This is a genomic window from Mycobacterium sp. (assembly GCF_032159765.1).
Classification (GTDB): Bacteria; Actinomycetota; Actinomycetes; order Mycobacteriales; family Mycobacteriaceae; genus Mycobacterium.
Genome location: NZ_JAVHWM010000062.1, coordinates 1 through 47,355, shown reverse-complemented (window position 1 = coordinate 47,355; position 47,355 = coordinate 1). Strand labels below are relative to the sequence as shown.

Annotated in this window: 40 protein-coding genes, 23 tRNA genes and 1 pseudogene; 44 read left to right on the top strand and 20 right to left on the bottom strand. The window is 65.7% G+C overall.

The window, feature by feature from the left end; all coding sequences use genetic code 11:
* Positions 1–102, top strand: a 102-nt coding sequence (locus QOH60_RS07670; RefSeq protein ID WP_526418758.1) for a hypothetical protein, incomplete at its 5' end; no start/stop codon positions are given.
* A 419-nt stretch (positions 103–521) separates the two neighbouring features.
* Here QOH60_RS07670 and QOH60_RS07665 read toward each other — a convergent pair.
* Positions 522–1,823, bottom strand: a complete 1,302-nt coding sequence (locus tag QOH60_RS07665) for an acetyl-CoA C-acetyltransferase (protein WP_526418750.1) — start codon at positions 1,821–1,823, stop codon at positions 522–524.
* 131 nt (positions 1,824–1,954) lie between these two features.
* Here QOH60_RS07665 and QOH60_RS07660 point away from each other — a divergent pair, with 131 nt between their 5' ends.
* Positions 1,955–3,307 (top strand): 3-oxoacyl-ACP reductase, encoded by a 1,353-nt coding sequence (locus QOH60_RS07660; RefSeq protein ID WP_526418748.1) that lies wholly within the window; start codon positions 1,955–1,957, stop codon positions 3,305–3,307.
* A 1-nt stretch (position 3,308) separates the two neighbouring features.
* The gene (locus QOH60_RS07655) at positions 3,309–4,166 is read left to right on the top strand and encodes a MaoC family dehydratase (protein WP_526418746.1); all 858 of its coding nucleotides are present in this window, start codon (positions 3,309–3,311) and stop codon (positions 4,164–4,166) included.
* Here QOH60_RS07655 and QOH60_RS07650 read toward each other — a convergent pair.
* Together QOH60_RS07650 and QOH60_RS07645 are read right to left on the bottom strand one after the other, a co-directional pair.
* On the bottom strand, positions 4,141–4,776 hold the full coding sequence (locus QOH60_RS07650) for a TetR/AcrR family transcriptional regulator (RefSeq protein ID WP_526418744.1): 636 nt from the start codon (positions 4,774–4,776) through the stop codon (positions 4,141–4,143). The two genes, QOH60_RS07655 and QOH60_RS07650, sit on opposite strands and share 26 nt — an antisense overlap.
* A gap of 59 nt (positions 4,777–4,835) precedes the next feature.
* Positions 4,836–6,068, bottom strand: coding sequence for a glycoside hydrolase family 3 N-terminal domain-containing protein (locus tag QOH60_RS07645; protein ID WP_526418742.1), 1,233 nt, complete (start codon positions 6,066–6,068; stop codon positions 4,836–4,838).
* 175 nt (positions 6,069–6,243) lie between these two features.
* Here QOH60_RS07645 and QOH60_RS07640 point away from each other — a divergent pair, with 175 nt between their 5' ends.
* Both QOH60_RS07640 and QOH60_RS07635 read left to right on the top strand, forming a co-directional pair.
* A complete protein-coding gene (locus QOH60_RS07640) occupies positions 6,244–6,411 on the top strand; it encodes a DUF2613 family protein (protein ID WP_526406229.1) in 168 nt (55 codons plus the stop codon).
* A 124-nt stretch (positions 6,412–6,535) separates the two neighbouring features.
* Positions 6,536–9,667, top strand: a pseudogene (locus QOH60_RS07635) (alpha-(1->3)-arabinofuranosyltransferase domain-containing protein); the annotation flags it as partial.
* A 908-nt stretch (positions 9,668–10,575) separates the two neighbouring features.
* Here the strand turns inward: QOH60_RS07635 and QOH60_RS07630 are convergent.
* Positions 10,576–11,700 carry an acyltransferase family protein gene (locus QOH60_RS07630; RefSeq protein WP_526418756.1) on the bottom strand — a complete coding sequence of 375 codons (1,125 nt, stop codon included), beginning with the start codon at positions 11,698–11,700 and terminating at the stop codon, positions 10,576–10,578.
* Between the two features lie 352 nt (positions 11,701–12,052).
* Here QOH60_RS07630 and pgfA point away from each other — a divergent pair, with 352 nt between their 5' ends.
* A complete protein-coding gene (gene pgfA / locus QOH60_RS07625) occupies positions 12,053–13,414 on the top strand; it encodes a cell envelope lipid trafficking protein PgfA (RefSeq protein ID WP_526418740.1) in 1,362 nt (453 codons plus the stop codon).
* Positions 13,415–13,421: 7 nt separating this feature from the next.
* Positions 13,422–15,146, top strand: a complete 1,725-nt coding sequence (locus tag QOH60_RS07620; protein ID WP_526418738.1) for an MmpA family trehalose lipid delivery protein — start codon at positions 13,422–13,424, stop codon at positions 15,144–15,146.
* Here the strand turns inward: QOH60_RS07620 and QOH60_RS07615 are convergent.
* Positions 15,143–16,291, bottom strand: a complete 1,149-nt coding sequence (locus QOH60_RS07615; RefSeq protein ID WP_526418736.1) for a glycosyltransferase family 4 protein — start codon at positions 16,289–16,291, stop codon at positions 15,143–15,145. The genes QOH60_RS07620 and QOH60_RS07615 overlap by 4 nt on opposite strands.
* A 24-nt stretch (positions 16,292–16,315) precedes the next feature.
* Here QOH60_RS07615 and QOH60_RS07610 point away from each other — a divergent pair, with 24 nt between their 5' ends.
* The 3 genes from QOH60_RS07610 to QOH60_RS07600 are packed head-to-tail and all read left to right on the top strand — an operon-like array spanning position 16,316 to position 19,642.
* Positions 16,316–17,125: a class I SAM-dependent methyltransferase gene (locus QOH60_RS07610; RefSeq protein ID WP_526418734.1), complete on the top strand. Its 810-nt coding sequence runs from the start codon at positions 16,316–16,318 to the stop codon at positions 17,123–17,125.
* A 13-nt stretch (positions 17,126–17,138) separates the two neighbouring features.
* Positions 17,139–18,179 (top strand): phosphotransferase family protein, encoded by a 1,041-nt coding sequence (locus tag QOH60_RS07605; RefSeq protein WP_526418732.1) that lies wholly within the window; start codon positions 17,139–17,141, stop codon positions 18,177–18,179.
* A complete protein-coding gene (locus tag QOH60_RS07600) occupies positions 18,176–19,642 on the top strand; it encodes an aldehyde dehydrogenase (RefSeq protein WP_526418730.1) in 1,467 nt (488 codons plus the stop codon). The genes QOH60_RS07605 and QOH60_RS07600 overlap by 4 nt, the downstream gene beginning before the upstream one ends.
* 22 nt (positions 19,643–19,664) lie before the next feature.
* Here the strand turns inward: QOH60_RS07600 and QOH60_RS07595 are convergent, their stop codons facing one another.
* Positions 19,665–20,123 carry a MaoC family dehydratase gene (locus QOH60_RS07595; RefSeq protein WP_526418727.1) on the bottom strand — a complete coding sequence of 153 codons (459 nt, stop codon included), beginning with the start codon at positions 20,121–20,123 and terminating at the stop codon, positions 19,665–19,667.
* A gap of 24 nt (positions 20,124–20,147) precedes the next feature.
* The gene (locus QOH60_RS07590) at positions 20,148–20,885 is read right to left on the bottom strand and encodes an alpha/beta hydrolase (RefSeq protein WP_526418725.1); all 738 of its coding nucleotides are present in this window, start codon (positions 20,883–20,885) and stop codon (positions 20,148–20,150) included.
* A 274-nt stretch (positions 20,886–21,159) separates the two neighbouring features.
* Between QOH60_RS07590 and QOH60_RS07585 the strand changes: the two genes are divergently transcribed.
* Together QOH60_RS07585 and QOH60_RS07580 are read left to right on the top strand one after the other, a co-directional pair.
* A complete protein-coding gene (locus QOH60_RS07585) occupies positions 21,160–23,301 on the top strand; it encodes a RyR domain-containing protein (RefSeq protein ID WP_526418722.1) in 2,142 nt (713 codons plus the stop codon).
* Positions 23,291–23,716, top strand: a complete 426-nt coding sequence (locus QOH60_RS07580) for a hypothetical protein (RefSeq protein ID WP_526418720.1) — start codon at positions 23,291–23,293, stop codon at positions 23,714–23,716. Before QOH60_RS07585 ends, QOH60_RS07580 begins: the two co-directional genes overlap by 11 nt.
* 19 nt (positions 23,717–23,735) lie before the next feature.
* Here the strand turns inward: QOH60_RS07580 and QOH60_RS07575 are convergent, their stop codons facing one another.
* Together QOH60_RS07575 and QOH60_RS07570 are read right to left on the bottom strand one after the other, a co-directional pair.
* Positions 23,736–24,176: an STAS domain-containing protein gene (locus QOH60_RS07575; protein WP_526418718.1), complete on the bottom strand. Its 441-nt coding sequence runs from the start codon at positions 24,174–24,176 to the stop codon at positions 23,736–23,738.
* A gap of 228 nt (positions 24,177–24,404) precedes the next feature.
* Positions 24,405–24,809, bottom strand: coding sequence for a hypothetical protein (locus QOH60_RS07570; RefSeq protein WP_526418716.1), 405 nt, complete (start codon positions 24,807–24,809; stop codon positions 24,405–24,407).
* A 48-nt stretch (positions 24,810–24,857) separates the two neighbouring features.
* On the opposite strand from QOH60_RS07570, the gene QOH60_RS07565 reads away from it, so the two are divergent.
* Complete coding sequence (locus QOH60_RS07565; protein ID WP_526418714.1) at positions 24,858–25,181, top strand: FAD-dependent oxidoreductase; 324 nt, start codon at positions 24,858–24,860, stop codon at positions 25,179–25,181.
* Positions 25,182–25,221: 40 nt separating this feature from the next.
* Positions 25,222–25,752: an aromatic-ring hydroxylase C-terminal domain-containing protein gene (locus QOH60_RS07560; RefSeq protein ID WP_526418712.1), complete on the top strand. Its 531-nt coding sequence runs from the start codon at positions 25,222–25,224 to the stop codon at positions 25,750–25,752.
* A gap of 4 nt (positions 25,753–25,756) precedes the next feature.
* On the opposite strand, the gene QOH60_RS07555 is transcribed toward QOH60_RS07560, so the two are convergent.
* From QOH60_RS07555 to QOH60_RS07545, 3 genes are all read right to left on the bottom strand, one after another.
* A complete protein-coding gene (locus QOH60_RS07555; protein WP_526418710.1) occupies positions 25,757–26,143 on the bottom strand; it encodes a nuclear transport factor 2 family protein in 387 nt (128 codons plus the stop codon).
* A gap of 118 nt (positions 26,144–26,261) precedes the next feature.
* Positions 26,262–27,626, bottom strand: a complete 1,365-nt coding sequence (locus QOH60_RS07550; protein WP_526418708.1) for a flavin monoamine oxidase family protein — start codon at positions 27,624–27,626, stop codon at positions 26,262–26,264.
* An 81-nt stretch (positions 27,627–27,707) separates the two neighbouring features.
* Positions 27,708–28,487, bottom strand: coding sequence for an enoyl-CoA hydratase/isomerase family protein (locus QOH60_RS07545; RefSeq protein WP_526418706.1), 780 nt, complete (start codon positions 28,485–28,487; stop codon positions 27,708–27,710).
* A gap of 96 nt (positions 28,488–28,583) precedes the next feature.
* Between QOH60_RS07545 and QOH60_RS07540 the strand changes: the two genes are divergently transcribed.
* The 3 genes from QOH60_RS07540 to QOH60_RS07530 are packed head-to-tail and all read left to right on the top strand — an operon-like array spanning position 28,584 to position 32,292.
* On the top strand, positions 28,584–29,402 hold the full coding sequence (locus tag QOH60_RS07540) for a lysophospholipid acyltransferase family protein (protein WP_526418704.1): 819 nt from the start codon (positions 28,584–28,586) through the stop codon (positions 29,400–29,402).
* A gap of 21 nt (positions 29,403–29,423) precedes the next feature.
* A complete protein-coding gene (fadD12, locus tag QOH60_RS07535; RefSeq protein ID WP_526418754.1) occupies positions 29,424–31,037 on the top strand; it encodes an acyl-CoA ligase FadD12 in 1,614 nt (537 codons plus the stop codon).
* Positions 31,030–32,292 (top strand): alpha/beta hydrolase, encoded by a 1,263-nt coding sequence (locus QOH60_RS07530; RefSeq protein WP_526418702.1) that lies wholly within the window; start codon positions 31,030–31,032, stop codon positions 32,290–32,292. Before fadD12 ends, QOH60_RS07530 begins: the two co-directional genes overlap by 8 nt.
* Here the strand turns inward: QOH60_RS07530 and QOH60_RS07525 are convergent.
* Together QOH60_RS07525 and QOH60_RS07520 are read right to left on the bottom strand one after the other, a co-directional pair.
* Positions 32,289–33,725 carry a WS/DGAT/MGAT family O-acyltransferase gene (locus QOH60_RS07525; protein ID WP_526418701.1) on the bottom strand — a complete coding sequence of 479 codons (1,437 nt, stop codon included), beginning with the start codon at positions 33,723–33,725 and terminating at the stop codon, positions 32,289–32,291. The genes QOH60_RS07530 and QOH60_RS07525 overlap by 4 nt on opposite strands.
* 36 nt (positions 33,726–33,761) lie before the next feature.
* The gene (locus QOH60_RS07520; RefSeq protein ID WP_526418699.1) at positions 33,762–34,979 is read right to left on the bottom strand and encodes an alpha/beta hydrolase; all 1,218 of its coding nucleotides are present in this window, start codon (positions 34,977–34,979) and stop codon (positions 33,762–33,764) included.
* Positions 34,980–35,317: 338 nt separating this feature from the next.
* Between QOH60_RS07520 and QOH60_RS07515 the strand changes: the two genes are divergently transcribed.
* A complete protein-coding gene (locus QOH60_RS07515; RefSeq protein ID WP_526418696.1) occupies positions 35,318–36,205 on the top strand; it encodes an alpha/beta hydrolase in 888 nt (295 codons plus the stop codon).
* A 4-nt stretch (positions 36,206–36,209) separates the two neighbouring features.
* Here QOH60_RS07515 and QOH60_RS07510 read toward each other — a convergent pair whose 3' ends face one another.
* On the bottom strand, positions 36,210–37,121 hold the full coding sequence (locus QOH60_RS07510) for a hotdog family protein (RefSeq protein WP_526418752.1): 912 nt from the start codon (positions 37,119–37,121) through the stop codon (positions 36,210–36,212).
* A 62-nt stretch (positions 37,122–37,183) separates the two neighbouring features.
* Positions 37,184–38,707 carry a fatty-acid--CoA ligase FadD4 gene (fadD4, locus tag QOH60_RS07505; RefSeq protein ID WP_526418694.1) on the bottom strand — a complete coding sequence of 508 codons (1,524 nt, stop codon included), beginning with the start codon at positions 38,705–38,707 and terminating at the stop codon, positions 37,184–37,186.
* A gap of 105 nt (positions 38,708–38,812) precedes the next feature.
* On the opposite strand from fadD4, the gene QOH60_RS07500 reads away from it, so the two are divergent.
* The 21 genes from QOH60_RS07500 (at position 38,813) to QOH60_RS07400 (ending at position 41,049) form a co-directional block, all read left to right on the top strand.
* Positions 38,813–38,884: transfer RNA gene (locus tag QOH60_RS07500), tRNA-Trp, on the top strand.
* 1 nt (position 38,885) lies between these two features.
* A tRNA-Pro gene (locus tag QOH60_RS07495) sits at positions 38,886–38,960 on the top strand.
* A 157-nt stretch (positions 38,961–39,117) separates the two neighbouring features.
* Positions 39,118–39,194: transfer RNA gene (locus tag QOH60_RS07490), tRNA-Met, on the top strand.
* Position 39,195: 1 nt separating this feature from the next.
* Positions 39,196–39,271 (top strand) — tRNA-Leu (locus tag QOH60_RS07485).
* A gap of 17 nt (positions 39,272–39,288) precedes the next feature.
* A tRNA-Cys gene (locus QOH60_RS07480) sits at positions 39,289–39,361 on the top strand.
* Between the two features lie 7 nt (positions 39,362–39,368).
* Positions 39,369–39,442, top strand: a tRNA-His gene (locus QOH60_RS07475).
* Between the two features lie 131 nt (positions 39,443–39,573).
* Positions 39,574–39,649: transfer RNA gene (locus QOH60_RS07470), tRNA-Gly, on the top strand.
* A gap of 1 nt (position 39,650) precedes the next feature.
* Positions 39,651–39,725, top strand: a tRNA-Gly gene (locus QOH60_RS07465).
* Positions 39,726–39,842: 117 nt separating this feature from the next.
* A tRNA-Ala gene (locus tag QOH60_RS07460) sits at positions 39,843–39,917 on the top strand.
* A gap of 9 nt (positions 39,918–39,926) precedes the next feature.
* Positions 39,927–39,998: transfer RNA gene (locus tag QOH60_RS07455), tRNA-Phe, on the top strand.
* Positions 39,999–40,004: 6 nt separating this feature from the next.
* Positions 40,005–40,078 (top strand) — tRNA-Val (locus QOH60_RS07450).
* A 1-nt stretch (position 40,079) separates the two neighbouring features.
* A tRNA-Lys gene (locus QOH60_RS07445) sits at positions 40,080–40,153 on the top strand.
* Between the two features lie 5 nt (positions 40,154–40,158).
* Positions 40,159–40,257, top strand: a tRNA-OTHER gene (locus QOH60_RS07440).
* A 16-nt stretch (positions 40,258–40,273) separates the two neighbouring features.
* Positions 40,274–40,346: transfer RNA gene (locus tag QOH60_RS07435), tRNA-Asn, on the top strand.
* Positions 40,347–40,350: 4 nt separating this feature from the next.
* Positions 40,351–40,425, top strand: a tRNA-Leu gene (locus QOH60_RS07430).
* A gap of 1 nt (position 40,426) precedes the next feature.
* A tRNA-Thr gene (locus QOH60_RS07425) sits at positions 40,427–40,499 on the top strand.
* A gap of 65 nt (positions 40,500–40,564) precedes the next feature.
* Positions 40,565–40,637 (top strand) — tRNA-Thr (locus tag QOH60_RS07420).
* 17 nt (positions 40,638–40,654) lie between these two features.
* Positions 40,655–40,726, top strand: a tRNA-Asp gene (locus QOH60_RS07415).
* A 4-nt stretch (positions 40,727–40,730) separates the two neighbouring features.
* Positions 40,731–40,801 (top strand) — tRNA-Ile (locus QOH60_RS07410).
* An 82-nt stretch (positions 40,802–40,883) separates the two neighbouring features.
* A tRNA-Arg gene (locus QOH60_RS07405) sits at positions 40,884–40,958 on the top strand.
* Between the two features lie 20 nt (positions 40,959–40,978).
* Positions 40,979–41,049, top strand: a tRNA-Gln gene (locus tag QOH60_RS07400).
* 1 nt (position 41,050) lies between these two features.
* On the opposite strand, the gene QOH60_RS07395 is transcribed toward QOH60_RS07400, so the two are convergent.
* Positions 41,051–42,238, bottom strand: coding sequence for a TIR domain-containing protein (locus tag QOH60_RS07395; protein WP_526418692.1), 1,188 nt, complete (start codon positions 42,236–42,238; stop codon positions 41,051–41,053).
* 234 nt (positions 42,239–42,472) lie between these two features.
* Here QOH60_RS07395 and QOH60_RS07390 point away from each other — a divergent pair.
* The 3 genes from QOH60_RS07390 (at position 42,473) to QOH60_RS07380 (ending at position 44,404) form a co-directional block, all read left to right on the top strand.
* A tRNA-OTHER gene (locus QOH60_RS07390) sits at positions 42,473–42,544 on the top strand.
* 85 nt (positions 42,545–42,629) lie between these two features.
* A tRNA-Lys gene (locus tag QOH60_RS07385) sits at positions 42,630–42,701 on the top strand.
* A 125-nt stretch (positions 42,702–42,826) separates the two neighbouring features.
* Positions 42,827–44,404, top strand: coding sequence for a DUF4407 domain-containing protein (locus QOH60_RS07380; RefSeq protein ID WP_526418690.1), 1,578 nt, complete (start codon positions 42,827–42,829; stop codon positions 44,402–44,404).
* Between the two features lie 3 nt (positions 44,405–44,407).
* On the opposite strand, the gene QOH60_RS07375 is transcribed toward QOH60_RS07380, so the two are convergent.
* The 3 genes from QOH60_RS07375 to QOH60_RS07365 all read right to left on the bottom strand — a co-directional run bounded on the left by QOH60_RS07375 (position 44,408) and on the right by QOH60_RS07365 (position 46,124).
* Complete coding sequence (locus QOH60_RS07375; protein ID WP_526418688.1) at positions 44,408–44,866, bottom strand: nitroreductase family deazaflavin-dependent oxidoreductase; 459 nt, start codon at positions 44,864–44,866, stop codon at positions 44,408–44,410.
* Between the two features lie 16 nt (positions 44,867–44,882).
* Positions 44,883–45,725 (bottom strand): NAD(P)H-binding protein, encoded by an 843-nt coding sequence (locus QOH60_RS07370; RefSeq protein ID WP_526418686.1) that lies wholly within the window; start codon positions 45,723–45,725, stop codon positions 44,883–44,885.
* 114 nt (positions 45,726–45,839) lie between these two features.
* Positions 45,840–46,124, bottom strand: a complete 285-nt coding sequence (locus QOH60_RS07365) for a DUF3887 domain-containing protein (RefSeq protein WP_526418684.1) — start codon at positions 46,122–46,124, stop codon at positions 45,840–45,842.
* Between QOH60_RS07365 and QOH60_RS07360 the strand changes: the two genes are divergently transcribed.
* Together QOH60_RS07360 and sigI are read left to right on the top strand one after the other, a co-directional pair.
* Positions 46,081–46,245 (top strand): hypothetical protein, encoded by a 165-nt coding sequence (locus tag QOH60_RS07360; protein ID WP_526418760.1) that lies wholly within the window; start codon positions 46,081–46,083, stop codon positions 46,243–46,245. The two genes, QOH60_RS07365 and QOH60_RS07360, sit on opposite strands and share 44 nt — an antisense overlap.
* A gap of 241 nt (positions 46,246–46,486) precedes the next feature.
* A complete protein-coding gene (sigI, locus tag QOH60_RS07355; RefSeq protein WP_526418682.1) occupies positions 46,487–47,335 on the top strand; it encodes an RNA polymerase sigma factor SigI in 849 nt (282 codons plus the stop codon).
* Positions 47,336–47,355: the final 20 nt, after the last annotated feature.

Genomic DNA, 47,355 nt, shown 5'->3' with positions numbered 1-47,355 from the left:
TCGTTCTTCGCGAAGAACATGCTGCCGCTGCTGACCAGCACCCGCACCGTGATCGAGAACATCGACAACGACGTGATGGAGCTGTCCGAAGCGGCCTTCTGATCCCGTCGAAACGCTGAAGCCCCCGATTCGTCGGGGGCTTTTGCGTGGTCACGGTGCCGGCGACCCCTTCTGCTCGCCGAAATTCACGTTATGCAGGAGTCCACTCGAACTTCCTCTGCATACCGTGAATCTCGCGTCCGGTGAATAGAAGGTGGGCCTGGGCCCGGATGGACGAAGGAGAACCGCCGCTGGCCCCCCTCTTGCCAGCGGCGGTTCACGTCTATATGAGTAGAGGTACCCCGTGTTGTCGTCGGGTCGGGGGGTCAGACGGCAACACGGGGCTATCCGGTTATCGGCTTAATCGACGGGCGCGTTACACAACTTTCTCCGTCGCGACGAACGTCGACTTACTGCGAGAAAACGCCCGAGAACTCGACGGGTAATCGACGTTCGCGCGGCAATGTGGTGTGCGGCTGCTGTCAGGCTTCCAGGATCGCTGCGACGCCCTGACCACCGGCCGCGCAGATCGAGATCAGGCCGCGGACGGGCTTGCCGGTCTCGTTGCGCTTCTCGGCCAGTTGCTTGGCCAGCTGCGCGACGATCCGCCCACCGGTCGCGGCGAAGGGATGCCCCGCCGCGAGCGACGAGCCGTTGACGTTGAGTTTGGACCTGTCGATCGAGCCCAGAGCCGCGTCCAGCCCGAGTTGTTCCTTGCAGTACTCCTCGGACTCCCACGCCTGCAGATGGGCCAGCACCACCGACGCGAAGGCCTCGTGAATTTCGTAGAAGTCGAAGTCCCGCAGAGCCAGCCCGTTGCGGGAAAGTAGCCGGGGCACCGCGTACGTCGGCGCCATCAGCAGGCCGTCGGCGCCGCTGACGTAGTCGACCGCCGCGGTCTCCGCATCGACGAAATACGCCAGCGGGTCGATGGAGTGCTGCTTGGCCCACTCCTCGGTGGCCAGCAGCGCCACCGAGGCGCCGTCGGTGAGCGGCGTCGAGTTGCCCGCGGTCATCGTCGCGTCGCCGGCCTTGGCCCCGAACACGGGCTTTAGCTTGGCCAGCTTCTCCGCCGACGAGTCTGCACGCAGGTTGTTGTCGCGGTACAGGCCGAGAAACGGCGTGACCAGATCGTCGAAGAAGCCGCGGTCATAGGCCGCGCTCATGTTGCGGTGGCTGGCGGCGGCGAGCTCGTCCTGGTCGACCCGCTTGATGCCCATCTTCTTGGCGGTGATCGCCTGATGTTCGCCCATCGACAGGCCGGTGCGCGGCTCGCTGTTGACCGGGATCTCGACGCCGAGGGTCGCGGGCAGCTTGCCCACCAGCTTGAGCCTGCCGACGTTCGACTTGGCGCGACGGATCCCAAGCAGCGTCCGGCGCAGATTGTCGCCGAGCCCGATCGGCGCGTCGGATGCGGTGTCGACACCTCCGGCCGCTGCGACCTCGTAGCGGCCGGCGGCGATACCGTCAGCGGCGGCGATCGCCGCCTGCAGCCCGGTTCCACAGGCCTGCTGCAGGTCGAAGGCCGGCGTGTACGACGACAACGCGCTGCCGAGCACGCACTCGCGCATGAGGTTGAAGTCGCGGCTGTGCTTGAGCACCGCACCGCCGATCACAGCGCCCAGCCGCTCACCGTCGAGGTTGAACCGGTCGATGAGCCCGCCGAGCGCGGCGGTGAACATGTCCTGGTTCGACGCCTCGGCATAGGCGCCGTCGGAGCGCGCGAACGGAATGCGGTTGCCGCCCAGAACGGCCACTCTTCGGCCCGCAGTTGTGCTCGCCACGTTTGCCTCCCCTGTCGCTACGGCTATGAATACCGGTGTTAGTTAATACCTCGGTGCTAGTTAATACCCCATAGTAAACATCGACCTTACTGCCGAGTAAGTTCGAGCCGACCCATACGAAAGGGACTTCCGTGGCCACCGATCTTCTCACCCAGGTCGCCAACTCGATGCCCGGATCATTTCTGGCCAAGCAGCTGGGTATCCCGCAGCCCGAGTTGCTGCGCCGCTACCGGGCCGAAGAGCCGCCGTTGTCCGGCTCACTGCTCATCGGCGGCGAAGGCCGGGTGGTCGAACCTCTGCGCAGCGCGCTGGCCGAGGACTACGAGCTGGTCCGCAACAACATCGGTGGCCGGTGGGCCGACTCGTTCGGCGGGATCGTGTTCGACGCCACCGGCATCTCCGAGCCGGGCGGACTGACCGCGCTGTACGAATTCTTCGCACCGCTGCTTCGCAACGTCGGCCACTGCGCCAGGGTCGTGGTCGTCGGCACCACGCCCGATCAGACAGGCAGCGTCGACGAGCACATCGCCCAGCGGGCGCTGGAGGGGTTCACGCGGTCGCTCGCCAAGGAGATGCGCCACGGTGCCACGGTCCAATTGGTCTATCTCACACCCGATGCCAAGCCTGCCGCGACGGGCCTCGAGTCGACGATGCGGTTCATCTTGTCGGCCAAGTCCGCATACGTCGACGGTCAGGTGTTCTACGTCGGCGCCGCTGACTCCAGCCCGCCCGCCGACTGGGACAAACCACTGGACGGCAAGGTCGCGATCGTGACGGGCGCCGCGCGCGGAATCGGCGCGACGATCGCGCAGGTCTTCGCGCGCGACGGCGCCCGCGTGGTCGCCGTGGACGTCGAGGCCGCGGCCGACCCGCTGACCGAGACCGCGGCGAAGGTGGGGGGCACCGCGCTCACGCTGGACGTCACCGCCGACGACGCGCTCGACAAGCTCACCGAGCACCTGCGCGACCACCACGGCGGCCGTGCCGACATTCTGGTCAACAACGCCGGCATCACCCGTGACAAGCTGCTGGCCAACATGGACGACTCCCGTTGGAACTCGGTAATTGCGGTGAATCTGCTTGCGCCTCAACGGCTCACACAAGGACTGGTGGACGCCGGCGTGATCGGCGAGGGCGGGCGTGTGATTGGTCTTTCGTCGATGGCGGGAATCGCAGGCAATCGCGGCCAGACCAACTACGCGACGTCGAAGGCCGGGATGATCGGCATCACGCAGGCTCTGGCGCCTGTGCTGTACGAGAAGGGCATCACGATCAACGCGGTCGCCCCGGGTTTCATCGAGACCAAAATGACCGAGGCGATCCCGTTCGCCACCCGTGAGGTCGGCAGGCGACTGAACTCGCTCTACCAGGGCGGGCAGCCCGTCGACGTCGCCGAAACCATCGCCTACTTCGCCAACCCGGCGTCGAACGCGGTGACCGGCAACGTCATCCGGGTGTGCGGCCAAGCCATGCTGGGGGCATGAAATGGGCACCACCGAGACGACGGAGCTGCCCAGCGGTCTGCGCAACCTGCTGCGCGCCGCAGCAGGCGCGTTGCCGTTCATCCCTCGCGGATCCGACCTGCCCGACCGCACACTCAAGGTCGAGGGGCTGGCAGTCGACAAGTCGAACGTCGCGGAGTACGCAGCTGTCACCGGACTGCGCTACGGCGACCACGTGCCGCTGACTTACCCGTTCGCGTTGACGTTCCCGGTAGTGATGTCTCTTATCACCGGCTTCGACTTCCCTTTTGCGGCAATGGGTTCGGTGCACATCGAGAACCACATCACGCAGTACCGGCCGATTGCGGTTACCGACACCGTTGACGCCAGCGTGCACGCGGAGAACATGCGGGAGCACCGCAAGGGCCTGCTGGTCGATGTCATCACGGATATCAACGTCGGCACCGACCATGCGTGGCACCAGGTCACGACCTTTCTGCACCAGCAGCGCACCAGCCTCTCCGATGAACCTAAGCCGCCTGCGGTCAAGCAGCCGAAGCTGCCTCCACCGAACGGGGTGCTGAGGATCAGCCCCGGCCAGATCCGTCGTTACGCATCGGTCGGCGGAGACCACAACCCGATCCACACGAACCCGATCGCAGCCAAGCTGTTCGGCTTCCCCACTGTCATCGCGCACGGAATGTTCACCGCCGCAGCCGTTCTGCGCACTATTGAAGGCCAGTTCCCCGACGCTGCGGAGTATTCGGTGCGGTTCGGCAAACCCGTCGTGCTGCCGGCGAACGCGAATCTCTACGTCGAGCGTGACAGCGACGGATGGAAACTCGCGCTACGCAACTCGAAGGGCGAGCCGCACCTCACCGGGACGGTGAAGCCGCTGTAGTCGCCTCGGCTTCTTCGTCTGCGGGGCGTCCCCTCAGTCCGCGCCAGGTGAGGTTGTTCAACAGGTCGACCGCCTCATTCACGTCGGCCTCCCCGGTGCTCACCCGCGTCGCGATCGCCTCCCCGGCACCCACCAGAGCCACGGCCATCATGTGAAAGTCAGTGCCGGGCTCCGGGTTTCGCGTGCCGGCGCTCAGCAGCCTGGCCACCATGGCGATGATCTGCTCGCGCCCGTCGCGAACTGTCTGGGAGTACATCTGCGAACTCGTGGCCTGCTGGTACAGCACGATCCACGACGCCCGGTTGGTGTCGATGTATTCCATAAACGAGCGAATTGTGCTGCGCAGGAGGTCTTTCGGACTCTGCTTGAGATCGATGCCGTCGCGGACCGCCTCGATGAACCTGCCCAGCTCACGATTCAGACACGCGCCAAAGAGTTCTTCTTTGGAGCCGTGGTACAGGTAGAGCATCGGCTTGGAGATCTCGGCCTCTGCGGCAATCGCGTCCATCGATGTCTCGTGGTAACCGTTGCGGGAGAACATCTCGACCGCGGCGTCGAGCATCTGCTGCTCACGCACGGCGCGCGGCAGCCGCTTGGTGCCACCCGCCATCATGATTCCTCACGCCGTCCGCCGTTGACCTTACTCCAGAGTAAGCAACAGATGACCGATCAGCACTGCGGACCACGGCCCTTCATCGCAGCGACCCGGCGCAGCGAGGCGTCGACGCGTTCCATGGACAGCTCGTTGGGGACCGCGGCCTTGAGTCTTTCCAGAACCGCAGGCACTTCGTCGGTGGTGACCCACAGCGCGACGTCGGCACCGGCCTGAAGCGCCTTCAGCACGGCTTGGGGAACGGTGTAGATGTCGGTGATCGCCTTCATGCTCGACAGGTCGTCGGTGAAGACCACACCGTTGAACGGCTGGCCGCCATAGTCGCCCGACCGCAGCAGGTCGTAAGCCGCCTTGCTCAGGCTGGCCTGCTGTTGATCGTCCGTGAGGTTGGGCACGATCATGTGGCCCACCATGGCGGCGACCTTCGGCTCGGTGAGCAACGTCTGGTACGGGATGAGATCCCTCTGCTTCAACACTTCCAACGGGGGTGTGGTCACAGAGCCGGTGTGCGAATCACCACTTGCATGACCGTGGCCGGGGAAGTGCTTGAACACCGGGGTGATGTTGGCGTCGCGCAAACCCTGCGAATACGCAAGCGCGTATTCGCGCACTACCTGAGGGTCGTTGCTGAACGACCGGTCGCCGATCACGGTGTCGTCGGCCTGGTCGCTGGTGTCGGCGACGGGCGCGAAGTCGACGGTGATCCCGAGGTTCGCCATCGCCAGGCCGCGTTGCTTCGCCATTTCACGTACCTGGTCCAGCGGCATGTGGGTTTGCACCAACGACCGCGCCGACGGTGCTGGGCTGATCAGGCTCGCAAGGCGGTCCACCCGGCCGCCCTCTTCGTCGACGCTGACGCCGACTGGGAGCGGCGTGGCGGTCCTCAGCTGCTGGAGAAGCGACTGGTCTTTCAACATCGACTTGTCGGTGCCGCTGCCGATGAAGATCCCGCCGACGTGATACCTGGCCACGACGTTGCGGGTGTCCTCGGCGCCCGTCACGCCGACCATCAGCAGCTGAGCGAGTTTGGTCTCCAGCGGCATGTTCATCAACGCCGCGTCGTCTCCGCAGACCGGAGGCGGCGGCGGGGGCAGGGGCGCAACCGAGGACTGGCTGCTCTTCTGCGCCGACGCCTCAGAGCCGGATCGCCGGTGCTGGAACCACAACACACCAACTCCCACTACTACCGCGATGAGCAGGACCGACAGGAGGATCTGGAGAACCGGCGCGTTCCGCCGAAACCATCCCTTCGGCTGCTGATGCGCCGGGCCTTCGCTCGTGGACGGCATGGGGCGGATAGTACAGACGACACCTGGCTCACCCGAACGCACGCGGCTGCGTCCTTGTGCTCCTCGCGTCCGCGTCCCTGTTTGTGCTCCTTGCGTTCGCGCCTTGAGGGTTTCGCACCGTGTCGTCTGCTACGTTGGCGGCAACTCCCATGTCCATTCGCTAGGAGCCTTCGCAATGAAACGATTCGGACTGGCCGCGGCTGCCAGTATCGTGATCGGCCTGCTTCTGGGCGCTACCGCCGTCCTGGGTGCGACGATCCCGATCGGCAACCAGGAACCGCCGCCGCAAAGCGATAAAGGCGCGGCGCTACTCAACCGGGTCGAGTACGGCGACCGACACTAGCGTTCCGACACGCACGCGAGAAGCAATAGAGGAGCCGCCGTCCGCTGCCGCACACCTGTCGCGACGATGGTTGCTCGTGGTGGCCTCCGCGGCGCTGCTGCTCGCTTTCGCCCAGTCCCCCGGGATGATCTCGCCCGACACCAAACTCGATCTCACGGCAAATCCGCTGCGCTTTCTCGCCAGAGCCACGAATCTCTGGAGCAGCGAGCTGCCGTTCGGCCAGGCGCAGAACCAGGCCTACGGCTACCTCTTCCCGCACGGCGCATTTTTCGTCCTGGGTGACACTCTCGGCCTTCCCGGGTGGGTGACGCAGCGGCTCTGGTGGGCACTGCTGTTGACCATCGGCTTCTGGGGTGTGCTCCGGGTGGCCGAGGCACTGGGAATCGGCACCACCAGCTCGCGCGTGGTCGCGGCGGTCGCGTTCGTGCTGTCCCCGAGGGTGCTGACGACGCTCGGTTCCATCTCGTCGGAGACGCTGCCGATGATGCTGGCGCCGTGGGTGCTGTTGCCGGTGATCGTCGCGCTGCGCGACCCCACGCGCTCGATGCGTCAGCTCGCCGCGCGGTCGGCGGTGGCGGTGGCGTTGATGGGTGCCGTGAACGCCGTCGCCACGCTCACAGGGTGCCTACCCGCGATCATCTGGTGGCTCTGTCACCGGCCGAATCGGCGGTGGTGGCGGTTCACCGGGTGGTGGCTGCTCGGCATTGGCCTGGCGACCGCGTGGTGGATCGTCGCGCTGGTGCTGCTCGGGCGGATCAGTCCGCCGTTCCTCGACTTCATCGAGTCCTCCGGCGTCACCACCCAGTGGACATCGCTGACGGAGGTGCTGCGCGGCACCGACAGCTGGACCCCCTTCGTCGCCCCCACGGCAAGCGCCGGATCGTCCCTGGTGAGCAGCGCCGTGGCGATTCTGGCCACCACGCTGGTTGCTGCGGGCGGGCTGGCGGGGCTGGCGCTGAGGTCAATGCCGGCTCGCGGGCGCCTGGTGACCATGCTTCTCATCGGCGTCGTTCTGCTCGCGGTCGGCTACTCCGGTGGGCTCGGCTCGCCGCTGGCGCACGACGTACAGGCGTTCCTCGATGCGGCCGGCACCCCGCTGCGCAACGTGCACAAGCTCGAGCCGGTGATCAGGCTGCCGTTGATACTCGGGGTGGCGCACCTGCTGGGACGGATCCCGCTGCCCGGAGCGGTGCCACGCCGCGAGTGGGTGCACGCGTTCGCTCATCCCGAGCGCGACAAGCGTGTCGCAGTGGCGATCGTCATGCTGGTCGCGCTCGCGGTCAGCACATCACTGGCCTGGACCGGCAGGCTGACGCCGCCCGGCACCTTCAGCGCCATTCCCCGGTACTGGCACGACGCGGCGGACTGGCTCGACGAGCACAACGCGATTGGGCCGACGCCTGGCCGAGTGCTGGTGGTGCCGGGGTCGCCGTTCGCTACGCAGGTGTGGGGCACTAGTCACGACGAGCCGCTGCAGGTGCTCGGCAACAGCCCATGGGGCGTGCGCGATTCGGTGCCTTTGACGCCACCGGCGACGATCCGCGCGCTGGATGCGGTTCAGCGGCTGCTGGCTGCGGGCAGGCCATCCGATGGTCTCGCGGATATGCTTGCGCAGCAAGGGATTTCATATGTCGTGGTGCGCAACGACCTGGATCCTGACAGGTCTCGGTCGGCGCGGCCGATCCTCGTGCACCGCGCGATCGACAACTCACCCGGGCTGACGCCGGTCGCGCAGTTCGGCGATCCGGTGGGGGCTGGCGTCGTGCCGGGTTTCGTGGCCGACAGCGACCTTCGGCCGCAGTATCCCGCGGTGCAGATCTACCGGGTGGGCGCCGGAAACGTCGGCGCTCCGTACTTCGCAGACACCGCCGGGATGCCCCGCATCGCTGGCAGCCCCGAGGCGCTGCTGCGCGTTGACGAGCGCCGCCGGCTGCGGGGCGACCCGCCGATCGGCCCGGCACTGCTCACCACCGACGCGCAGCGTGCCGGGCTGCCCTCGCCGATAGTGACCGTCACCGACACGCCGCTCGCCCGCGAGACCGATTACGGCCGCGTCGACGATCATTCGTCGTCGATCCGCGCACCCGGCGACACGCGCCACACCTTCAACCGGGTGCCTGACTATCCGTCGGACGCGGAAACGGTCAACGGCGCCTGGTCGGGCGGCAGGCTGACGGCGTCGAGTTCTGCCGGCGACGCGACAGCGCTGCCCAACGTGTCACCAGCGACCAACCCCGCCGCCGCCATCGATGGCGATTCCGCGACCAGCTGGGTCACCAACGCGTTGCAGACCGCGATCGGACAGTGGCTGCAGGTGGACTTCGACAACCCGATCACCAACGCAGCGATCACGATCACGCCCAGCGCCACGGCCGTCGGCGCACAAGTACGCAAGCTCCGGATCTCCACCGCAACCGGAACGACCACGCTGCGCTTCGACGAGCCGGGCAAACCCCTCACGGCGCCCCTGCCGTACGGCGAGACATCCTGGGTCAGGGTGACCGCCACCGGCACCGACGACGGGTCAGCCGGCGTGCAGTTCGGGATCACGGACCTCGCGATCACGCAGTACGACGCCAACGGCTTCGCCCATCCAGTGACGCTTCGCCACACCGTCGACGTACCGGCTCCGCCTGCAGGTTCCAGTGTGGGCGGCTGGGATCTGGGCGCCGAGATGCTCGGGCGGGCGGGGTGTGCCGACGGCCCCGGCAGGGTGCGCTGCGCGGCGACGTTGGCGCTGGCGCCTGAGGAGGCGGTGACGTTCAGTCGCACACTGACCGTGCCTGCGCCCGTCGCGGTGACGCCCACGGTGTGGGTGCGCGCGCGGCAGGGCCCGAAGCTGGCCGACCTCGTCGCGCAGCCTGGTGCTGCGCGCGCGACAGGTGACGCCGACGTGATCGACGTCGCGGGCTCGGCGTTCGCCGCGGCCGACGGCGATCCGCGGACGGCGTGGATCGCGCCGCAGAAGGTCGTGCGTGAGCGCGTCGCGTCGTCGGTGACGCTGAAGCTGCCGAGGCCGACGGAAGTGGCCGCGCTGCAAGTGACGCCCAGCACGTCGTCACTTCCCGCACACCCCGAGCTCGTCGCAGTCGACCTCGGGAACGGGCCCCAAGTGCGCCCGATCGCACCCGGCGCCGACGGCGACATCCGCACCCTGCGCCTGGCACCGATGGTCACCGACACCGTGAAAGTCAGCGTGCTCGAATGGAACGACGTAATCGACCGCACCGCATTGGGTTTCGATCAACTGAAGCCTCCCGGGATCGCTGAGCTCACTGCGCTAGGGCCCGACGGGACGCCGATCGCTCCCGCTGATGCGACCCGCAACTGGAGCCGCTCCGTCGACCTCGACTGCGGGCGGGGCCCGGTGATCGCGATCGCCGGACGGTTCGTGCCGACCTCGATTCACACCACGGTCGGCGCTCTGCTTTCCGGCGAGCCGATCAACGCGGTGCCGTGCCAACGCGAACCGATCGCGTTGCCCGCGGGCAAGCAGGAGCTGTTGATCAGCCCAGGAGACGCCTTCGTCGTCGAAGGCGCCGAACTTGCCGCCCCGGCCGCTTCGCCGATTTCGTCACCCTCCGCACCGACGACAACAGCACGCGTCGGCACGTGGGGGCCGGACCGCCGCGAAATACACACCGATCCGGCACCGACGGAGCGGGTGCTCGTCGTCCCAGAAAGCGTCAACCCGGGATGGATTGCACAGTCCCCCAACGGCACCCGGCTGACGCCGATCGTCGTCAACGGATGGCAGCAAGGATGGGTGGTGCCCGCGGGAACCGCAGGCACCATCACCCTGACGTTCCCGTCCAATGCGCCGTACCGGGCCGGGCTGGGCTGGGGGCTGGCGCTGCTGCCTGTGCTGGCGCTACTGGCGCTGGCGCGACCGCGTCGCAGGGCCGACGACGCGCCGGCCCGTCCATGGCGGGTGCCGCCCATCGCGGGAGCCATCGCGGCACTGGCGTCGGGCTGGCTGATCTCCGGTTTCGTGGGCGTCGTGGTGCTCGCCGCCGCCCTCGGCGTGCGCTATCTGGTGTCTGCGCGCAGGGCCGACGCCATCACTGTTGGCACCACCGCGACGGCCTTCATCATGGCCGGGGCCGTGTTGTCGCGGCACCCGTGGCGTTCGGTCGATGGCTATGGGGGCCATTCGTGGGGTGTTCAGCTGCTGGCGCTGATCGCCATCGGCGCGCTCGCCGCGTCAGTGACCGCACTATCCAACGGCGGCGCATTGCGGCGATACTCCCAGCGCCGCAACGCAACTCGGCACGGAGACTCCACCAGCGCATAGCTCACCGCGGCGATCGCGAACCCGAAAATGACGGTGAGTACCAGCACCACGGGCATGTGCCCGCTGAAGGCGAACTCGCCGATGACGGGAAACACCATCGTCAGCGCGGCCAAGTGCCAGACGAACAGGCCGTAGGACCAACGGCCCAGCGTCACCATCGGCCTGCTGCCCAGGAACCGGTGCGGCGTGTCCGCACGGTCGAGTACCAGCGGCGCCACCAATGCCGCAGCGACGACTGCGCCCGAAGCGACTTTGACCATGAACTGGCCGGCAGTGCCGGGCACCAGTCCCTCCGGTCCGGCGAGCGGCGAGGCCGCGACGGCGAACGCGGCGGCTGCGACGACTGCCATCAGCACGCGGCGGCGCGCCAGCCGGTGCATCCAGCCGACCGGGCTGACGGTCCACTCCGCGAGCAGCATGCCTGCGGCAAACCAGGAGAAGAACGCAGGCGGCCAGTTCAGTTGATTCACGAACTGCGGCGTGTGAATGGGAACCAGCGCCCACAAGCAGCTGGCCGCACCCAGCGCAGCAATCGCCGGCACCCGTGCCCGCACCGGAAGTCTCCGCGCCAACAGGGCCAGCAGCGGTAGCGCTAGATAGAAGGTTACCTCGACCGACAGACTCCACATCTGGGTCAGGCCAGCGGTCAGCGTCAGCGGAACGTAGATCTGGGTAAGCGACAGATTGGCCAACCACACTGTGCTGCTTGATGTTTGGGCATCTGGGAGCAGTGTCAGAATCACCACCACCGCGACGAGGTAGCCGGGCATGATCCGCACGATTCGCGATCGCAGGTAGTGCCCGGTCGGCGGGGTGTGCCGTAAACCCCGCACCGCCGCGGCGTGCCCGCGCCACAGCAGGAAGCCGGACAGCGCGAAGAACACCGCGACGGCGAGGTCGAACCGGCCGAACACCCGGCCCCACAATCCGCTGGAATGTCCGGTCTGGAACGCAACGTGGGTGATCACCACGCCGACGGCGGCGCAAGCCCGCATGCCCTCCACCGCGGGCACGAAACTACGGGTGCCGCCGACCGCCTCGGTGGGGTAGAGGGTCGTGGGCGACACGCTGACCAGTGTGCCTGGCCGATGAGCGCTTGCGCGAAGAGGAGAGGTCACCGCGCCCACGCCGGCGAAACGCGGGGCCGCGGGTTGGTTCGGCGGTTAAGGCGTCGGGGTAATCACGGCTTTAGATTCTGCTGTTAGGGTCGAACGGGTTTGCCTCCACTGGCTGGTCGGAAGCAGCGGACGTGAGGAGCAGGACCAAGAGCGTTTCGGCGGCTGGTCATTGGATCGGTCGTCGTTACCCGCTCAGCGCGAACGGGCGACGGCCGGAAGGAGGCATGGTTTGGACCGCGCAGCGAAGCTTCGTCTCGCCGCGTGCGTGATCTTGGGCCTCGGAGCGGCTCTCCTGATGGCCGCGCTACTCCTCGGGGTGTACACCGTGAACAAGGTCGCCAAGATCCCGCTCAACATCGACACGACGTTGACCAGCGAAGGCAATGGCCAAGCGCTCAACGCCAAGTACCTGAATCCTCCGGAGCCTCCCAAGCCCCCCGAAGGCGAGCCAGAGCCCCCGAGGCAGCAACCCAAGGTCGTCATCGACGACGTCAAAGATCAGCATCTGGTCCAACAGCAGCAGATCACCTCGGAGTCCGGCCACGACCGGCCCAGCAACGACAACGAGGTCACCGTGCAGATGGGCACCACGCTGCGGCGCATCGATATCGGTGACGCCGGTCTGCTTCTCGCGATGATCGACACCGTCACGCTGAACCGGACGACGGCGACGGCCGTCCAGGGCGACGGGCCAAATGGCTGGCTGGCCAAGCCACGCGACCTCACCGTGCCGGCCAAGCCCGATGCGTCGGACCCTCAACCCGTCAAGCACCAGGGCCTCAGTTACCGGTTTCCCATCGACGTCAGCAAGGACGGTTCGTATGAGTACTTCGATCCGATCGCTCAGAAGCCGTTCAAGACCACCTTCAAGGACACCGAAGACGTCCTTGGCCTAGAGACGTATCACTTCACCCAGAGCGTGGGGCTGGACGCAGGCGGCAATCTGCCGAAAAAGCCGTCCAGCGACGTCGTGCAGCCGGTCGAGTATCAGTCTCGCTTCGCCGATCCAACGGTCGACTCCAAGATCACGGCTCGCGCGGCGGAGTGGGGTTTCGACAACGAGCCGGCCGACAAGCGCATCACGATGACCCGGTACTACGCCGCGTTCCGCGACTTCTGGGTGGACCCCGTGACCGGGATCATCGTCAAGGAAAAGGACCAGGCATTCCACTACTTCGTGCGCTGCGACGACGGTGACGTGTGCAAAGAAAAAAACCCGCTGGATCCGGAGAAAATCCGGACCCTGGTCAAGTACTCGATCGAATCGACTCAGGACACGGTCGAGTCGCAGCTGAACGCGGCGCGAGATCAGGGTGACCAGATCGCGCTGGTGGGCCGCATTTTGCCGATCACCTTCACCGCGCTGGGCATCGTCGCGCTCGTCGGCGGCGCGTTGCTGGGCTTGTTCACGCTGCGCGCGCAAACCGCGCTGATCGACCCTGGCCTCGACACCGCGGGCCACGAGTTCCTCGGCCCGCGCGGGTCTAGCGGCGAACGCCGCCCGCCCGGTGCGGAAGCCGAGACGGAGAAGCTGCCCACGCAGCGGCGCTCACCCCGCGAGCCGCCTTCTCAGGCACCACCGCCTCCATAACGCCGGCGTGTCTGTGACGCGGCGCTGGCTGGCGCCTGCCTATGCCCTCGTTTTGGTGCTCGTGATCACCGCACCCTTGCTCGCGCCTGGGTATCTGCTGCTGCGGGACGCCGTGTCGACACCGCGGTCGTACTTGTCCGACGAAGCACTGGGGCTTGGCGAGTCGGCGCCGCGCGCGCTGCCACAGGACTTCGCCGTGGCGTTGTCCTCCCACCTGATCGACGGCGGCGTCGTGGTGAAGGCCTTGCTCATCGTCGGGCTGTGGCTGGCCGGCTGGGGCGCTGCCCGGCTGGCCTCGCAGGTACTGCCCGACTGCGGGCTGGGCGCCGAACTCGTCGCGGCGACTGTCGGGATCTGGAATCCCTATGTGGCCGAACGGCTTCTGCAGGGCCACTGGAGTCTGCTCGTTGGCTACGGCTGTCTGCCGTGGGCCGCGGCGGCGATGCTGCGGCTACGGGAAAGCTCCCAAGCAGCGTGGTGGCCGCTGGTGTTGTGGATCGCGGTGGCCGGACTGACGCCGACGGGCTTGTTGCTGGCGGCGGTGGTAACGATCGTGTGCATCGGGGTGCCTGGAGACGGCCAGTCCCGTGTGCGCTGCGTTGTCGTGACGCTCGGCGTCGCGCTAGCGGTCGCGTTGCCATGGGTGATCGCGAGCGTCGTCGCCGGGTCGCTGTCATCGAGCCAGCCGGGCATCGCGCCCTTCGCGGCCAGGGCCGAGCCCGGTCTGGGCACCCTGGGCAGCCTCGCAGGGTTGGGCGGCATCTGGAATGCACAGGCGGTTCCGCCGTTGCGCGCGACGCTGTTCGCCGTTGTGGGCTCGCTGGTGCTGGTGGCGATCGTGGCCATCGGCCTGCCTTCCGTGCGGAGACGACCGGCGGCGGTCGCTCTGCTCGGGCTGGCCCTCGTCGCGGTGCTGGTGCCGGCCGCGATGGCCACCGGCCCGGGCATCGCCGCCGTGGAGACGATGGTGCGAGCGCTGCCTGGTCTCGGGGTCGTACGCGACGGGCAGAAATGGGTGGCGCTGGCGATGCCGGGTTACGCGCTGGCTGCCGCCGGTGCCGTGCTGACGCTGAAGCGATGGGCGCCGGCAGGTGCCATCGCGACCGTCTGCTGCTTGGCGCTGATCGCGGTCTTGCCAGGCCTGGCTTGGGGTGTCGGCGGCGATATCACGCCGGTGCGGTATCCGGCCGGTTGGGCGGCGGTCTCGTCGCGGATCAACGCCGATCCGCGTCCTGTCGCAGTGCTGCCCGCTGATGTGATGCGCAGGTTCGATTGGTCCGGCCCGGCGCCCGTACTCGATCCCCTGCCGCGCTGGGTGCGCGCGCACGTGTTCTCGACCGGTGACCTGACGATCTCGGGCGGGACGGTCGTTGGCGAGGGCAGCCGCGCGCGCGAGATCCAGCGGCTGCTGCTTGACGGTGCCGAGCCGGCCGAGCTGGCGCGATCCGGTGTGGGCTGGGTCGTCGTCGAATCAGGTACTGCTGGTGAAATAGGTTCGGCTGCAAAAGCTTTGACCAAGATTCCGGTCGCGTACCGTGATGCGGACATGACCCTTTATCGGGTCGGCGGCGACAGGGCTGGTGCGTCGACGAGTCAACGCGCGGTGATGGTGTCCGCCCACCTCGTGTGGCTGGCGACGCTGCTTGCCGGAATCGTCGGCACGGCGGTGACTGCGGTTCGCGAACGGCGCCGTGGGCTCGTCACGTCCTCGACGGCGGACGCTGCCCCTTAAAGCAGACCGCTGACCAGCCGCCCGGCCGACACCGATTCCAGCACCACGCGCATTCCATCGGCGCTCTGCCGCCAGGAGAATTCGGTGCTGCGCGCCTGCGCCTTGCGGCCCAGCTCGTCGCGGATCGAAGGATCGGTGAGCAGGCACTCGAGCGTGTCCACCAATCCGGCGTGATCGTCCACGAGAACGCCAGTGACACCGTCGATGATCGAGTCGGTCAGACCGCCGGACGCGCGATAGCCGATCGTCGGCACGCAATGCTGCGCCGCCTCCGTCACCGCGAGGCCCCAGCCCTCTTTGCGCGAGGGCAGTACGTGAACCCAGGCCCGTTGCAGCACAGAATGTTTCGCTGAATCGCCGACGTGTCCATGAAAGGTGACCGAGCCGCTGACGCCCAGTCTTGCCGCGTGCGCAACCAACCTGTCGCGCCACCAGCCGTCACCGACGATGTCCAGATGAACGTCGGGGATCCTGGTCGTGAGCACCGCGAGTGCGTCGAGCGCATCCTCAATGTGCTTGTGCGGCACCAGCCGGGAGAGCACAGCCACCCGCGGAGTACTCGACCTCAGGACCCGGAGCGTGTGCGGTGGCGCGTCGTCCAAGCCGTTGCGGACCACCGCGATCCGGTCGGCGTCGACGCCGAGGACCATCAGGTCACGGGCCGACGGCAGCGACACCGTCACATATTGGTTGTCCCGGTGTACGCGCGGCGACACCGTCGACTCGCATAGCCAACCGATCCGCCCGAGCAGACGGCCGGCCAGTGGCCACTGCTCCCGGTGGCAGTGGTGCACCAGCACGGCAACGCGGCGCCCGAAGATAAGGCGGGCGAAGAACGCCAACCCATTTTGGGTGTCGATGACGACGTCGGGGCGCACGTCGCGCAGCGGGCCGAGGCCCAGCCGCGCGGCGGCCATCGCCAGCATCGCCCAGACATAGACCGAATACCGGCCGCCGGACCGGCTGATCGTGACGCCGTCGACGACCTCGTTCCTGGCCGCCCCGGGATAGCGCGCGGTGCGCATGGTTACTGACACACCGTCCGCGGCCAGCTGGGCGCCGATGCGCTGCAGGTACGTTTCGCTGCCGCCGCCCTGGGGATGGCCGACGTCACGCCAGCAGAGCACGAGCACGGAGCCAACCATCAGGCTCAGCGTAGCGTGACGGCAGTGCGTGCGACCGCAGCCTTCGCCCAGCATGCGACGTTGCGCCGGTCGCTTCGGCTGCTCTCGGAATTCCGGTACGAACAACGTCGTCCCGACCGCTTCTACGGCGCGCTGGCCGCAGACACCGCGATGCTGGTCGACGATCTGTGGCGCGGCGCGCACGGCCAAGGCGCCGAGGGACGCCTGCTACTGGACATCGGAGGCGGTCCAGGATATTTCGCGACGGCCTTTGCGAACGCAGGACTGGACTACGTCGGCGTCGAGCCCGATCCCGCCGAGATGCACGCGGCTCCGAGCGTGGACCTGACGACCGGCCGGTTCGTCCGCGCGTCCGGGATGGCACTGCCCTTCGCCGACGACAGCGTCGACATCTGTCTGTCGTCCAACGTCGCAGAGCATGTGCCCGCGCCCTGGCGACTCGGCGACGAGATGTTGAGAGTGACGAAGCCCGGCGGCCTTGCCGTCTTGTCGTACACCGTCTGGCTCGGCCCGTTCGGTGGTCACGAGATGGGTCTGACGCATTACTTCGGCGGAGCGCGCGCGGCGCGCTGGTATGCGCGCAGGCACGGCAGGCCGGCGAAGAACAACTACGGCTCGTCGCTGTTCGCCCTGTCGGTCGCCGACGGTCTGCGGTGGGCCCGTGCCACCGGGGCGCTGATCGCCGCATTTCCCCGCTACCACCCGCGATGGGCCTGGTGGATGACCCGTATCCCCTGGTTTCGGGAGTTCGCGGTGAGCAACCTGGTGCTGGTGCTTCAGCCCGAACGGCCGAAGACTGGAACAGGTTCTCGTTTTGCACCCGGGGCTCTGTAATGTGGGCCACAACATGGCAGTGCGATCCCCGTCGTCCCTACCGGAAACCATCAGCGCAGCGCTGGGCGACCCGGAGGGTTTGCGCGCCGTCTTCGAACGGTGGCTGGCGGCCCGGCAGTCGGGTGCGGCCGTGGCCTCCGCTCGGGTGACAGCGCATAACACCGTGCTCGTCGACGCCGGGTGGGACGGCCAGCCACGCCGACTCGTCGTGCATCTGGCATCCACATCGGACTGGTCGCCACAGCTGGAGGCGCGATGGCAGTTCCTCACGCTTCAGCGGCTTGGCACCCAGCTGATGCGGCCGGCTGTGCCGTCGGTGCTCTGGTGCGAAGACGACGCCGGACCGCTCGGAGTGCCGTTCTTCGTGATGACCCGTCTCGACGGGCTTACGACGGCGAAGTACGAAACGCCGTACACGTTCGGGTCGTGGATCGCCGATGCGACGGTGATCGAAAGGGCACAGATGCAGCGGGCCATCCTTGAGCAACTGGCCCGCGTACACGCAGCGGTGCCGTCGGATTTCGCGTTCCTCGACCGTCGGCGTCCCGGGGAGTCGGCGCTGTCGGCACACGTCCGGCGGATCGCCGAGCGGTACGAGGCGGTCAGCGGCCGGGGGCTGCAGGCGCCGCTCATCGAGCGTGGCCTGCGGTGGCTGCGTGAGCGCTGGCCCGTGGAGCCTGCGCCGGTGCTGTGCTGGGGCGACGCCCGGATCGACAACGCGATATACCGCGACTTCGGCTCGGCGACGCTGACGAGCTGGCGTCACGCCACCCTGGGCCCACGCGAATTGGACCTCGGCGCAATCGTTTTCCACCATCAGTTCGCAGACGACCTAGCGCGTGCCGCAGGCCAGCGAGGTCTGCCGGACTTCTTGCGTCCGGCAGAAGTCGCGGCTACATACGCCGACATCACCGGCTACGCCCCGGCGCACCTCGACTTCTACATCACCTGCGCCGCGCTGGCTCATGCCGTCGACATGCTACGAAGCCCGTTGCGCACCAATGCTTTCAAAACGCTGACTGATTTGTTGGATGACCCGACAGGAGAAACATGACCGAGCAGTACAAGACCGAGTGGGACAAGCTGTTCATTGGCGGCAAATGGGTGGAGCCGTCGACCGACAAGGTCATCGAGGTGCATTCGCCTGCAACGGGCGAATATGTCGGCCGGGTGCCGCTGGCCGCCCCCGCCGACGTCGACGCAGCAGTTGCCGCGGCGCGCAAGGCTTTCGACGAAGGTCCGTGGCCGTCCACCCCGCCCGCCGAGCGGGCCGCAGTGATCCAGGCCGTGGCCAAGCTGCTCGAGGACCGCAAGGACTACTTCACCTACCTGCTGACTGCTGAGACTGGACAGCCGGCGACGATCATCGAGACGATGCACTGGGCGGGCTCGATGGGCGCGCTCAACTTCTTCGCCACCGCCGCCGATGCGGTGAAGTGGACCGAGATCCGCAACGGGTCCTACGGGCAATCGATTGTCTCGCGCGAGCCGATGGGCGTGATCGGCGCGATCGTCGCGTGGAATGTGCCGCTGTTCCTTGCGATCAACAAGCTCGGGCCAGCGCTGCTCGCCGGCTGCGCGGTGGTCCTCAAACCCGCCGCGGAGACCCCGCTGACCACCAACGCCCTCGCCGAGGTATTCGCTGAAGCCGGCCTGCCCGAGGGAGTGCTGTCGGTAGTGCCCGGCGATGTGGAGACCGGGCAGGCGCTGACCGCGAATCCCGACCTGGACATGCTGACGTTCACGGGAAGTTCGGCGGTGGGCAAGGAGGTCGGCAAGCGCGCGGCCGACATGCTCAAGCCGAGCACGCTGGAGCTGGGCGGCAAGTCGGCGGCGATCATCCTCGAAGACGTCGACCTCGCTTCGGCGATCCCGATGCTGGTGTTCTCGGGCGTGATGAACGCGGGCCAGGGCTGTGTCAACCAGACCCGGATACTGGCGCCCCGCTCCCGGTACGACGAAATCGTGGAAGCGGTAAGCGCTTTCGTGCAGGCACTCCCGGTCGGGCCGCCGTCGGACCCGGCCAACCAGATCGGCCCGCTGATCAGCGAGAAGCAACGCCAGCGCGTCGAGGGCTACATCGCCAAGGGCAAGGAGGAGGGCGCACGCCTGGTCTGTGGCGGCGGCCGGCCCGAGGGCCTCGACAGCGGTTATTTCGTCGAGCCGACCGTATTCGCCGACGTGGACAACAAGATGACGATCGCCCAGGAGGAGATCTTCGGGCCGGTGCTGAGCATCATCGGATACGACGACGAAGACGACGCGGTCCGCATCGCCAACGATTCGGTCTACGGGCTGGCTGGCAGCGTCTGGACCACCGATGTGTCGAAAGGCATTGAGATTTCACAGAAGATCCGTACGGGAACCTACGGAATCAACTGGTACGCCTTCGATCCCGGCTCCCCGTTCGGGGGTTACAAGAATTCGGGCATCGGCCGCGAGAACGGTCCGGAGGGCATCGAGCATTTCTGCCAACTCAAGAGCGTGCTGCTGCCGATGGGCTACACGATCGAATAGCGCGCACCCTCGGCCGAACGAGTTAGAAGATCACGCGGACGATGGTGTCCGCGACTGCCGCCGGCTTCTCGGAGCCGTCCAGTTCGATGGTCTGGCGCACCGTGAGGTTCACCATGCCCTCTCCCGCCTTGGCCGCCTCGACCAGCTCGGAGCGTGCCCTGATCCGGCCCCCGGACGGGACGGCGGCCAAAAAGCGGACCTTGTTCAGCCCATAGTTGATCGCCATCTTCGCGTTTTCCACGCGGAAGTTGTCCTTGCTCATCGCCGGGATCATCGACAAGGTCAGGAAACCGTGCGCAATGGTTGTGCCATACGGGCTTTCGGTCTTCGCGCGCTCGGTGTCGATGTGAATCCACTGATGGTCGCCTGTCACGTCGGCGAACTCGTTGATCCGCTTCTGGTCAACCTCGTGCCACTCCCCCACTCCGAGTTCCTGTCCGACAAGGCTTTCGGCCTCGTCGACCGATGAAATCACCTTCATTGGCTTCTCCTTCGCTCCGCTGACTCAGACCTTAGCCATCGCCGTCTGGATGCGGTCCAGCACGTCCCTTCGCGCCGCGCGGCCCTCCGGCACCGGAAGAAGGGGGTACACGTGCAACCCGCCGGGCTGCTCGTGATACTCGAGCCGACCCCGCGGCACCCTGTCACGGAAAACGCGGCAGTCGGCGAGCGTGATGTCGCGGTCTCCGACGTACATGTCGGTTGGCGGGAGCCGGGTGAGGTCCCCGAGAATGGGGCTGACCGCGGGATCGTCGAGCGACATGCGACCCGCCCACACCCGGCCCACGATCCGAAGACCCGTCGTCGACAGCCACGGATCGCGAAGCTCGAGTGCCGCGATGTCCGGGTTGCGCAAGCCGATGTCCAGCCAGGGCGCGATCGCCGTCAGCCCCACCGGCGCAGCCCCGCCTGTCTCGCTCCAGGACTGCGCGGTGGCCAGCGCCAGGCCTCCACCGGCGGAGTCACCGATGAGATACGTCGGACCGCGGCCCGACGCCAGGTCAAGGACCTTGTGCATCAACCTGATCGCGTCGTCGGCGTGATACTGCGGCGCCAGCCCGTAGATGGGCACCCAGACCTCGACGCCGACCTGTGCTGCGATGTCTGCGATCAACTTCCAGTGCAGCCTCTGGATTTCGTTGATGTACGCCCCGCCGTGCAGGTAGATCACCGCACCCGAGTGGCGAGCGACGTCGGGGCTCACGACGTGAACATCGCATCCGTCAACGGTTTTCGTGCTCACGCGGAACCTCTTCGCGAGCCGTCGCGGCGGTGCCGACGATCCTTTCGGTTGGGCAAGGAGCCGCTCGGCTTGCTCTGTGGTGGCGTATCGCCGCTTTCGGGTTGCTCTGACATAGGCAGCGACGGCCTTCGTCTGCACGGACATCGTGATCGTCAAGGCCTTCCGGTGTCAGGATGGAATCGAGCGTAGCCCCGTACGCACGAGGTCCGTCGGGCAGCGCGACACTTGCCGTCAAAGCACGGACATAGGGCCCTGGCGGTGTGAGGATGCAACGATGATGGCGTCGGCGGGCCGGGACTCATCGTCCCGCAAGCGGTCGCCGTTGCGCGTGGTGCAAGACGGTGTCGCACGCATTGTGATCAGTTACCGCGATGCCAGCCGACGGGTGCTCGCCCAACGGGCGATTGTTGCCGGCTACGTGATCGCGGTCGCATACGTCTGTGCGCGTGCGCTGTTCCCGGGAGTCGGCGCGGCACTGCCTAGGTGGATCGAATGGTTCGGTGCGCCCGGAAATTACGTGACGGTCGTGGTCCTGCTTGCCTTTCCGCTCGCCTATATCATCATGGGCCGGACGGAGGGGCAACGGCCCGTCACCGGCTCACCGCTGTTTTTCCTCGCGGTGATGGCCGCCTCGGCCGTGCTGCTCGGATGGAGCGCCTACGCACGCTGCTACGGCACCCCGGATCCATCGAACTACGACAGCGAGACCCCGTTCTTTGCGCCGTTGGGTTGGACGTTGGCACTGTTCGCGGGCAACGTGGAGGACAGGTTCGGCCCCGACAGTGTGGCCGCGTGCCAACAGGTTCCGATCGCGCTCGAGATCGCCCGATTGCTGGCGATCGCGACCACGTTGACCGCGGGGCTGGCTGCGGCGCTGACCCTGTTCCGCTCGCAAGTCGACAGATTCGCGATCTGGCGGGCGCACTCGGTGACCGTCGCCGTCGGGGTCGACGACGACACGGTCTCGATGATCCGCGCGATCGCCAACACGCTCGCGCCCTCTGAGACACTTGTCGCGGTCACCAAGGACGACAGCACGTTAGCGGCCAGTGCCGTGCGCAGCCTTGGCGCCAAAGTGCGTGTGGTCAATCTCGACAAACCGGAGGCGATGGCCAGATTGCGGCTCTGGACACGGCTTCAGCGGCTGTATCTGCTCTCCGAAGATCCTGTGCAGAACCTGATGCGCTTCCGGGTTGTCGACGCACATCTGGAAGAGCTCGACCACGATCGGATCCGGCTCCCGCTGATCGTGCGGATCGACGACCCGTGGCAGGCGGAGGTGTGGCGCCGAAGTTTTCTCGCCAACGTCCAACGTCGGTGGGTGGCCGATGCGGTGGGACGGTTCGAGCTCACGGCCGCCAAGTTGGTGCGTCACATGACCACGAGGAACCCCGCCGAACCTGAGATGGATCCGCCGTCGACGGTGGTGCTCTGTGGCCTGCACCCGCTCACCTACGCACTCGCGTCCGAGCTGGCGCAACTTGAGCGGGACCAGTCGCTTCATGCAAAGCCCGGTGTCGTGCCTCCCAGGACGGTCATCATCTTCGCCGACGGAGCGCGCAGCTTCGTCGAGGACCACAACATGAGGCAGGACAGGATGGCGCCCGACGGCAAAGGCCTGAAGGTCGAGCCGCTGGAGTGCGATCCCACCGTCGACGCCATCACGGCATTTGCCCGCGATGATTTGTCCGATCTTGCTGTGGTTCTTGGGGATCCGTCGATGGAGACGATTGCCACGCGGTTAGCGGCCAGATTGCCCAAACTACGGGTGTACGCCGTGTCCGCGGTTTCATCGGCGCTGGCCGACTTCTCCATCGTCGGACACCTCTACAGCTTTCCGGTCAACATGGAACTGGAACGCTCGGCGCCCCAGGATGTTTGGGAGCGGGCAGCAGAGTTGGTGCACGAGCACTTCAGCGCCGGAAGGGATAGAACCAAACCGAGCACGCGGCCATGGCCGCAGCTCAGCCGGTTCTATCGCCAGTCCAACCGCCGACAGATTCACAACGCGTTGTGGATGGTGGAGACGATCGCGAAGCACACCTGGAACAGTCTGGAAACTGAATCCGCTGACCGGCTTCCGCCGACGTTCGACGCGATGGAACCGATCGAGCAACTCGAAGCCCTGGGATTTGATGCCGACACCGTTTACCGGATGATCCAACACGAGCACGAAGACTGGTGCAGGTTCTACAGAGAGTCGGGCTGGAAGTATGCGCCCGATCGAAACGACGCCAAACGCCACCATCCCGGCCTGCGGCCATGGGCCGAACTGGCCGAGGATCGCAGCGATTTCGTCGATCAGGCGCGGTCGAGTCTCGTCAGTGTGCTGCTTTGCCTGCGCAGCCTGGGTTACCGGTCGGTGCCTAAACTTGCTCAGCAGGAGGCCGGAGGAATCATCAAAGATGTCGTCTGACGCTAAGTGGCAGCGCTATCAGCGCCGTGGCGAGGTCACCGCCGAGAAGCGCGACCATGGCTGGACCTGGCAGACATCCACCGGCGAGGTCATGGAGGCGCAGCCCGGTGACTGGGCGGTCACCGACGACTCCGGCTCCGAACGGTCCGTGGCCGCGGGTGTATTCGAGTCCACCCACGAACAGGTGGCACCGGACAGGTACCGCCGGTCGGGCACCGTCTTGGCGCGACGGGTGATCAAACGAGAAGTCGTGGCCACCTTGGAGGGCGAAGGCGTGGCCAACGCCGGTGACTGGGTGGTGCAAGGCGCGCAGGGCGAGCAGTGGCCGGTTCCGGACGCACAGTTCCGCGCCAGCTACGAGTCATTTCCACAGAAGCACAAGAAGGCGGGAGTCACCCCGCAGGCGCAGCAATAGCGAGTCGGCGGCGTTGCCGTCAGGTCACCAATTGCAACTTGCCGCGGCCGCGCTTCGAGCGGCGCACGCAGTGCAGTGCCTCGGTGGCCGACCGGACCGCCGGAACGAGGCGTTCCCGGTCGCCGATCCGGAGCAGACGACTCACAGACCGGCTCGTGATCAGCGCCCACCGCGTGTCATTGCGCAGGCACTCGAGGTTCACCGTGAACAGTGTCCGCAAGCCGTCGATGCCCATGAATTCGGTCTCGACCATGTCGACGATGAGTGCGCCGTCTTCGGGAACACGCTGGGTCACGTGGCCCCTCAATTCGTCGGCGTTGGTCGCGTCGATTTCACCGCCGATAGACATCACGGTCAGCCAGTTGTAAACCTGGACCGTCAAATACGCGAGACCACACTCGATGACCGATGTACCGAGATGAAGTGGTTCAGCCGTTGCCTGAGAATGCACAGCCCTCATTGATCTACCCTTTGAGCCTGTCGTCGATTCTGGCCGGAAACGCCAAATACACCAATAGACAAATTCGCAGCCTGTTATCTAGTGCGTTTCAAACGCTCGGTACGGGCTGTCATCTCAACCTTGGATGAGCGTAGCGCAGATGCCGCTGCACACGGGCAGGACCATCGAAGCCGCCCCGACTTCTAATGCTTTCTTAACGCCCTATCCCCCGATCGGGGGAGGCCGCGCCTAGGTACCACCGCGCGTCGTCGTCGACGTCGGATACATCACCGACATCGATGTCGCGCTGGTGGTCGTAGCCGGCTCCGGTTCCGTCGGAACCTCCGTCGAGGCGTCGGAGGGCGAGATCATGGTGGCCGACGAGCTGCCCGTCGGGCTGTCGCTCGTGGGGGTTCTGGTGGTGAGGTGTCGAGACGACGTTGTGGTGGTCGAGGTCGTGATGAACAAGGGTGCTGACGGGCCCGTCGAGCCCTCGGATGTGTGCAGTACCGCGTACACGATCACGATCACTGCCAACACACCTGCGACACCGGCGGCGACGATCACGCCGCGCCGCTCGTACCACTCCGCGGTGTCGGGTTCATCGGACGGGTGCTCGTCGGTCACAGCGATGAGCGCTCGCGCGAAGAGCAAGTCACGCGGAAAGATGGTAGGTCACCTGCGCCTCGTAAAGTGCCTTGAGTGGAAACCGAGGTCTTGATCGTCGGCGCGGGACCCGTAGGGCTGATGGCCGCGATCGAGCTACGCCGGCGCGGCATCGACGTGATGATCGTCGACAAGCGCAGCGATATCGCGCCGTGGGCCAAGGCGGTCGGCGTGCACAGCATCGTGCGCAAATCGTTGGGGATTGGTTTCGAAGGCGACGCGTTCCCTGAGGAATACATGCTCGCCGATGTGCCGACCGGCGCGCAAGGGATGAACACCGGATTGCAGGACGCGTACAACCTGGGATGGAAGCTCGCAGTCGCGGTTCGGGGGAAGGCGGCCCCGGCGATGCCGCCATGACGAGCGCCACCCCGTCGGCGAGGAAGTCGTCGGACGTACGGTGCGCGCCGCACGCCAGGGCATCGGCGCCGGCGAGACCGATACCACGCGAATCCTGTTGCGCGAAGCCCAGTTACTGCTCGGCTATCCCGACAGTCCCATCGTCGGCGGAGAGCACACCGCCGAACCGCGGCCCGGGATGCGCGCGCCCGACGCCGCAGGACTGCGGCAGGATCCACTCGGCGTCTCGTTGCGCTGCCACGAACTCTTCCGTCACCCCGGCCACACCTTGCTGGTGTGGGCCGCCTCGCCCGATGCCGTGCCCGCGGCACTCGAGCTCGTCGATGCGGTCCAACGCCGCACCGCAGCGCAAGTCCGCGGTTACGTCGTCACACCGGGTGCGGGCCATTGCTCGGGGCGCGTTCTCGCCGATGCCGACGGAAACCTCGCCGCGGCATACGGTTTCACCGAAACCGGTATCTCACCCGCGGTGTGCCTCGTGAGACCCGACGGCTATATCAGCTTCCGGTCGGCCGCCGCCCACATCGACGAGCTGATCGACCACATCAGCCTGACGTTGCGGCTCGACTGAACGACTATCCGGCCGCGACCTCCTTGACGCCGAAGACCCGCTCGAGCATCGCCGTGTCGGCGTAGACCTGCGCGTGGACTACCTTGCCGTCACGCACCGTGAAAACGTCGGCGTCCTGGCCCACCTCGCCGGCAATCGATACCTCGGTGAAGGCGACGACCGTGTCACCGTCGGCGAGGAAACTGCGTGTTGTCGCCGTCATTCCCTTTTCACCCAAGCGCATCAGGAACTCGCCGAGTTCGGCTTTGCCCCGATAGGTCCCGCTCACCGCGCTGTTGCCGGGTTGGATCCACTCGACGTCGTCGTCGAACAGGTTCATCACCGCTTCAGCGTCGCCGGCGTTGAACGCCTCGTAACCGTTTTTGACAAGTTCGATGTTTTGCTGGGACACGCGAAATCCTTTTCTGCGGGACACATTCGAGACCGCCCGGTGGAGGCCGAACACCTGATTGTCGTCCACCCAGCGCTTTGACGAAGGAAATCAGCGAAAGTCTATGGGCGTGACATCCTCAGGCCATTGACACCGTCTCGGCGGCCAGCACCTCATTGGCGGCGCGCTCACCCGAACGAACCGCTCCGTCGACCCAGCCGCACATCACCGACGAACTCTCGGTGCCGGCCCAGTGGATGCGGCCGCACGGTTCGCGCAGGGTGTAGCCGAACTCGGTCAGCACACCGGTTCCCGCATGACTGAGCATGCCACCGCCCGAATAGCGCTCGATGCTCCAGTTCTGCTCGATGTAGTCGACCGGAGATCCCGCCTTGTCGCCGAACCGCTTCATCAGTTCGCCGAGCACCGCGGTACGCCTCGACGAACTGTCCAGCCTGCCGAGGTCGCGCGCGATCGGCCCCTCGACGATCACGCACAAAACCCCCGGCCGCTCCTTGTCCGTCGACGCGTCGATCGTGATCGTCGCCGGTGATCCCGGCGCCGCCGACTGTCCCGACAACCCGTCTGCGCGCCAGAACGGCTCGTCGTAGACGATGTTGATCTTGTAGATCGCTCCGCTGGGCATTCGTTGGTGCAGGAACGACCGGTCCATCGGCAGCATCGGCTCATAGAGGATCTGGCTGGCGATGGCCAGCGGCACCGCGACGACGGCCCGGCGCGCGCGGACCGTCATATCCTCAGCGCGCACCGTCACTCCGTCGCCGTCCTGCTCGATCCGCCTGACGGGTTGCGACAGATGCAGGGCATCGCCGATCTCCGCGGTCATCGGGCCGTATACCGCGCCCATCCCGCCCACGATTCGAGAGTCCTGCGAGGCGCCCTCGCCGCCGAGCACGAAGCCGGGCCCACCGCCCGACGCCATCTGGAACAGGACGAAAAGCATCGACACCTCGGACGCCGCTGACGTGTAGCACCCCGCGATGGCGGTCTCCAGCAGATCATGCGCGGGCTTGGACAGCGTGTTGCTGTTCAGCCACTTGGCCAGGCTGATCTGATCCCACTTCTCGGCGTTCTTGGCCGTCCATGGCGCGTCCAGCGGGATCGACTTGCACATCTGCGTGATCTCGAGGAACGCCGCGCCGATGTTGGCCACCGCCCACGGGCTCATGGTCAGCGGGATGGTGCCCGTGTAGCGGTACTGCTTGCCGTCGACGACCATCATCGCCTGACCGCCGGTGTACTGCTTGTAGGTCTGCACGCCGAACTCACGGGTCAGCGCCAAGATCCGATCCTGTCCGGGGCCGACCCACGCGCCACCGCGGTCGATCCACGACCCGTCGTCGCGCATCTCCGTGAAGGTGCGCCCGCCAACTCTGTCGCGAGCCTCCAGCAACGCCACCGAACGGCCGGCCTGCTTGAGCCGCAACGCGGCGGACAAGCCGGCAAAACCCCCACCTATCACGCAACAATCGACGTCGACCATGCGTCAACTATCACGCACGTCAATAGTTGGCGGGCGACATTCGCAGGTTTGCTAGTTAAGCCAGAATGAACAGTTGGCGGATCAGGTGCCGGTCCACTTGGGCGGGCGCTTCTCGGCGAACGCGATCGCGCCCTCTTTGGCGTCGTTGGAGCCGAACACCGGCATCAGGATCTTGACCTGCTCGCGCCACATCTCCTCGGGCTGCCAGGCCCGCGACTCGACGATGATCCGCTTGGTGGCCGCGACGGCAAGAGGTCCGTTGGCGGTGATCTTCTCGGCAAGTTCGATCGCGCCGTCGAGCGCCTTGCCCGGCTCTGTGAGGACGTTGACGAGTCCGAGCTCGTGTGCCCGCTCAGCGGAGAGGTTGTCGCCGGTGAGCGCCAGCTCCATCGCGATCGCGTAGGGAATCCGCTGCGGGAGACGCAGCAACCCGCCGCCGCCTGCCACCAGGCCGCGTTTGACCTCCGGGATTCCGAAGGCGGAGTTCGACGCGGCGACGATCAGATCCGTCGCCAGGGCCAGCTCGGTCCCGCCGGCCAGCGCGTAGCCCTCAACGGCCGCGATCAGCGGCTTGACCGGCGGCCGTTCGGTGAATCCCATCCCGCGGCCTTCGACCACCACGTTCTCGCCGCGGGCGAATGCTTTCAAGTCCATGCCGGCGGAGAACGAGCCCTCGGCGCCCGTCAGCACGCCGACCGAAAGGCCGGGTTCTTCGTCAAGCCGGTCCATGGCGTCGGCGAGACCACGACTGACCTCGGCGTTGACCGCGTTCTTTGCCTTGGGCCGGTTGATGGTGATCAGCAGGATCCGGTCGCGCTGCTCGACGAGTACTGCGGGGGCTTCGTCTGACGGTTGGCTCATGAGTTAGTGAAACTACCCGACGGGCGTAAACGGGCTGTCGGTACCATTCGAACTGGCCGTAAGCGCCCAGGAGCAGGTACGGGACAGGGGAGAACCATGAGCGACGCCGAAGTCGATCGTGTCGAGATCGAGAAATGGGATCCCGAGTTCACCGAGAGCGTCATCAACTTTCTGCGTCCGCTGCTGCGGCGGTATTTCCGGACGGAGGTCCGCGGGCTGGAGAACATCCCGCCCGCCGGCGGCGCGTTGCTCGTCTCCAACCACTCCGGCGGCCAGTTCGCGGCTGACGTCCCGATCCTTGCCGTCGAGTTCTACGAGAAGTTCGGCTACGACCGGCCGATCCACACGCTGTCGCATGACATGCTCTTCATCGGGCCGATCGGAAACGTGTTGCGCCGCACCGGCTTCATCAAAGCGAGCCGGGAGAACGCCGCCGAGGCGCTGCGGTCGGGGCACCTCGTCGTGGTGTTCCCGGGCGGCGACTACGACGCGATGCGACCCACGTTGTGGGAGAACGTGATCGACTTCGACGGGCGCAAAGGTTATGTGCGGACGGCGATCGAGGCCGGCGTGCCGATCGTGCCTGCGGTGTCGATCGGCGGCCAGGAGAACCAGCTTTACTTGACGCGCGGGACTGCGCTGGCGAAGCGGCTCGGTCCGATCGCGCGCGCGGTCCGCGCGAAGATCCTCCCCGTGTCGTTCGGATTTCCGTTCGGGTTCAGTGTGGCCGGAATCCTGCCTCCCAACGTGCCGCTGCCCACCAAGATCGTCACCCAGGTGCTCGAGCCCATCGACATCGTGGCCGAGTTCGGCGAGGATCCCGACGTCGACGCCGTCGACGCCCACGTGCGCGAGGTGATGCAGCGAGCGCTCGACCGGTTGGGCCGCGAACGCCGGCTCCCGATTCTGGGCTGATCGGTGTCTGCCCTCGACCGTGTGACCGGCACCATCGGCCTCGTCAACACGATGGTGCGCGCCGGGTTGATCGCGCCAATGCGACCCGACAAATACCTGCGGATCGCGAATGTCATGCGGCGCGAAAACATGGCAGCCACATCGGGTTTCGCCTCGGCAGCGCAGCGCTGCCCTGACCAGCCCGGCTTGATCGACGAGCTCGGCACCCTGACGTGGCGCGAGCTCGACGAGCGCGCGGACGCGTTGGGCGCCGGGCTGCAGGGTCTGCCGAACGGGCAGCCCAAAGTCATCGGCATCATGTGCCGCAACCACCGTGGTTTCGTCGACGCCCTTATCGCGGCGAACCGCATCGGCAGCGACATCCTGCTGCTGAACACCTCGTTCGCCGGTCCGGCACTGGCGGAGGTGGTGGCCCGCGAAGGCGCCGACGCCGTGATATACGACGAAGAGTTCACCGACACCGTCGAGCGCGCGCTGGCCGAAAAATCCGATGCGACGAGGATTGTGGCGTGGACTGACAACCCTTCGAAGTACGACGTCACTGTCCAGAAGCTGATCGACTCGCACGCCGGGGAGCAGCCGAAACGGGCGACCCAGAAGAGCAGGACGGTGCTGCTCACGTCCGGTACCACGGGAACGCCGAAGGGCGCCAAGCTGACCAGCGGTGAGGCCAGCGCGCTGAAGTCCATCCTCGACCGCACACCCTGGCGCGTCGGGGAGAACGTGGTGATCGTCGCGCCGATGTTCCACGCGTGGGGTTTCTCGCAGCTGATCTTCGCCGCGTCGATGGCGTGCACCGTGATCACCCGCCGCAAGTTCGATCCCGAGGCCACCCTCGAGTTGATCGATCGCCATCGCGCGACCGGATTGTGCGTAGTGCCGGTGATGTTCGACCGCATCATGGATCTGCCGGACGACGTCCGCAGCCGGTACAGCGGCCGCTCGCTCCGGTTCGCCGCGGCGTCGGGGTCGCGGATGCGGCCCGACGTCGTCATCGCGTTCATGGACCAGTTCGGCGACGTGATCGTCAACAACTACAACGCCACCGAGGCCGGCCTGATCGCCAGCGCCACACCCGAGGATCTGCGCGCGGCTCCCGACACCGCCGGAAAGCCAGCCCCTGGCACCGAGATCCGGATCCTGGACAAGGATTTCAACGAGGTGCCGACGGGCGAGACCGGCGGCATCTACGTCCGCAGCGGGACCTTGTTTGAGGGCTACACCTCCGGGGCGACCAAGGACTTCCACAACGGGTTCATGTCCTCTGGTGACGTCGGGTACATGGACGGCAACGGCCGGTTGTTCGTCGTGGGACGCGACGACGAGATGATCGTGTCGGGCGGCGAGAACGTGTACCCGATCGAAGTGGAGAAGACGTTGGCGGCACATCCCGACGTTGCGGAGGCGTCGGTGATGGGTGTGGACGACAAGGACTACGGGCAACGGCTGGCAGCGTTCGTCGTCCTCGAAAAGGACTCGGAGGCAACGCCGGACAGCCTCAAGGAGCATGTCCGCGACAACCTGGCCAACTACAAGGTGCCCCGCGAGATCGTCGTGCTCGACGAACTCCCCCGCAGCGTCACCGGCAAGATCCTGCGCAACGAGCTGAAGGGTCACGTAGGCGCCGATGGGTGAAACTCTTGCACGGCGGTTGCGTCGGCCGCGGCCGGTGCTGCGCGGCTTCATCGAGTTGATCAACGCGCTCAATGCATTACGTCCACTGGGCCGCAAGGGCTACTCGACGCTGCCCACGTTCTGGTTCGGGTGGACCGTTGATGAGGTGCCCAACGTCTATCTCACGCTCTCTGCGCTCGACGCAATCAGGCGTGGCCGGCGCGGAGACTTTGCGGGCAGGCGCGGCAAGCTCGCGCTGGCAATGACGGCGGCCTCGTGGGCGGTACTCGGAATCATCTACCGCCGCAATGTCACGACACCAGGACCGGTGCTCTCCGCCGCACTTCGCGATGGCCTCGGCGACGATTACACCGACGTGGTGGCGACGCTGCCGTCGACACCGTCGCGCACGGGCAGGCCGGCGGGGCCGTTGCGCACCACGCAGATCCGGCGACGCTATGTTGACCGCCAGGACGTCATCCGTTACGGCCCGTACCGCGCGAACCGGGCGGACGTGTGGCGCAAGGGAGACCTACCGCGTGACGGCAAAGCGCCTGTGCTGGTGCAGATTCCGGGTGGCGCGTGGATGATCGGGATGCGCCGCCCCCAGGGCTACCCGTTGATGAGTCACATGGCCGACCTCGGCTGGGTGTGTGTGTCGGTCGGCTATCGAGTCAGCCCGCTGCACACCTGGCCTGATCACATCGTCGACACTAAAAGGGCGCTGGCCTGGGTGAAGGAACACATAGCGGAGTTCGGTGGCGATCCTGATTTCGTCGCGATCACCGGCGGTTCGGCGGGTGGGCATCTGGCCTCGCTTGCCGCGCTGACGCCCAATGATTCGGTGTGGCAACCAGGTTTCGAGGACGCCGACACGTCGGTGGTGGCGGCGGTGCCGATGTATGGCCGGTATGACTGGTACTCCACGGAGGGCGAGGGACGGCGCGAATTCGTCGAGATCCTGGAGAAACTGGTTGTCAAGAAGAGCTACGAAGAGCACAGGCAGATTTACATCGACGCGTCGTCGATCGCCCGCGTCCATTCCGATGCGCCGCCGTTCTTCGTCGTGCACGGCACCGATGACTCGCTCATTCCGGTGCAAGAAGCACGCGACTTCGTGCAAGAGTTCCGTGAGGTGGCTAAACGGCCGGTGCTGTATGCCGAGTTGCCGCACACGCAACACGGTTTCGATATGTACGGCTCACCGCGTGTGCATCAGACAGTGGACGCGGTTGCGAAGTTCTTGTCCTGGGTGTACGCCAAAACCAAGGGCTAGCCCGCCGCGCGCGCAGGCGCCATCGCGGTAGACACCTCGGTTAGTTGGCCGGAAAGCCCTGCAGCTGAACGCAATTCAATGAACGCGCGCACCATCGCGTCCGTGGCTTCGTGCGGATCGTCGAGTGTGACGTCGTCGGTAAGCACCGAGATGTTCAGTTGCTCGACGTAACTCCACACGGTGATGTTTATCCCGCTTCCCGCGAACAGCGGTCCAACAGAATAGATTTCGCTGATCGTCGCACCGCCAAGGCGGCCCCTTTCACGCGGGCCGGCGACGTTGGAGATCGGGAGGTTCATCACCTTCGTCTGCGCCTCGCGCTTGGACAGCCACCGAAACGCGGGTTTCGCAACACCCGGCGGCAGGTACGCCGCCCACTCCGTCGTCACCCTGGGGCCGAGCAGGTGGAAGTCCTCTTTGGCCCGCTGCGCTCCCAGCTTGGTCAGTCGCACTCGCTCGAGGGGGTCGTCGACTTGCACGGGCAGCGACACGTTGAGCCCCGAGAACTCGTTGCCGGTCAGCCGCTCCGGTGACGTGTTGACGCTCGCCGGCACCGAGGCGATCAGAGGCGCATCGGCGTGCCCGTCGTACCGCAGCAACAATTCTCGCAGCGCTCCGGCAGCCGTCGCCAACACCACATCGTTGATCGTGATGCCGAGATGCTTGCTGGTTTGCTTGACGTCCGAAAGTGCCAGCGTGGCGGTCGCGAATCGTCGTCCGGATGTGACGACGTGATTCATGAACGTGGGCGGCGGAGAGAATGCCTTCGCCATCTCGGAGTGCGGCCCACGTTCTTTGCCCCGGGCCCGCACCCGGCTGACGCCGGCGACGGTGTCCTTGACCAGCTGAGGCAACTGTCGCGTCTGCGAAAGATGATCGCGCCACGCGGCTGCCAGCAGGTTCCCGGTCGACGGTGGCGCGTTCGTCGCGTACAGATCCCGCTCGTCTTGGATGGTGCCCTTCAAGTCCATCGCTTTGGCCATCATGTTGGCTGACGCGACGCCGTCTGCCAGCGCGTGGTGCACCTTGCCGATCACGGCGAATCGGTTGTCGGACATGCCCTCGGCGAAGTACATCTCCCACAGCGGCCTGCTGCGGTCAAGCGGAGTGGAGGCGATCTCGCCGATCACCTCGTCGAGTTCGCGGCGCCCACCCGGCGGCGCAACCCGAACGCGACGCAGATGGTAGTTCAGGTCGATGTCCGCCTTTTCGTGCCACATCGGGTGGTGCAGTTGCATGGGGATGTGAACCAGCTTGTAGCGCAGGGGCTCGAGCAGGTGCAGGCGCCTGCGCAGGGTCCGCCGGAACAGCTCGAACGTGAAATCGCCGTCGAAATCGGTGGCGTCGATCACGGCGATCTTTAATGTGTGCGTGTGGATGTTGGGCGTCTCGCTGTACAGCAGCACAGCATCCCAGCCGTTGAGTCGCTTCACGTTTCCCCCTTCGGACGACTCCGACGGGCTACACGCCTATATAACCTCTTTTGCCCGGCTCATTGAATGGCTTCGGTGAACCTCGTCAAGGAACATACCGATCACGGTCGCGGTCGACTTGGTGCGCGCGCCGTCGGTCATGTCGAATCCGTGGCCGGCGCCCGGCAACTCGAGATAGCCGACCGTGGATCGTGACGTGGAGCGCAGTCGCTCGACGAACACCCGCGCCTGCTCGACGGGGATCACGTTGTCGGCGCCGCCGTGGACCACAAGGAACGGCGGAGCGTCGGGCCGAACCTGCGCGATCGGCGATGCCTTGCGAAACACCTCCGGATGCCTGGCGATTCGTCTCTTGACGACGACCCGCTCGAGGAAGTCGACGAATCGGTCGCGTTCGAGAGTGGATTTGTCCTCCCAGTCGTAGCGTCCGTAGATGCCGACCACCGCGTCGACGGAGGTGTCTGCGTCGTCAGGCAGGTCGATGTGGAAATCCGGCTCTTCGGGCGTCAACCCCGTCAACGCGGCGAGGTGCCCTCCAGCGGAGCAGCCCGCGATGGCCACGAAGTCGCGGTCACCGCCGAACCGGTCGACGTTCGCGCGCGCCCACGCGACGGCTGCTTTCACGTCTGCCACGTGCCGCGGCCAACGGTGGTGGGGTGACACTCGGTACTGCACCGACAGGCACACCCACCCCATCTCGGCAAGATGACTCATCAGCGCGTAACCCTGGAGCATCCGGCTGCCGACCACCCATGCCCCGCCCGGCACGAATACCAACACCGGCGCGGGCCCGGTGAGGTCTGGGCGACGCCACACGTCGAGCAACTGACTCGGCGCGTCGCCGTAGCGCACGCTGCTGCGGTGCAGGTACCGGCGGCGCTGTTCCAGTCCGCGCCACAGCGGCGCCCTGCGGTCGGGCTGAGGCCACATGACGTCCAGGCGCTCCGGCGCCACGAAGTCGCGCAGAGCGGCTGCGGCGACCTCGTTGGTCATCGCACGATCCAGTCGGTGCTGCTCGGCCGCGCCCTGCGCCCGGTTGCGGGCCACCGTGGACGCGAAGTCGGGGGCGTGCTTGTAGCCCCACGCTCCCATCGCGGTGATCGCACCGAGCGCCTCGAGATGTTTGCCGATCAGCGGCAGAGACGCGTAGAACTCGCTCAATGCCAGCATGTAGTCCACAGGGCGCGCACGGACAAACCACAACGCCCGGGACTTCAGGCTGGGCGTGTGCCGCCCGGGCTGGGGGGAAGCCATTTTCGCACTGTACCCCCGCACGGTTGATTTCAATCGATTTTGTTCCCACACTGCCGCCCTTGAGTCCACGACCAGCGGAAACGCCGGAGATTCCGACGCTGACGAGTCGTCGGTGCCGATGCAATTTGCCGCTGTCACAGCGATGCCGAAGGGCACCGGACGACGAATGGCAGACACGGACAATTCTAACAGGGGCGGCGTGAATTAGCCTATCTATCAAGAGATTTCGTACAGCCGTGTTCGGCCAACACCTCTACCCCGCAATCCCACGGTCCTGCAACAGCTTTCGCAGCGCACGATATCCTGGCGTGAGATCAATCGACGAAAGACGACGATCCATGGCCGAGACCAACGCCTTCCACCCAGAGTTGCGGAGGCTCGCGCGGTTCATGCCCCGCAGATCGCTGACACGTCGGTCGATACCGGTGACGCGGGTCTTGGATCGGCTGGTGCCGGCGCGCCGGGGCGTCGAGTCGCTGATCCTGACGTCCGGTCGGCGTATGAGGCTGTGCCGGCCGCCCGTTTCCCATGCCACACCCGGAGCGCTGCTGTGGATTCACGGCGGGGGGTATGTCGTCGGCAGACCGGAGCAAAGCGACGATTTCTGCCTGCGGCTGTCTCGCGAGCTCGGGATCACTATCGCGGCACCGCAGTACGGGCTCGCGCCCGAGCATCCATACCCCGAAGGCCTCGGGGACTGCTACGCAGCGCTGAAGTGGCTGATGTCGCTGCCGGCGGTCGACCCGGGGCGGGTGGCGATAGGCGGGGAGAGCGGAGGCGGCGGCTTGGCGGCAGCACTGGCCTTCATGGTTCGCGACCGCGGCGAAATCCCCGTTGTACTTCAGCTTTTGAACTACCCGATGCTCGACGACCGCGCAGTCGCGAATCCCGCGAGTGTGCACAACTACCGGTTGTGGAACGAGGGCAGCAATCGCTTGGCGTGGCAGCTGTACCTCGACGGCGCCGACCCGGACGTCGCGGTTCCGGCCCGGCGCACCGACCTTGCGGGACTGCCGCCGGCATGGATCGGCGTCGGCACCGAAGACTTCTTCCACCGCGAATGCGTGGCGTACGCAGAACGACTGACCCAGTCGGCTGTGCCCTGCCACCTCGAAGTCGTGCCGGGGGCGTTTCACGTTTTCGACCGCGTCGCCCCCAAGGCATCGGTATCGCGGGCGTACTTCGCGAGCCAGTGCGACGCGCTGCGTGGGGCGCTGGGGCTTTGACCGGTCAGAACTGTAGCGCCGAGAACCGCCAGTCCAGGACCGGCCGCCCGGTGACGTCGCTGACCACCGACCTCAGCCGTAGCACGCCGCCGCCCAACGGCAGCGGGTCTGCCGCCTCGACGTGAAGCTCGCTGACCAGCGTGTCACCCTCGTGGACCGGACCGGCGTGGTCGCAGGACTCCCAGCCCAGCACGGTCACCAGGGTGGGCAACAACCGGCTCGCTTGGGCAAGAGCCAATCCGATGGTGTGTCCGCCGTACACGAGGCGACTTCCGCCAACACGCGAATCATGGTGAGTGGCAGCGATGTTCAACGTGAGTCGGGCCAGCTCGGGCGCGCTCGACACCACGTCGGCGCTGCTGTGGAGCACCTGGCCCGCAAGCCCAGGGTCGAAATGCGGTCCGGGGACGCGCCGCCGGTACTCGCCGGCATCCCACTCGTCGGTCGGTGTGGTGGTCGTCGTGGTCACCGCACCGATGGCCGAGAGGTCGTCGACGGAGGGCTCGCGGTCCGGGTCGGCGTCACGGCTCAGAGGCAGCATGGCGCAGCGGTAGAAGTCGAGCACCAACTGCCCGACCTGGTCGATGGTCGTCATCCGCAGCGCCGCCAGTCCCGTGGGAGCGCGCCCCGGCTTGGACGAATTCTCCCGTAGACCAACGACTTCCGTGCGCGTGAATAGGCTGTCGCCGATGACGGGATAGCGGTGGAACACCAGACCGCGATAGAACAGATTCGCCTTGACGTGAAAGGTGGCCAGCGTCGACTGGCCGATCGCGACGTCACAGACCAGCCCCGGGTGTGCCAGCGCGCTCGTCGCACCCGTCACCGCGTATGACAAGTGCGCGTCCAACGGCAATCGCAGCCGGTCCCCGAGAATCGCCTGGTGCGCGGCGGCCACCCCCGCCGTCAGCGTCATCGACGGCGCCGTGTCGAAGACCTGGCCCACGTGCAGCTCGTCGAAGTACGGCACCGTTCCTCCTATCGCGAGTATTTCGCGATCAACTCCTGCTTGTACAGCTTGCCGGTGTCGGTCCTGGGCAACTGCGGCTCGAACGAAATGGACCGCGGACACTTGTAGTGCGCCAACCGGTCGCGCAGCCAGGCCAGTAGCTCGTCGGCGAACGTTGCCGTGGCGTCGGCTGATTCGACGGTCTGCACCACCCCCTTCACAGACTGCCCCATCTCCTCGTCGGGGATGCCGAACACCGCGGCGTCGAGCACCTTCGGATGCGTCACCAACAGGTTCTCGGCTTCCTGCGGATAGATGTTCACACCGCCGGAGATGATCATGTGGTGCCGGCGGTCGGTGAGGAACAGGTAGCCGTCGTCATCCAGATAGCCGACGTCGCCGACGGTCACCCAGCCGTGCCGGTCGCGGGATGCCGCCGTCTTTTCCGGGTCCTTGTGGTACTCGAAGCGCGCGCCGCCGATATCGAAATACACTTGGCCCGCCTGTCCGGCTGGCATGTCGTCACCGTCGTCGTCGAGAACGTGCGCAATCCCCAACAGCGACTTGCCCACTGACCCGGGATGCGTCATCCAGTCCTCGGCGGAGATGAACGTGATGCCAGCGCCCTCTGAGGAGGAGTAATACTCGTCGACGATCGGCCCCCACCAGTCGATCATCTGTTGCTTGATCTGAACCGGACACGGCGCGGCGGCATGGATCGCCCGCTGCAAGCTGGTCACATCGTACGAATTGCGCACGGCATCAGTCAGTTTCAGCATACGAACGAACATCACCGGCACGAACTGACCGTGGGTGACGTGGTGACGCTCGATGCAGGCGAGTGTCTGTTCCGGATCGAACTTCTGCAGCACGACCACTGTCGCGCCCATCGCCAGCGCGGACATCGACCACAGGCACGGCGCGGTGTGATACAGGGGCGCGGGACTGAGATAGACGGAGTCCTCGTTGACACCAATGATGCCCAGCAGCGCCGCCAGGAAGTTGGGTGCTTCCGCAGGGGTGAGGTGAGACAGCGGACGGCGAATCCCCTTGGGGCGACCGGTAGTTCCCGATGAGTATTGCAGCAGATCGCCCTCGAGCTCGTCGTCGATCGGCGTGTGCGGCTGCTCGGCCACACACTCCGGGTATTGCTGCCAGCCGTCAAGGTCGCCGTCCGCGATGAGCAGGAGGTCTGGCAAAACGTCGGCAGGCAATTGCGCGCAGACGCTGAGCATCGCCGCAGAGCCGATAATCGCCTTCGCCCCGGAGTTCTCGACGATGTAGGCCACCTCCGCCGGGGTGAGGTGTGTGTTGATCAGCGTGTAGTACAGACCGCATCGCCGAGCCGCCCACATCACCGCATGGACGTGCTCGTTGTTTTCCATGATCGCCGCGACGGTGTCGCCCTCGCGCAGCCCACGCTTGCGGAACAGGTGCGCCAGCTGGTTGGCGCGCGCCTCTAGTTCGGCGAATGTGACGACGACGATGCCGGACGAGTGCAGGATGACGGCCGGCTTGTCACCGTTGTCGCGGGCATGCTCGCGGATCTGCATGCGCTGCACTGTACGTGGCGTGTATGGGGCCCTGATGTAACGGTTGGCGCCCGTCCGCCGAAAAATCGGTTGCACGGCGCGGCGTGCTGTTCGTACCTTCTAGATGCGTCCTTGGTGTAACGGGAACACAGCGGCTTCCAAACCCGCTTGATGTGGGTTCGAGTCCTACAGGGCGTGCCGCGTTGTAGGGAAGATTGGCCATCCCGTCTGTTTTGGGTGCAGAAGAACCCAGGTTCGAGTCCTGGCGGCGCGACGTCACAACTGAACATGAACATGCGTCCACGAATTGGCTGATCAAATGCGGCTGTAACCCGCTAGTCCCGTGGGGCTTTGGTGGTTCGAATCCATCTGGGCGCACTGGCGTCACGGTCTCGCCCGTGATGACCCTGAACACTGACAACTCAATGCGTAGCGCGATGGGGAAGCTCGGAATCCCGTCAGGCCCATAACCTGAAGACCGTCGGTTCGAATCCGACTCGCGCCACCATGCTCCAGTAGCCCAATCCTGGTAGAGGCGACAGGCTTAGACCCTGTGCGGTGGGAGTTCGAATCTCTCCTGGAGTACGTACGCGAGTACACACGTGCCGGTGACCGAGTGGCCAAGGTAGCAGCCTGCAAAACTGCGTATAGCTGGTTCGATTCCAGTTCGGCACTCTGCGTACCTTTCGTAGCTCAATGGCAGAGCGCCGGGATGTGACCCCGGGGACCACGGATCGTAACCGTGCGAAGGGACCAACCAGGGAAGGTGCAGCAGTCTCGTAGTGAGGCGACCGGTGTCGAAAGCCGGGTAGCGCGTGATGGCGCTCGGGGAGCGTGCCCTCCGCCTTCCGCGGGCGAGCGAAGCGACGGGAAACGAAAGCGCTCAAGTGGGTGTGGTGTCAACGGCGAGCATGTCTGGCCTCCAACCAGATGGAGCGGGTTCAAATCCCGCCATCCACTCCAAGCACTCGTGGCCAAGTGGTACGGCGTCACGTCGCCAACGTGAAGAGCGTGGGTTCGATTCCCGCCGGGTGCTCCAGGAAGATCAACCGGACAGGCGCGCCGGTCCCCGTTGCTAGCGGGTGAGTGCTCACGGGCATGGGCTTCGACTGCTCGGTCTTCCGCTTCGCTCGGTCTGTGCTCCGCACGTCCGCTCGGGCTTGTAGCTCCAACTCGGTAGAGCAACTCCCTTGCAAGGAGAAGGATGTCGGTTCGAATCCGACCTGGTCCACTTACACACGCCTTCGTAGCTCATGTGGATGAGCTCCGGTTTGAAGCTCCGGGGGACTTGGTTCGACTCCAAGCGTAGGCACGTTAAGCCCTGTTAGCTCAACGGAAGAGCTGCCCGTTCACATCGGGCGCGCAGAGGTTCGACTCCTCTACGGGGTACCACACGCTCGTAGCTGAAGCTGGGAATAGCACCGGGCCCTTACCCCGGGGACGAAGGTTCAATTCCTTCCGGGCGTACGCATGGACCGATTGGGTAGTGGTTAGCCCGCCAGGCGCGCACGAGTGGAGCAGAACGAGCTCCGCCAACCTGGATGGCGCGGGTTCGAATCCCGCTCGGTCTGCAAGACTCAATACCCTTGGCCACTAGCACAATTGGTAGTGCGGCTCCCTGTTAAGGAGTTTGGTCCAGGTTCGAATCCTGGGTGGTCAGCTTTGCTCCTGTAGCCCAATCCGGGAGAGGCGTCCGGCTCAAACCCGGTCAAGTGCTGGTTCGAATCCGGCCAGGAGTACGCCAGAGAAGCTCATGCGGTTGAGCGCCCGCCTCGTAAGCGGGAGGCAGTGAGTTCGAACCTCGCCTTTGGCTCTGCACTTTCATCGGCGATGAGCGCTTGCGCGAAGAGAAGACTGCCCTGCCTCTGTATGGCCGACGCTGTTGTAGCTCGTCTGGAAGAGCACGCGCTTGGTATGTGCGAGGCAGTGGGTTCGACCCCCACCAGCAGCTCTGAAGTAGTCAACAATGCCTTCGAGGCCGAATGGTTAGGCGCCGTCCTGTCGAGGCGGGTGACGCGGGTTCGATTCCCGCCGGAGGCGCGACGCTCTATCGTCCAATGGCCAGGGCACTGCTCTGATAAGGCAGAGATCTGGGTTCGATTCCCAGTAGAGCCACGGTCCCGCGCCCGGCGGGTCAAAGACGGGCGATCGAACAGAGGTGACCGGGTCCTTGGTCCTCTGTGCGCGCTCGTACCAAACCTCCATGGTCCAACGGACATGACGTCGGTTTACGGAACCGAAGATCCGGGTTCGATTCCTGGTGGGGGTACCAGACTTTCGCGAATTGTTCGATGGAGATTGGGGTAATGGAAGCCCGTCTGTTTTTGGCACAGAAGATCGGGGTTCGAATCCTCGCTCTCCAGCTCAACGCTGTTGGGCCCCCGGTAACGGTGATTGGGGCGGCGGCCTGGGGACAGTCGAGGGCGGTGTCGGAACTGAACTATCAGAAGTCCCGCCGGACGATTTCGTCGTGGTCGTCGTGGTCGTCGTGGTGCCTCCTCCGGGCTGACGTTTCGTCGGATTCGTCTTCGGAGGTACCGGCGCCACCGGTGTCGGCGACAAGGAAGTCGATACCGGCGTGGTGGTGGTCTCTCGGACGACGCTGCGCGATGAGGTGTCATTCGGCCAGAGAGTGAGGACCAGCGCGACAGTGAATGCAACCGCGGCAACTCCGATTCCGATGATGGCCGCCCGGCGCGTGAATAGCGGATGGCCCGCGCTACCTGCACCGCCACCGTTTGGAGATGACGATGACTGTGCGTTCGGTGCGGTATCGGCCAATCGCGGCGGATGGTCGCTCACGTACGAGCTTCGCGGCGCGGTGTTGCCCGGCGGTCCACTCGGCCGCGGGCGGATCGGTTGGGGAGGCCTCGGGATGTGAGTTGTGCGCCGGGCGGGATCATTCAGACCGTTCAGCTCGACGCTCTGTCGATAGACGTCAGGGGTGAGGTCATCGCGCTGAACGAACCGCTGCAAGATTTCCCGTGCACCCTCTGCCTCGGCGAAATCGCGGGACCGCAAGGCCTGCCGGAGCCGCCCGATCACATTGAGCTGTTCTCGCTGAGTGAGGACAGTCGGCCGCGAAACGAGGTCGATGAGGTCCCACAAATAGGACAACGGGGCCGAGGGTGGTTGCGGAAGCGGGCTGGGCAGCCGCGGTGCCGCAGGAAGGCTGGCCAGACTGCCAGCCAAAATCAACGCCGCCTTGTCTCGCGATGCCGGCTCGGAATAGTCGACGATCTGGCGACTCGACAACCGCCGCGGAAGGATCTTCGGCATGGCCTCGATCGCAACGGGAAGGACCGGTTTGCCCAGCGCCTCAGCCCAATCGAATTCACGTTTGCAAGCCGCCGAATTCAGTGTTGGTTGCGAGACTATGGAGATGAACACGTCGCACTCGGATATCCGCCGCAGAATCTGGTCCCACCAGTCCTGACCCCCGCGAAGCAGGGAGTCGACCCATGCCTGATAACCGAGAACATGAAGGTGCGCAGCGAGCTGTTCGACGTCGGGCTTGTTCTGCCGGGCGTAGGAGATGAAGATCTTCCGCACGGTCACTCCCAAGTGGTGAATCGCCGAGGTCAGTATGCAGTGCGGCTGGCGTGTTCGTGGCGAGCTTCGTGTACCAAATTTCGACCCCGCCTTTCACCGGCGCCCGGCTGCGTCGAATCTGGTTGATTCTGTGCGCTTTCGGGATCACGCTCAATGCCCACTGGTGTAACCGGCAGCACACGACGTTCTGAGCGTCGCGAATCGAGGTTCGAATCCTCGGTGGGCAACTCACCGACCTCCGCGAGCGGAGCTGGCCCTGGCTTTCCGAAGGCCGGATGGTGAGTTCGACTCTCGCCGGAGGTACCAGACGCCCCGAAACTGCATTTCCACAGCGAGAGTGCGATACAGGCCTGCCGAAATACATTCTCGCGCAAGTCACACCGAAGCACCTGCGCCGTTAGCTGAGATGGATTAGCTCTTGACTTTTAATCTTGAGAGGTGGGTTCGATACCTACACGGCGCACGTAGGCACGGTTTCGCGTGGTCAGAGAGATGCGGATTGTGAGCCGTGCCACACGATGCCGGTTGGATTCGGTGTGTCGGCGAATACCCTGCCACGCTGGAAACCGGGAGGTGTTCTCGGTTCCAATGAACGTACGCAGATTTGTCGACTCCGGCGACATGGTTGTGCTGGTCAGCGCCGCGCTGGCCTGGCTTGTGGCGACCATTGCGGTTGCCGAGTCAACCCACTGGCACGTGCTCGCGATACTGCCGTTGACTTTGCTGTTCGCGGTGATTGTCGGCGCGGTGAACTTCGCGGTTGCGTATCGGCCCAAGCGCAGCCTGGCCGGCGTCTTGGGCCGCGGCACCGTCGCCGTCGTCCTCGGGGTCGTGGTCGGCGAGATCGCCGCGGTTGTGTTGTTTTCTGGCTCGATCGATCAGAGGATCACCCAGCAGGCCGATCAGGCTGCTGACTTCACCCCCGCCGTTGCGCAGGCCTCGGCAAATGTCGACCGCGTCCGCGGTGCACGCACGGCCCTGGACAACGCCGTCGACGAGGCGCGGATCCATCGTGACCAGGCGCTGGTGGTCGCGCGGTGCGAATACAACCCAACACCGGGCTGCCCCCAAACCCGCATCACTGGACTCCCCGGTACGGGACCGGAAACCCGAACGGCGAACGAGCTTCTCGCCGACACCCAGCGTGAGCTGGACGACGCAGTCGCAACACGGGACCGTGAGGGCCCGGAACTCGATTCCGACATCGCAGCCGCCGAGAGCAGTTTGGCGCAAGCCCGGCAGAACGCGGTCTCGACGGCCGATCGCGGCCTGGGCGCCCGATGGGTGGCCATGCATGGCCATACCCTGAGCGATGCGGGCGCGATGGTGCTCTGGGCGCTGACCATCGCATTCTTCGCCGTGCTGAGCCTGCTTCCGTTGCTGCTCAAGCTGTTCAGCGGCGAGACTACGACTGAGCACAGCGAGGCGGCCGACGCTACCCGCGAGCGCGCCGACGTTGATGCCGACACCGCGATCTCGGTCAAACGTGCGGAGGTGCGTGCCGAGATCGAAAACATGTGGGCCGAACAGCAACTCGCCAGCGCCCAGCTTGCGATCGATGCGCAGAACGAGATCGACCGCGAACTGCACCGCAGGCGAGTTCAGGAAGCAATCGACAAACCCGTCCACGCGACCTCACAGCGCGCGAACCAGCCCGCGTTGGAAGCAGACGTGTACCTGCCGATCGCTGCCGAAGCGGAAGCCGCGAGCATTGCGGCGACCGAAAAGAAGAATCTGCCGGCGCGCGTCGAGGCCGATGACGATGGGGCTCAGCAGAATTCGTCCCTCATCCCGGCTGTCACAAAAACCGCGGCTCGGTGGATTCGCCCGTTCGTGCCGCCGATCGTCGCCCGCGCCATCGACACGACCACGCACCCGCTACGCACCGTGCGTCAGGCGTTCGAGGAGGTCGAGGAGATCACCTTCTCGCTCAAGCGAACCCACAACGTGACGGTCAGCACCGAAGAAGGTTTCGAGCCGGCTCACCGGCACGATCCCGGCACAGCCGAGTCCTGGGATGAGGCACACGAGTTCAGATCGTTCAGGTCCGGCGGCCAACCTTCTGCTGAACTGGACGAGGCGCAACGATTGGTCGAGCTGGGCGATTCCGACCGTCAGGGAGAATTGCGCCGCGGCAGCCGCCGCGAGCTGCCGCCGTCGCAGTAGGCGTCAACCGATCGGGTCGAAGCGAAACACCGCCAGTTGCCCTGCAAGGGCTTCGAATTCGTCCGGCGTCCCATCCGTGACCATGCCTGAGCGCTTGGCGAAGCTCACACCGACGGGCACCTGGCGGGGGAACTCGCGCAGCACGGGACGCGCCTCCTCGGGTGCGAGTTCGACGATCCTGACCCGCCGCGACTTCCTGCCACGGCTCAGAGTCCCCTCACCTGCCGCCCGCGCGTTGCGCGGCCAGTCCGAGCCCGGGTACCCCGCCACGGTGTACAACTTGCCGTCGTAGGTGAAAGGCGTCATCGGCGTGCTTCGCGGCTGGCCCGTACGGCGGCCTGGCACCGTCAGCACCATGGCCGGCCCGGTCGGGATGCCCAGCTTCTGGATCGCCATCATGAGCTTGTTCATCGGCTTCAGATACCGCGGCGGTCGCGGGGCGGACGCTCGTTGTGCGGACATTGTTCAGCCTTCCTTGCTAATTCGCGAACACGCTGCGGTGTTCGGTGAGCCATTGCTCGAACGATGTGGCCGGCCTGCCGAGAATCTGCTCGACGGCGTCGGTCACCATGGCCGGTGAGTCGACCGCGGCGCCAAGCAAAGCGACATACGCGTCGCCGAACTCGGCCGGAAAACCCAAGCCGATGAACCGCTCCCGCACCTGGTCCGGTGAAATCTCGTGGTAACGCAATGGCCGCCCGATGACGGATCCGATGGTGTCTACCATCTCGGCATTGGTTAATGACTGCGGCCCAGTCAGCGGAATGCGTTGTGCTAGAAGGGTATCCGACAGCAGCGCCTTCACCGCGACTGCCGCGATGTCACTCTCGACGATCGGCGCGCTTGACGCTGTCGCGTACGGCCCGTACACCGTGTCACCCGTCGCGATCTGCCCGGCCCACATCCCAGCGAAATTGGTGACGAAGACCGACGGCCGCAGACTCACCCACTCGAGCCCGGATTCGACAGCGAGCTGCTCGGCCTCTTTGTTGCGATCGCCACGGAAGCGCGAAGGCTGGCGGGAGACGTCGTCGTCAGCGTTGATCGCGGATAGGGCCACTAGTCGCCTGACGCCTTGCCGCTGTGCTGAGGTCACCACCGCCGCCATCTCGTCGCCCAGGGCTCGCGAGTTCAAAAACATCCCCGACGCACCAGGGATCGCGTCCGCGGCGCGTTCGAAGACCTTCGCTTCCACCGGCAGCTGTGCGTTCTCCGGGTGGCGACTCACCGCGCGCACCTGTGCGCCGGCGGCCAGCAGCCCGGCGACCAGAGGCCGGCCCACATTGCCGGTCGCTCCGGTCACGACGATTATCTCTGCCATGACTCACCTCCGTTCCTCGCATCGGCCGGATCATCCGGCTACACACAAGGACGGAGCGCAGAAGCGGAAAGTTACGCAGGGGCGAGCGAAGCGACGGGAGGGCCCAGGCCCCGGCTATGAAGTTGGCATCGGAGCGTCGGGCGTCAGGAACCACAGGCCCGCGACGGTACCGTCCGGATGGAACGACACTCGGTACAGTCCCGGCATTTTCTCCATCTGCAGGGGGACGTTGACCACAGTGAGGTCGCCGAGCTGAGAATCCGCCGGAGTCCCGTGCGACTGGTACTTGCCGAACTCGTCCTGGTACTTGCCCCAGGCACTCGTCAGCTTGTCAGCGGGCACAGCCTGTTTCATCGTGGCATCGAAATCGGCTGTCGCCGCAGTGAAATCACCCTTCACGACATCATCGAAGATCTTTAGGGCGTGCTGGTCACTGGCGTTCGCGGGTGCAGCCGTGGACGACGGGGCCGCACTGGACGAAGCCGAGCTCGACGCAGAACTCGAGGTGGAAGACGTCTGATTGCCACCGCCGTTGTTGCCTCCACACGCCGCTAGGACGAGAGCGGCTGACACGAGCGCAGTGCCGGCAACCAGGCGTTTCGGTTGTTGATGGATGGCCTTCACGATGTGACCTCCAGTGGTCATGGCCCCGTCGGCCATTTCTGTCCGCAATGTAGACCGTCTTTCGTGCTCTCACAGGCGGCATCGCCACAACTCACAGGTTGTCGTAACGTTTTCCCGGTGAGTTTCGTCGTATGGAGATGAGCGACATCAGTCTGGCCGGCGACTGGCAGCGCCATCGTCCGTACTTGGTCAACCTCGCCTATCAGATGCTGGGCGACATCGGGGACGCCGAAGACGTCGCCCAGGAATCGTTTCTGCGGCTTGCCCGGGCGGACGAGGTGATCGACGATGTACGGGCGTGGCTGACAGTGGTGGTCGGCAGGCTGTCACTCGATCTGGTGCGTTCGGCCCGGCACAGATACGAATCACCCACTGAAGCAACAATTCTCGAAGAGAGGTCGGCTGCAGCCGTCGATCCTGCCGATCGGGTCACGCTCGATGACCAGGTCAGCGGCGCGCTGATGCACGTGCTGCAGCGGCTGAGCCCCGGTGAGCGGGTTGCGCTGGTGCTGCACGATGTCTTCAAGGTCCCGTTCGACGAGATCGCGCAAACAGTCGGCCGGCCCGCGGGGACCTGCCGTCAACTGGCACGCCGCGCCCGCGCCAAGATCCGGGCGGTCGGACCATCGGTTACCGATGTCAGCCACGACGACCATGTTGAAGTGATGCAGAAGTTCATCGCGGCCTGTGCGACAGGTGATTTGGCGGCGCTGGCGTCGGTGCTTGACCCGTCGGTCTGGGGTGCCGCGACGCTGCTGGGCGATCCCACGCCGCCGCAGCAGATCAACCACGGACCACACGACGTCGCCACCAATCTGCTGCGCCATGTCGGCCCCGGCGTGACGCTGGTCGGGGCCCCTGTCGGCCAGCCGGTGCTGCTCGGCTATGCACGGCGCCGACTCTTCGCCGTGCTGGTCCTGACCATCCACGACGGCCGCGTGCTCAAGATCGAGGCAACAGCCGACCCGTCAGCGCGATTCAACTAGCGCCCGCGAGAATGGCTGCG

Coding starts and splice junctions, on each gene's coding strand:
- sigI (WP_526418682.1), top strand. CDS start 46,487: ATGAGCGACATCAGTCTGGCCGGCGACTGGCAGCGCCATCGTCCGTAC.
- QOH60_RS07580 (WP_526418720.1), top strand. CDS start 23,291: ATGTCGTCTGACGCTAAGTGGCAGCGCTATCAGCGCCGTGGCGAGGTC.
- QOH60_RS07645 (WP_526418742.1), bottom strand. CDS start 6,068: ATGCCGTCCACGAGCGAAGGCCCGGCGCATCAGCAGCCGAAGGGATGG.
- QOH60_RS07510 (WP_526418752.1), bottom strand. CDS start 37,121: ATGACGCTGACGGCGGGGGTGGCCGCCGCGCACCAGGCGATTCTCGGG.
- QOH60_RS07550 (WP_526418708.1), bottom strand. CDS start 27,626: ATGGTCGACGTCGATTGTTGCGTGATAGGTGGGGGTTTTGCCGGCTTG.
- QOH60_RS07640 (WP_526406229.1), top strand. CDS start 6,244: ATGAAACGATTCGGACTGGCCGCGGCTGCCAGTATCGTGATCGGCCTG.
- QOH60_RS07600 (WP_526418730.1), top strand. CDS start 18,176: ATGACCGAGCAGTACAAGACCGAGTGGGACAAGCTGTTCATTGGCGGC.
- QOH60_RS07595 (WP_526418727.1), bottom strand. CDS start 20,123: ATGAAGGTGATTTCATCGGTCGACGAGGCCGAAAGCCTTGTCGGACAG.
- QOH60_RS07575 (WP_526418718.1), bottom strand. CDS start 24,176: ATGAGGGCTGTGCATTCTCAGGCAACGGCTGAACCACTTCATCTCGGT.
- QOH60_RS07375 (WP_526418688.1), bottom strand. CDS start 44,866: ATGTCCGCACAACGAGCGTCCGCCCCGCGACCGCCGCGGTATCTGAAG.
- QOH60_RS07545 (WP_526418706.1), bottom strand. CDS start 28,487: ATGAGCCAACCGTCAGACGAAGCCCCCGCAGTACTCGTCGAGCAGCGC.
- QOH60_RS07655 (WP_526418746.1), top strand. CDS start 3,309: ATGGGCACCACCGAGACGACGGAGCTGCCCAGCGGTCTGCGCAACCTG.
- QOH60_RS07380 (WP_526418690.1), top strand. CDS start 42,827: ATGAACGTACGCAGATTTGTCGACTCCGGCGACATGGTTGTGCTGGTC.
- QOH60_RS07630 (WP_526418756.1), bottom strand. CDS start 11,700: ATGCGGGCTTGCGCCGCCGTCGGCGTGGTGATCACCCACGTTGCGTTC.
- QOH60_RS07615 (WP_526418736.1), bottom strand. CDS start 16,291: ATGGTTGGCTCCGTGCTCGTGCTCTGCTGGCGTGACGTCGGCCATCCC.
- QOH60_RS07520 (WP_526418699.1), bottom strand. CDS start 34,979: ATGGCTTCCCCCCAGCCCGGGCGGCACACGCCCAGCCTGAAGTCCCGG.
- QOH60_RS07530 (WP_526418702.1), top strand. CDS start 31,030: ATGGGTGAAACTCTTGCACGGCGGTTGCGTCGGCCGCGGCCGGTGCTG.
- fadD4 (WP_526418694.1), bottom strand. CDS start 38,707: ATGCAGATCCGCGAGCATGCCCGCGACAACGGTGACAAGCCGGCCGTC.
- QOH60_RS07650 (WP_526418744.1), bottom strand. CDS start 4,776: ATGGCGGGTGGCACCAAGCGGCTGCCGCGCGCCGTGCGTGAGCAGCAG.
- QOH60_RS07370 (WP_526418686.1), bottom strand. CDS start 45,725: ATGGCAGAGATAATCGTCGTGACCGGAGCGACCGGCAATGTGGGCCGG.
- QOH60_RS07585 (WP_526418722.1), top strand. CDS start 21,160: ATGATGGCGTCGGCGGGCCGGGACTCATCGTCCCGCAAGCGGTCGCCG.
- QOH60_RS07605 (WP_526418732.1), top strand. CDS start 17,139: ATGGCAGTGCGATCCCCGTCGTCCCTACCGGAAACCATCAGCGCAGCG.
- QOH60_RS07515 (WP_526418696.1), top strand. CDS start 35,318: ATGGCCGAGACCAACGCCTTCCACCCAGAGTTGCGGAGGCTCGCGCGG.
- QOH60_RS07540 (WP_526418704.1), top strand. CDS start 28,584: ATGAGCGACGCCGAAGTCGATCGTGTCGAGATCGAGAAATGGGATCCC.